The sequence below is a fragment of the Salmonella sp. 2018103 genome, assembly GCF_026247685.1.
GTDB lineage: Bacteria > Pseudomonadota > Gammaproteobacteria > Enterobacterales > Enterobacteriaceae > Salmonella > Salmonella enterica.
Map to the genome: position 1 here is coordinate 3,854,159 of NZ_CP111029.1, position 57,452 is coordinate 3,911,610.

The following is a 57,452-nucleotide window of genomic DNA, read 5'->3' on the forward strand; positions in this document are numbered from 1 at the left end:
GAAGCGTAGGATTGGCGCGCACAAACTGCGTGACAGCAATCGCCGGTTGGTTCATCAAATCGTCGGTGATCTTACGGTATTCCAGATACGGGTAGAGCGGATAATCTTTCAGACCCGGCATCATCTGCTCTACCACATCCATCTGGCGGTTGTCCCAGGCCTGCTTAATCTGCGCATAGCGGTTACGCTGCTCTTCCAGTGAGTCGGCCCGCGCGAGGTGACAAAAGGTCAGCAGGCATACGCTGGCGGCGACGAGACGCCAGACAAACGGTTTGGCTCTATCCACAAGCACTTCCTCAATTGTTATCCAATGCAGCATCATGCCGCGTAATGAATTTATGCTAACCAGTCATAGCCATTTGCGCCACGTTACGGACACTTTTTTACTTTTATTGCGAGTGCGATCTGCTGGCTGGGCTTAGGCAGGGAAAAAGGCTACACTTCGCCTTTGAAATCTATTCACCATCACGATAAACATAGAGGCGAAGTCCAACGTGGCTCAATTCGTTTATACCATGCATCGTGTCGGCAAAGTGGTTCCGCCGAAACGTCATATTCTGAAAAACATCTCGCTGAGCTTCTTCCCTGGCGCCAAAATCGGCGTGCTGGGCCTTAACGGCGCCGGTAAGTCTACCCTGCTGCGCATCATGGCGGGTCTCGATAAAGATATCGAGGGCGAAGCGCGCCCGCAGCCCGGCATTAAGATTGGCTACCTGCCGCAGGAACCTCAGCTAAACCCGGAACACACGGTACGCGAGTCGATTGAAGAGGCCGTTTCGGAAGTGGTTAACGCCCTCAAACGTCTGGATGAAGTGTACGCGCTGTATGCCGATCCGGATGCCGACTTCGACAAGCTGGCCGCAGAGCAAGGCCGGCTTGAAGAGATTATCCAGGCGCACGACGGTCATAACCTGAACGTGCAACTTGAGCGCGCAGCTGACGCCCTGCGTCTGCCGGACTGGGATGCCAAAGTCGAAAAACTGTCCGGCGGCGAGCGCCGTCGCGTGGCGCTGTGCCGTCTGTTGCTGGAAAAGCCGGATATGCTGCTGCTCGACGAACCCACCAACCACCTGGATGCCGAATCTGTTGCGTGGCTGGAACGTTTCCTGCACGACTTCGAAGGCACCGTCGTGGCGATTACCCACGACCGTTACTTCCTCGATAACGTCGCCGGCTGGATTCTGGAACTTGACCGCGGCGAAGGTATTCCGTGGGAAGGCAACTACTCCTCCTGGCTGGAGCAGAAAGATCAGCGTCTGGCGCAGGAAGCGTCTGCCGAAGCGGCGCGCCGTAAATCCATTGAGAAAGAGCTGGAGTGGGTGCGTCAGGGCGCGAAAGGCCGTCAGTCGAAAGGTAAGGCGCGTCTGGCTCGCTTTGAAGAACTGAACAGCGTTGAGTATCAGAAACGTAACGAAACCAACGAACTGTTTATTCCACCAGGACCGCGTCTGGGCGACAAAGTCATTGAAGTCAGCAACCTGCGTAAATCCTACGGCGACCGCGTACTGATCGACGACCTGAGCTTCTCGGTACCGAAAGGCGCTATCGTCGGGATCATCGGGCCAAACGGCGCGGGTAAATCGACCCTGTTCCGCATGATGTCCGGTCAGGAGCAGCCTGATAGCGGCACCATTACGCTGGGTGAAACCGTCAAGCTGGCCTCGGTCGATCAGTTCCGCGACGCGATGGACAACAGCAAAACCGTCTGGGAAGAAGTGTCCGGCGGGCTGGATATCATGAAGATCGGCAATACCGAAATGCCAAGCCGCGCCTATGTAGGCCGCTTCAACTTCAAAGGCGTCGATCAGGGCAAACGCGTTGGCGAACTGTCCGGCGGTGAGCGCGGTCGTTTGCATCTGGCGAAGCTGCTGCAGGTGGGCGGCAACGTCCTGCTGCTCGACGAACCGACGAACGACCTGGATATCGAAACCCTGCGCGCGCTGGAAAACGCCCTGCTGGAGTTCCCTGGCTGCGCGATGGTTATCTCGCACGACCGTTGGTTCCTTGACCGTATCGCCACCCACATTCTGGATTATCAGGATGAAGGTAAGGTGGAATTCTTCGAAGGTAACTTTACCGAATACGAAGAGTACAAGAAACGCACGCTGGGCGCCGAGGCGCTGGAGCCGAAGCGTATCAAGTACAAGCGTATTGCCAAGTAAACGTCTGAATGCCGGGTGGCGCTTGCGCTTACCCGGCCTACAAACCCAGCGATTCCAGTACGTTGTGAAACTGTAGGCCTGATAAGACGCGGTAAGCGTCGCATCAGGCATTGGTTCTTATCCCTGCTCGCCCATCATCTCTTTCACCAGTTCCACACAGCGCAAAAAGCGGCCATCGTAATCAGCCTCTTTAACGTGAACGAACTCAATGTTGTTCTCTTTCAGCATCTCGACCAGCAGGTTCTGGAACGCTTTGCGATCCACTGAACTGCCCAGGCTTCGCAGTCCGTCAGCTACCCACGGCGTATTATTCTCCAGCAAAATCACCAGGTCGAAGCGATACTCGTCGATCAGCGCCTGGACAAAGGGATGCTCGCGCCCTTCGTATTTTTTGCAAAATGCCTGAGTGGTGACGAAATCGGTATCGATAAACGCCACTTTATTCGCATATTTCACTGCAAAATCAATATATTGTGCATGACCCAGCGCGATTTTATCGTAGTCGGAATACTGTAACGCCATCTCATCGCCGCCCAGATGCGAAAAGACATAGTCGCGGCCATATTCCCAGGCGCTGGTGGTATTAAAAATATTGGCGAGCTTATTGACCAGCGTAGACTTGCCGCTTGATTCCCCGCCCAGAATCGCGACGGTACGCACGAAAAACGGCTTCACTTCGGTAGGAATATATTCCCAGTAACGAAACGGATTTTCGCGGATTTGCGCCCCGCTGATATTCATAAACGTACGTTCAGGATCGACCAGTACCGTCTCAATCCCTAAATGCTCCAGGTACTGCGGCGCATCAGCCTCTTCGGAAGTGTAGATCCAGCTCGGCTGTATTCCCTTCTCTGCCATAAACGCTTTAATGCCGTTGCTCCAGACGTCCCAGCCATGCGGATAAGGCTCCATCCCCTCTTCATTAAAGGCGTGGATGCGAATATTTTTTTGGTATTTGAAGGTTTGCAATAACCAGCGCAGGCGATCCGACACGGTGGGCTGCTGCGACATGGCGCTATCCTCAAACAGCCCACGGTCGCGCGTATCGTCATAACCCATAATGATGTGCAACTCATCCACCTGGCTACAGGCGCGCTGGATCAAGTAGATGTGTCCGGTATGCAATGGATAAAATTTACCGAACACCACGCCAATGTTTTTCTGCCGGCGGGGAAACTCCAGCCCGAGAAAACGGTGTAGCGCCTCCAGTTTTTGCGCGCTGGGGCTTTTGATTTTGGCGTTAAGTAACTGACTCAGATACCCCTTGGTCATACCGCTGGCGTCAGCCACCTGTTGCAGAGTGCAACCTTGCTGCTTAATCGCGGTTTTGAGATAGTCGAACGATGACACAAGAGCCTCCTGCTGGAAAAATCGCATAACACTGCCTGATGGCGCTTCGCTTATCAGGCCTACAACATCAATCCGTACCAATCCGTAGGCCGGATAAGACGCATTGCGTCGCCATCCGGCAAATTATACAACATCACTGCATACAGCGAATTATAAGTCGTCAAACACGCTTAACGCATCTGCGAGCTTTTTAACACCGAACACCTGCATTCCTTCCGGCGGCTTTTTCGGTACGTTGGCGGCAGGCACAATCGCCCGACGAAAACCGTGTTTCGCCGCCTCGGAAATACGCTCCTGCCCGCTCGGCACCGGACGAATCTCGCCTGCCAGCCCCACTTCGCCAAACACCACCAGATCCTGCGGCAACGGCCTGTCACGCAGGCTGGAGACCATCGCCAGCAGTAAAGCCAGATCCGCGCTGGTTTCGGTGACTTTCACGCCGCCGACCACGTTGACGAAGACGTCCTGATCCGACATTTGCAGACCGCCGTGTCGGTGCAGCACCGCCAGCAGGATTGCCAGACGGTTTTGTTCCAGACCGACCGCCACGCGTCTGGGGTTCGCCATCATCGAGTGATCGACCAGCGCCTGAATCTCCACCAGCAACGGTCGCGTGCCTTCCCAGACGACCATCACTGAACTGCCGGAAGTGACCTCATCGCCGCGGCTTAAAAAGATGGCGGACGGATTGCTCACTTCGCGCAACCCCTGTTCGGTCATGGCGAAGACGCCCAGCTCATTGACTGCGCCAAAGCGGTTTTTGTGGCTGCGCAGCGTGCGAAAACGAGAATCGGCGTCGCCGTCGAGCAATACTGAGCAATCGATACAGTGTTCCAGCACTTTCGGCCCCGCCAGCGACCCGTCTTTGGTGACGTGGCCGACCATCACGATCGCCACGCCGCGCGTTTTGGCGAAGCGCGTCAGGTAGGCTGCCGTTTCGCGCACCTGGGCGACGCTGCCTGGCGACGACTGGATGTCCGCCATATGCATCACCTGTATAGAGTCGATCACCATTAGCTTCGGCTGTTCTTCTTCGGCAATCAGGCAGATCTGCTCGATGCTGGTTTCGGAGAGCATATTCAGATTCGCGGTCGGCAGGCCGAGACGGTGCGCGCGCATCGCCACCTGCTGTAGCGACTCTTCGCCGGTGACGTACAGTGTTTTCATCTGCTCGGCGAGCTTGCACAGCGTTTGCAGCAGCAACGTTGATTTGCCCGCGCCGGGATTACCGCCAATCAAAATGGCGCTGCCGGGTACCACCCCGCCGCCCAGCACGCGGTCAAACTCTTTAAAACCGGTAGAAAAGCGCGGCAGTTCCTCAAGACTGATGTCAGACAGTTTCTGCACTTTTGATACGCCCGCACTGCCGGCGTATCCGCTCAGACGTTCGTTACGCGCCACCGTCGGCGACGCGGCAAGGCGCACCTCGGTAATGGTGTTCCAGGCATGGCAGGCGCTGCATTGCCCCTGCCAGCGCGGGTAATCGGCCCCGCATTCATTACAAACAAAGGCGCGTTTTGGAGCTTTTGCCACGTTTTACCTCTTTCGTTAACGCTGTTGCCGGATGGCGCTGGCGCTTATCCGGCCTACGGTCGCCTTGCCATTGGGCAGGTTAATCATTTCTGGTTCATGCTGCCGGAGAGAATGCAAAACACGCCCATCAGGTCAGCGTGGCGGATCGTAATCTCCGTCTTTTCGTTTACTTTTGGCTTGGCATGGAAGGCAATACCTAACCCTGCCGCTTTGATCATTGGCAGATCGTTAGCACCATCGCCAATCGCCACCGTCTGCGCCAGCGGGATATCATGCTCTTGCGCCAGACGAAGCAAGGTATTGGCTTTATACTCAGCATCCACAATATCGCCGATAACGTGACCGGTAAATTTACCGTCCATGATCTCCAGCTCATTGGCGACCGCCGCCGTCAGACGTAGCTGGTCACGCAGATAGTCGGCGAAGAAAGTGAAGCCGCCGGAGGCGATAGCGATTTTCCAGCCAAGCGCTTCCAGTTTTAGCACCAACTGCGTTAATCCTGGCATTAGCGGCAGATTCCCGCGCACCTGGCGCAAAATATCGGCATCCGCGCCTTTCAGCGTCGCCACGCGGCTACGCAGGCTGGCGGTAAAATCAAGCTCGCCGCGCATCGCGCGCTCCGTCACTTCAGCCACCTTCTCACCGGTACCGGCCAGCTTCGCGATTTCATCGATACACTCAATCTGGATCGCCGTGGAATCCATATCCATCACCAGCAGCCCCGGCGTGCGCAGATGCGGAATTTTACCCAGCGGCGCGACATCCAGCTGCGCCTCATGCGCCAGCCGCGTCGCACGCGGCGTCAGCGACCCCGCCAGACGAATGACCTGATAATCCTCCACGCACCAGGCGGCGACAATCACCATTGCGGCGCCCAGTTTGGTCTGATATTGAGTTAAACGCTGCTTATCCAGCCCGCGCCCATACAGCAGCCAACCGCTGCGGCCTGCATGGTAATCCAGAGGCATCACCTCGTCGCCGCTTAAAGAAAGAGGCAAACCAGGCCATAAAGAGACATCTTCAGGCAGATCGCACCAGGTAATGTTAGGCATTAAAGCTCCTGTAAATCGTTCAGGCCGGTAACCGCCCCGCGGAAAATAACGCATGAGGCTACCTTGTAACCATCGCTTCTGGCAACATTAAGCCTCAAATTTTCAGCAGGTGGAATATGGCTCGCGCAAAACTGAAATTTCGGCTGCATCGTGCAGTCATTGTATTGTTCTGTCTCACACTGCTCGTCGCGCTCATGCAGGGCGCGTCCTGGTTTAGTCAAAACCACCAGCGACAGCGCAACCCGCAGCTGGAAGAGCTGGCCCGCACGCTGGCGCGCCAGGTGACGCTCAACATCGCCCCGCTGATGCGCAGCGAAACACCGGATGAAAATCGCATCAACGCCGTGCTGCGTCAGCTCACGCAAGAGAGCCGTATTCTGGATGCCGGCGTCTATGATGAACAGGGCGATCTTATTACTCGCGCTGGCGAAAGCGTCAACGTGCGCGACAGGCTGGCGCTGGATGGCAAAAAAGCGGGCAGCTATTTTAACCAACAAATTGTCGAGCCTATCCAGGGCAAAAACGGCCCATTGGGCTACCTGCGTCTGACGCTGGATACCCACACGCTGGCCACCGAAGCAAAGCAGGTCGATAACACCACCAACATTCTACGCCTGATGCTGCTACTCTCGCTGGCGATAGGCGTGGTGCTGACGCGCACCTTGCTACAAGGTAAACGCACCCGCTGGCAGCAGTCGCCCTTCCTGTTAACGGCCAGCAAGCCTGTTCCGGAAGAGGAAGAGCGTGAGGAAAAAGAGTAAAATGACGGCTTAATAAAGGTAAGGAAAACCACCATGACAACATTACGCCTGCTTATTTCTGACTCTTACGATCCCTGGTTTAACCTGGCGGTCGAGGAGTGCATTTTCCGCCAGATGCCCGCCACCCAGCGCGTGCTGTTCCTGTGGCGCAACGCGGATACGGTGGTCATTGGACGCGCGCAAAACCCGTGGAAAGAGTGTAATACGCGGCGTATGGAAGAAGATAATGTCCGTCTGGCCCGCCGTAGCAGCGGCGGCGGCGCGGTATTCCATGACCTCGGTAATACCTGCTTTACCTTTATGGCCGGTAAACCGGAATACGATAAAACCATCTCCACCCATATTGTGCTCGCGGCGCTGAATTCGCTGGGGGTCATGGCCGATGCTTCGGGACGCAACGATCTGGTCGTAAAAACGCCGGACGGCGATCGCAAAGTCTCCGGTTCAGCCTATCGCGAAACCAAAGATCGCGGCTTCCATCACGGTACACTGCTGTTGAACGCCGACCTCAGCCGTCTGGCGAACTATCTGAATCCCGATAAAAAGAAACTTGCGGCGAAAGGGATTACCTCCGTTCGCTCCCGCGTGACCAATCTTACCGAGCTAATACCGGGTATCACCCATGAACAGGTCTGCCAGGCGGTCACGGAAGCCTTTTTCGCCCATTACGGCGAACGCGTCGACGCGGAAGTGATATCACCGGATAAAACGCCGGATCTGCCGAATTTTGCCGAAACCTTTGCGCGCCAGAGCAGTTGGGAGTGGAATTTCGGCCAGGCACCGGCGTTCAGCCATCTGCTGGACGAACGTTTCACCTGGGGCGGCGTCGAGCTGCATTTTGACGTCGAGAAAGGTCATATCACCCGTGCGCAGGTGTTTACCGATAGCCTGAACCCGGCACCGCTGGAAGCGCTGGCCGAGCGGCTGCAAGGGTGTTTATACCGCGCGGATAAACTACAGGAAACGTGCGAAGCGCTACTGGTTGATTTCCCGGAGCAGGAAAAAGAACTGCGGGAATTATCGGCGTGGATTGCCGGAGCAGTGCGCTAAATGAATAATATCAGAGAGATGAATGTGTCTCTGATATTATTTAAAAAATAACAACATATTCTGAAAAATGAGCAAATAGCACAAATAGTTAAAAAACACTCACTAACTACTATAATCTTAAAATTAATATTTTTCCCGCACTTCATAAACCCAGCGAATTATAAACCATTTATCATCACCAATGATGATTAAAGTTTTTCTTAAGCAAGATTTAATTTTATTAAATTTACAACCTATCATTCTCTTCATAGAATCCCGGCGCGCATTACATGTTCTTTGGAAATATACTTAATCGTTAGGGATTACTGATGAAAAAATTATTAATAGCGACCTCTGTCGTAATAGGATTATCAGCTTCAGCGCAAGCGGTTGAATCCACTGCTGTGTTAAAACTGACTGGCGTTTTGACCAACGGCGCATGTATACCAGAGTTAAGTGGTGGTGGAGTTGTAGATTTCGGTACTAAGGCCGTTAGCGATCTGCTGCCAACTGAGACGAATCAACTGGGATACAAAGATGTGACACTCACCATTCAGTGTCTTGCACCGTCAAAAGTTGGCTGGACCGTTACCGATAACCATCCCGATTCGGTAACATCATTGACTATCGTTGACGCAACATTTAAACATCAGGACAATAGAATACCAAACTATCAGCTAGGTCTGGGTAAAACAGCAGGTGGTATCAACATTGGTTCATTCGGCCTCTCTACGGACTTGAATAATACGACCGCCGATGGAACTCAGACGAAGATGGTGGCGTCAAGTAGTAATATTCCAGATACCTGGGCTATCTCAGGAAACGAATTCGTTGCGCTTACAAATACATTTCCATTTATCACTACATATAGTGTCGGCGATGAAAATGGCCCCGTCTCTTTTACCACCGCAACATTTCCTATACGCGTAGCTGCCGCTATACAGGGAACGGACACACTGGCTATTACCGATAACACCACGCTTGATGGTCAGGCGACCTTTACACTCGTATATCTGTAACTCCAGCATTCACATGGAATATTCAACACCTCTTTAATGGAACTATAATGAAAAAAATTTTGCTTATTACTGCAATTGCAGCAGCCTTTGCTACAACCAGCGTGAATGCTGACACCACCGCCGTATTAAAAGTCACCGGTCAACTGGTTGTTGGCGGTTGCACCCCAGAACTCAGCGGCGGCGGCGTGGTTGATTACGGTACTATCCGCCTCGCCACACTTTCCGCAACCGATGTAAACCAACTGGGCACTAAAGATGTCTCTCTGAGTATCTCTTGTCCGTCTGCAACCAAAGCAGCCTGGACTATTACCGATGACCGTGCGGACACCCACCCAGGCGCATCCGTTATCTCCATAGCCAATGGCGATATGACTAATGGCACGGTGTCTGATACCACAATGTCCTACGGCGTTGGCAAAACAACCGAAGGTGTAAAAATCGGCGCGTTCTCTATTTATACCGATACCGCGAACGTTACCGCTGACGGTGTAAAATCTGACGCTATCTCAGGAACCGTTGATAGCCCAGTCTGGCAGAAGTCCACCACCGGGATTATCAAAAACGGCAATATGGAAATGTTTACCGTTGCTACAAAAGGTACTACCGAACCTGTTCCGTATACCCTTGCCATTTTCCCGCTGAAAACCTCACTGGCTATTCAGGATACTGCAACGCTGGCCATTACTGATGATACTGATCTGGATGGTCAGGCAACCATCACGCTTAAATATCTCTGATCCAGACCGTATAAAAAGGTTATTGATCTGTCTCCCTTATTATGGGGAGACAGATTAAAATTAAAGGACTAATTCTGATGCCAGCAGTGACTAAACTTCCATTATTATTACTCAGCGTCCCCTTTATTTTTTCAGCACTCTTTTCACAGGCTAACGCTGCCGGCATGGTACCGGAAACTACGCTACTGGTGATTGAAGAATCCACACACAGCGGCGTAATGAATGTTAAAAACACCGACAGCAATCCGGCTTTGTTATATACCACCGTCGTTGATTTACCTGACGACAATGGTGTGAAGCTGGATGTCACTCAACCGGTTGTTCGCGTTGAAGCAGGCCAGCAGCAGCAACTACGCTTTATTATGGAAAGCACGGAACCGCTCACCGTCGAGCACTATAAGCGCGTCACGTTTGAAGGTATTCCTCCGAAATCTACCAATAAGGGAATGAAAATAGGTTTTAATCTACGCCAGGATTTGCCGGTATTAATTCGTCCTAAAAATCTACCGGTCGTTACTGATGCATGGAAATTATTAACCTGGTCCAGAAACGGACAAACAATCAACGTCAAAAATCCGTCTCCCTACGTTGTACGTTTAGCCCAAAATATTACCTTCTTACCTTCCGGGGGCGAAGGCACGATTAAAAAAACCTATATTCTGCCCGGCGAAACATTGAACGTCAGTATAAAAACGCCCCTTGCTGCTGATACATCCGTACGTTTTTACCCTGCCAGCCGTTACGGTATTGAAGTCCCCAGCTTTACCTCACCGCTGGTGCCGTGATGAGAGCTAGCACGTGAAGTATTTAAAACTGCCGCTATACATCAAAACTGCGCTTTATTGCTCACTAGCGACCACGACGTTTTCGGCTCTGGCGGAGGAGCTGAATTTTGACATGGGTATTCTCACCTCCAGAGGCATTAGCCCCAACGTGGCACAATATTTTTCCCGTGCGCCGCGTTTTCTACCAGGCAGCCACACCGTCATGGTAAAGATCAATGGCGTAAATAGAGGGTCGTTGGTCGCGCGTTTCGACTCAGAAGGCCAGCTTTGCGTGGATGACGATTTCCTCAGCGCCAGCGGGCTAGTACCGCTTAATATCAGCGCCAAAGAAACATGCCATAGCCTACAAGAAGATTATCCCTCAGCGATTATTACCCCACTGCCAAACAGTGAATCGCTGGAGCTTTTTGTTCCGGCGCAGGCTCTGGATAATAACTTACTATCGCTAAACAACGTGATTAAAGGCGGCACCGCCGGGTTATTTAACTATAACCTGTACGCCAGTCGCAGCGAGTCATCCGGTAGCGATAGCCGAAACTATGCCCAGGCAAACCTTGAAGCTGGCTTAAACTTCGCGGAATGGACGCTGCGCAGCCGCTACATGCTGACGAATAATGATGGAGAATACCGTACCGATAGTCTATATACCTATGCGGAGCACGTATTTCAGGCACAAAAAATGCGCGCGCAAGTTGGGCAGATCAACGTCAACTCCAGTCTATTCAGTGGCGCGCCGATCAACGGCGTACAGCTTATCCCTGAACAAGGGCTAGCACAGGATACACAAGGCGTAACCATTAACGGTATTGCCCGAACCCACCAGGCTCGCGTTGAAGTTCGTCAGTCCGGACAGATTATTTATACCGCACCAGTGAACGCTGGGGCATTTACCCTTGAAAATGTCCCCATCATACGCAGCAATACCGACCTTAACGTCAGCGTCGTTGAAACCGATGGCTCAACGACAACCTTCACGGTGCCGGCAGTATCCTTTAATTTACGCGAACTCACGCCCGCAGGCTTGACAATGTCCATAGGGCGCGTACGTGATACCACCAGCGACTATTCTCTCCCCTGGATCTATAACATCAGCGATGGTTGGAAACTGAGTGAAAACTGGCTGGCGCAGGCGTCTGGCGTACTGGCACAAGACTATCAAGCGGCAGGAGGTATGCTGCAATGGCTTCCAACCAACAAATGGACGTTTTCCGGCTCAATGCTGGGCAGTAAAGCGTCCTTTGGCGAATCTCTGCAGGGTGCGAAAAGTGAACTACGCGCCAGCATGGCGCTGCCCGGGGAAATTAGCCTTGACGTCAGTACCGCCCGCTACAGCGACGGATATCGAGAGTTAACGGATGCGCTCAATAAAGATGCTTACGAATACCAAAGCAGCTCCAGTGCTAATATCGCCTGGAACCATAATCTGTTAGGTACCTTCTCTCTGGGTTATTACACTTATCAGGCTACGGATAATGACAACGACTCTCGCAGTATAATGGCTTCCTGGGGCAAAACATTTAAATATGCCTCAATTACCGCTAACTGGCAGCACGCTGTTAATCAGGATGATGAGAATCATAACGGCAGTAATGATGATGATATGTTTTACATCAACATCAGCATTCCACTAGGTGAGCAGCGCGTCGGCGCTTATATGCGTAATCAAGGTGATAAAACAACCTACGGGCTACAAAATAATGGTTCGCTGAGTAAAGATACCCATTACTATATTTCTGCGGATCGTGATGCAAAAAACCAGCAAAATAGCTTCAACGGTAATCTCAATAGCAATCTCCATTACACTCAACTCAGCGTGGGCGGCGGCACTGATGGCGATAATTACCGCAACTATAACGCAACCTTCAGCGGGGGCATCGCTGCACACGAACATGGCATAACGTTCTCGCCTTACACCATCAAAAATACCTTTGCTATCGCACGCCTGAGTGAACCAGAAAGCGGCATTGAAATCGCCACGCCACAGGGGCGAATCTGGACTGACCACTGGGGGCAGGCCGTCATTCCGGGGCTAACTGAATGGCGGAAATCCCGCGTAGAGGTTAATGCGAATACGCTACCAAAGAGTATGGAACTGGCAAACGGTATTAAGAATATTACCGTCGCGCACAGCGCTTTTCGGGTACTGGATTTCAACGTGCTGAATACACGCCGTGTGATGCTGGCAGTAAAGCGTCCGGACGGCTCATGGCTACCTAAAGGCACCAGCATTGTAGATGAAAAAAATAACTATTTGGTCAGCGCTGTCGACAGCGGACGCGTATTTATCACCGATGTTGCGGATAATCCTGCGTTATATGCCGCTGATGATAATATGAATCGTCTGTGTCGCATCAACTACACGCTGCAGAAAATCCAGGATAAAGAGGCATTTTATGAAACGGCAAAGGGAGTCTGTCAATGAAATCCAACAGCAAATGGTTGAGGATTGCTATATGTTGTATCTTCACCGCACTACTCCCTCCATCAGCCCGTGCCGACGATGACTGCCAAATAACGTTCTCTTCGCCAAACGTCAGCTTTGGCTGGCTTAAGCAAGATGATATCGTCAATTCTCAGCAAGGCTGGAATCAAATGTCTTCACAGGAGATTCACGTTAGTGTGAGTTGCCCAAAAAGCCAGAATATTGCTCTTTTTGTGCAGGCCTCTGCGGGGGAAAAGGGACGATTTTATTTTGGAAATAACGGTGGTCTCGTCGTACGTGTTAGTCAGATGATAGTAGATGGTAAAAGTTATCCTATTGCCAGCACCCTTGATAGAGTGAGCTTTGCTCCCAATGACAGTGCCCTGGATAGTCTGTTGCTACATAATAACAACGGTATTATCGCGATGGATAATAACCAGCAGGTCAGTGGGAAAATGATGAACGTCACGCTGACATTAACACCTGTCTTGAACGATAATCAATTTACACATTCTACCGATACGGTCATGCTAGAAAGCAATTTACAGTGGGAAGTGCTGACGAAATAAACGATGAAGGGGGCCTGCTCTGGCCCCCTTCACAATCTTACTCTTTATCGCCCAGAAGTACGGATTCCAGTGCGATTTTGATCATGTCGTTGAAGGTCGTCTGACGCTCAGCGGCCGTGGTCTGCTCGTGGGTACGGATGTGGTCGGACACGGTGCAGATAGTCAGCGCTTTCGCGCCAAACTCAGCCGCAACGCCGTAGATACCCGCCGCTTCCATCTCTACGCCCAGTACGCCGTATTTTTCCATCACGTCGAACATTTCGCCGTCCGGAGAGTAGAACAGGTCTGCGGAGAACAGGTTGCCCACGCGCGCGTCTACGCCCAGCGCTTTTGCCGCATCAACTGCGTTACGTACCATGTCGAAGTCAGCGATAGCCGCGAAGTCATGATCTTTAAAACGGATACGGTTCACTTTGGAGTCGGTGCAGGCACCCATACCGATCACCACGTCGCGCAGTTTGACGTCCATGCGCACAGCGCCGCAGGAGCCGACGCGAATGATTTTCTTCACACCGAAATCGGTGATCAGCTCTTTGGTGTAGATGGAGCAGGACGGGATACCCATACCGTGGCCCATCACGGAGATCTTACGGCCTTTGTAAGTCCCGGTGAAACCTAACATGCCGCGAACGTTGTTCACTTCGCGAACATCTTCGAGGAAAGTCTCAGCAATGTGCTTCGCGCGCAGCGGGTCGCCCGGCATCAATACGACGTCAGCGAAATCACCCATTTCTGCATTAATATGTGGAGTTGCCATCTTCAGTTCCCTTTAAATTTGTTGTTATTGCCTGATGGCGGCTACGCCTTATCAGGCCTACAAAACGTCTGTAAAAACAGTGAAATACCCTAAGGATTTCGCGTTGTAGGAAGGCGACGAATTCGTGAATCCCCGGGAGCATAGATAAACTATGTGACCGGGGTGAGCGAATGAAGTCAACGCATCTACAGCGCGAAAGACAACGGGTATCACAGCATGTTTTTACCGTAATCCATTGGCGATGTACCAAAGTAGGTCGCCAGCGTCTGGCCGATATCCGCGAAGGTTTCACGGTGACCTAAAGAGCCCGGTTTGACTTTTGGACCGTAGATCAGCACCGGAATGTGCTCACGGGTATGGTCAGTACCGGTCCAGCTCGGGTCACAGCCGTGGTCAGCGGTCAGGATCAGAATGTCATCTTCACCCACCAGCTCCATCAGCTCCGGCAGACGGCGGTCAAACAGCTCCAGACCTGCGGCGTAGCCCGCGATGTCGCGACGGTGGCCCCAGGAAGAGTCGAAGTCAACAAAGTTGGTGAAGACGATGGTTTTATCGCCCGCTTCTTTCATCTCTTTGAGGGTCGCGTCGAACAGCGCGTCCAGACCGGTCGCTTTCACTTTCTTAGTGATGCCGCAGTTGGCGTAGATGTCGGCAATCTTACCGACGGACACCACGTGGCCCTGTTTTTCATCGACCAGTTTCTGCAGCACGGTCGGCGCTGGCGGTTCTACGGCCAAGTCGTGACGGTTGCCGGTACGCTGGAAGTTACCGGCCTTGTCGCCGATAAACGGACGCGCGATCACGCGGCCAATGTTGTAGCCGCCTTCGGTCAGCTCTTCACGGGCGATTTCGCACAGCTCGTAGAGTTTATCCAGGCCAAAGGTCTCTTCGTGGCAGGCAATCTGGAACACGGAGTCAGCGGAGGTGTAGAAAATCGGCTTGCCGGTTTTCATGTGCTCTTCGCCGAGCTGGTCCAGAATAACGGTGCCGGAAGAGTGGCAGTTACCGAGATAGCCCGGCAGGTTGGCGCGTTTTACCAGCTTATCCAGCAGTTCCTGCGGGAAGCTGTTTTCGTGATCGCTGAAATAGCCCCAGTCGAATAGCACCGGCACGCCAGCGATTTCCCAGTGGCCGGACGGCGTATCTTTGCCGGAAGACAGTTCGTGCGCCCATGCGTATGCGCCAATAACGTCCGCGTTGCCGTCCATGCCAGCGGCAATTTTACCGGTAGAGCCTTCATGCGCTTTCACCAGCCCCAGACGAGTCAGGTTAGGCAGATTCAACGGGCCCTTACGGCCATTGTCAGCTTCGCCTTTGGCGCAAGCTTCTGCGATGTGGCCCAGAGTGTCGGAACCTACGTCGCCAAAACGATCCGCGTCTTCAGTAGCGCCGATGCCGAATGAGTCCAGCACCATAATAAATGCACGTTTCATATCTTCTCCGTACTTAGTGCTTCAAAAATAATTGATCAGATCAGTATACAACTATTCAGTAATTCGACGATAGACCGAAGGTGTGCTTGCTGGCGCTTTATCGTCAAGGATAATTGCCGCTTTGACGGCCTTCGCCACTTCCTGCCAACTGGTTTCGTCTTTGGCATGAATCACCGCCAGCGGGCGCTGCCCGTCGATGCTGTCGCCCAGACGGGCCATGTCGGTAAAGCCAACGCTGTAATCAATGGTATCAGACGCCTGACGACGGCCGCCGCCCATCGAGACGACCGCCATCCCCAGCGCACGCGTATCCATTGCGCTGATAAACCCTTCGGTATCAGCATATACCGCTTTGCTCAACATGGCGGTCGGCAGGTATTTATCGTAGTTCTCAACGAAATCGCTCGGCCCTTTCTGCGCGGCCACCATACGACCAAAGACTTCTGCCGCTTTACCGTTATCCAGCACCGCCTGCAGTTTGGCACGCGCTTCGGCGTCGTCTTTCGCCAGCTGGCCGGAGATCAGCATCTCCACACATAGCGCCATAGTGACGTCAAACAAGCGCGGATTGCGGTATTCACCGGTCAGGAACTGCACGGCTTCACGCACTTCCACCGCGTTACCGGCGCTTGAAGCCAGCACCTGATTCATATCGGTTAACAACGCCGTAGTGCGAACTCCCGCGCCGTTTGCCACGCCGACAATCGCTTCAGCAAGGGCTTCAGAAAGTTCATAGGTTGGCATAAACGCGCCGCTGCCGACTTTGACGTCCATTACCAGCGCATCCAGCCCTTCGGCCAGTTTCTTGGCGAGGATGGAACCAGTGATCAGCGGAATAGAGTCCACCGTCGCGGTAATATCGCGGGTGGCGTAAAAACGTTTGTCCGCCGGTGCAAGCGAGCTGGTTTGCCCAATAATCGCCACACCCACGTCTTGAATAATTTCGCGGAAACGGTTGTCGTCCGGGAAGATGTCAAAGCCCGGGATCGCTTCCAGTTTATCGAGCGTACCGCCGGTATGTCCGAGGCCGCGACCGGAGATCATCGGTACATAACCGCCGCAGGCCGCTACCATTGGCCCCAGCATCAGAGACGTCACGTCCCCTACGCCGCCGGTCGAATGCTTATCGACAATCGGGCCATTGAGATTCAGGCTTTTCCAGTCAAGGACAGTACCGGAATCCCGCATCGCCATGGTCAGCGAAACACGCTCCGGCATGGTCATATCGTGGAAGAAGATGGTCATCGCCAGGGCGGCAATCTGCCCTTCAGAGATAGTATTGTCACGAATACCATTGATAAAGAAACGAATTTCTTCGTCACTCAACGCATGACCATCACGCTTTTTACGAATAATTTCTTGTGCGAGAAACACGGTACCCTCCTGAGGGAAAAGAGTAGAAGGCTTACATCGCCGGATGGCGGTTAACGCCTTATCCGGCCTACAGGCCTGGATTTGTAGGCCGGATAAGCGCAGCGCCATCCGGCAAATCAGAGCTTAGTAGCTGCTGGCGCTCTTACCGTCGCCGTGACCCAGCGCTTTCAGCAGGCTTGCCAGCAGGCTGGATGCGCCAAAGCGGTAGTGACGAGAATCTGCCCAGTCAGCGCCAAACAGTTCGTCTGCAATCGCGAGGAATTTCTGCGCGTCTTCCGCCGTACGTACGCCGCCCGCCGGTTTGAAGCCAACGGTTTTGGAAACGCCCATGTCGCGGATCACTTCCATCATGATGCGCGCGCTTTCCGGCGTAGCGTTTACCGGCACTTTACCGGTAGAGGTTTTGATGAAATCCGCACCGGCTTTAATGGAGATTTCAGAGGCTTTACGAATCAGCGCCTCTTCTTTCAGCTCGCCGGTTTCGATAATCACTTTCAGCAATACGTTCGCTGCGGCACAAGCGTCTTTACAGGCTTTTACCAGGTCAAAACCCACCTGCTCGTTACCGGCGATCAACGCACGGTACGGGAATACCACGTCCACTTCGTCAGCGCCGTAGGCGATCGCCGCACGGGTTTCCGCCAGCGCAATATCGATGTCATCATTGCCATGCGGGAAGTTAGTCACCGTTGCAATGCGGATGTCCGGCGTACCTTGTTCTTTCAGAGTCTTACGCGCAATCGGGATAAAACGCGGGTAAATACAAATCGCCGCCGTATTCCCGACCGGGGTTTTTGCCTGATGACACAACGCGATCACTTTTTCATTGGTGTCGTCATCGTTCAGAGTGGTCAGATCCATCAGTTTGAGCGCACGCAGGCTGCTTGCTTTTAAATCAGTCATGACATTCTCCAACGGCATTGCCGTATAAAATTTCACCTTGCGAGTCTGTTAATATTCTAACATTCACTCGCGATTACACTTCGATATACATCACAGTTAATGAAAACTACGTACAAATTTGCATTACTGTAATGAGATCTGAATCAAATTATCCCGCCGTCACCGTCTGTTCTTCGAGCGATAAGCGCATCAGGATCAAAGTCGGTTTGCCGCCATTTTCTACAATAGCGCATCGTCCCGGCATAAAGAGGAAACGAAGATGCCTGCCTCATGCGAAACTGCGCTCCAGCAGCGTTGCCAGCAAATTGTGACCAGCCCGGTGCTCACGCCTGAACAAAAACGCCATTTTCTGGCGCTGGAAGCTGAAAACGCCCTGCCTTATCCCACCCTGCCGGAAGATGCCCGCCAGGCGCTGGATGAAGGCGTCATTTGCGATATGTTTGAGGGGCACGCCCCCTTCAAACCGCGCTACGTGTTGCCCGATTACGCCCGATTTCTGGCTAACGGTTCACAGTGGCTGGAACTGGAAGGCGCGAAAGATCTGGATGATGCGTTATCCCTACTCACCATTCTGTATCATCACGTACCTTCCGTGACGTCCATGCCGGTTTATCTCGGCCAGCTTGATGCGTTGCTGCAACCGTATGTTAGAATTCTAACACAAGATGCGATCGATATTCGAATAAAACGTTTCTGGCGTTATCTCGACAGAACGCTGCCAGACGCCTTTATGCATGCCAATATTGGCCCTGCCGATACGCCTGTCACACGAGCGATTTTGCGCGCTGATGCCGAGCTAAAGCAGGTGGCGCCTAACCTGACGTTTATCTACGATGCGGAAATTACGCCGGACGATCTGCTGCTGGAAGTCGCCAAAAACATTTGCGAATGCAGTAAGCCACACATTTCCAATGGCCCTGTAAATGATAAAATTTTCACAAAAGGCCATTATGGCATCGTCAGTTGTTATAACTCGCTACCGCTTGGCGGCGGCGGCAGTACGCTGGTACGTCTCAACCTGAAAGCCGTGGCAGAACGCAGTACGTCTGTCGATGACTTCTTTTCACGCACGCTACCGCACTACTGCCGACAGCAGATCGCCATCATTAATTCACGATGTGAATTCCTCTATGAAAAGTCACATTTCTTTGAGAATAGCTTTCTTGTACAGGAAGGTTTGATCGATCCCGAACGTTTTGCGCCGATGTTCGGTATGTACGGGCTGGCGGAAGCCGTGAATCTGCTGTGCGAAAACGCGGGCCTGAACGCCCGTTACGGCAAGAATGAAACGGCGAACGAGCTGGGCTACCGTATCAGCGCCCAACTGGCGGATTTCGTCGAAAATACGCCAGTGAAGTATGGCTGGAAGCAACGGGCGCTGCTCCATGCCCAGTCTGGCATCAGTTCCGATATCGGCACTACGCCGGGCGCGCGTCTGCCGTATGGCGATGAACCGGACCCTATCACCCATTTGCAAACCGTCGCGCCACACCATGCCTTTTATCATGCCGGGATCAGCGACATTCTGACGCTGGACGAAACCATCAAGCGTAATCCGCAGGCGCTGGTTCAGCTTTGTCTTGGCGCGTTCAAAGCCGGGATGCGGGAATTTACCGCCAATGTCAGCGGCAACGATCTGGTGCGCGTCACCGGTTATATGGTGCGCCTGTCGGATCTGGCGAAATTTCGCGCCGAAGGCTCGCGCACGAATACCACCTGGCTGGGAGAAGAAGCCGCACGTAATACCCGCATCCTGGAACGACAGCCACGCGTAGTCAGCCATGAACAACAGATGCGCTTTAGTCAGTAAGATCATTGCGTTTTCCTGCGTCGATGGGCCAGGCAGCCGCCTGGCATTATTCTTACAGGGCTGCAATTTGCGCTGTAAGAATTGCCATAACCCGTGGACGATGGGACGCTGTAACGACTGCGGGGAATGCGTATCGCAGTGTCCGCATCACGCCCTCAGCGTTGATGGCGGAAAAGTGGTATGGCGGTCGGACGTCTGCGAGCAGTGCGATACCTGCCTGAAAATGTGCCCACAGCAGGCAACGCCAATGGCGCAGACCATGAGCGTTGACGATGTGCTGCGTCATATTCGTAAAGCATCGCTGTTTATTGAAGGTATTACCGTCAGCGGCGGAGAGGCGACCACGCAATTACCGTTTATTGTGGCGCTATTTACGGCGATCAAAGCCGATCCGCAGTTACAACGGCTGACCTGTCTGGTGGACAGTAATGGTCAGTTAAGCGAGACCGGCTGGCAGAAACTACTGCCGGTTTGCGACGGCGTAATGCTCGATCTGAAAGCCTGGAAGAGCGAGTGTCATCACCGTCTGACCGGACGTGATAACACGCATATTAAGCACAGTATCCGCTTTCTTGCTGCGCAGGGAAAACTGGCGGAGCTGCGGTTGCTGGTTATCCCGGGTCAGGTGGACTATGCGGCGCATATTGATTCACTGGCGGCGTTTATTACTTCGCTGGGCGAGGTTCCGGTGCGCCTGAATGCCTTTCATGCGCATGGCGTCTATGGCGAAGCGAAAGCCTGGCCAGGCGCGACGCCGCAAGAGGTGGAACGGCTGGCAGACGGATTGCGCGCGCGTGGGGTGGCGAAGCTGATTTTGCCGGCGCTATATTTGTAAGCGTCGCCTGCCGGACGGCGGCTGCGATGCCATCAGAGCCGAAACAAGGTAATGGTATTGCGATACAGCGTATCGGCTATCACCTCTGCGGGCTCCGGACGTAATTCGCAGAGCGCATCAAATACGCGCGCCGCCTGCTCCGGGCGGTTCGGCTGCCCCTGAAACCCCTTTAGCGGCATATCCGGCGCATCGGTCTCCAGCAACAGCGCGTCCAGCGGCAACCGCGCCATAACATCACGGGTTTTACTGGCGCGCGGGTAGGTGATGGTGCCGCCGACGCCGATTTTATAGCCCAGTCGCACAAAGCGTTCGGCCTGTTGCAGACTGCCGGCAAAACCATGCACCACGCCGGTTCGCGGTAGATCCTGGCGCTTTAAGTGCATCGCCAGTTTGTCATGCGTGCGCCGCGAGTGCAGGATCACCGGCAGATCGTAGCGTTTTGCCAGTTGCAGTTGCGCGTCTAACAATCGCTCTTGCCTGGCGAACTGCGGATCGTCGCGATAGAGATCGAGACCGATCTCGCCTACCGCCACGACGTTCTGTTGTTGCGCCAGCGCCTGTTGCAGCTTATCAGGATCGTCATCGACATGACGCTCAATCACAATGGGGTGCAATCCCAACGCAGCATAAAGCGACGGGAAACGCGCCGCCAGCGCCAGCACGCGGGGAAAGTGCGCCGCCTCGGTCGCCGGTACGATGATTTTTTCAACGCCCACCTCACAGGCACGCTGAATACTGGCGCGCTCATCGCCCGTAAAGGGCGGGAAATCAAAATGGCAGTGTGTATCGATAAAGCGCCAGCTCACGCCAGATCCTCGTCGGTAAATGTGGTGTCGTTTGCCTGCGGCGCGCTAATGACCTCCGCCACATGCGTATCATTGGCCACCGGCGCCGGAGGCACGACCACCGTTTCCGGCACGGCAATCCGCGACGTATGGCGCAAGAGAGGCGGCGTTGCGGCGAGCAATTTACCAACGGTGGCAAGGAAATAACGCCCGCATAATTGCCCGGTTTTGTAATCCTCACGCAGCGCCGGGATACGGCTGCCCAGCGCCATGCTGTGCAGCGGTTTCGGCGGATAAATTTCAATGATCCGCAGCTTACCCGGCGGCTTTTCAATAAATTGTTGGATCGCGCTGTAGGACGTTTCATGATGCTGCACCAGGTTGACCAACGGCTGTAGACTGCTCTCCCCCAGCCAGCGCTCCATACGCTTAAACCACTGCGGCGTGTAATACATTTGCGAGGGTACGGTGCGGATCACCACAATGGTTTTCGCCCCCCGCTTTGCCGCCTCCTGAACCGGAATGGCGTCGCTAATGCCACCGTCCAGATAGTTGATGCCCTCTAACGTAACGCCGGTACGGTAGAAACCCGGTATGGCGCTGGAGGCACGAATGATATCAAGCCAGTTTTGTTTTGTCGGCGAGAAATAGCCCGGCGTGTAATCATCCCCCCGGCAGGCGCACATATAAAAGGATTTTCCGCTGTCGAACAGGCGCGCTGCGGTATCCATCTGCAGCGGCATTCGGGCGGCGGTGGATTCCACCAGCCAGTCGAGGTCAATAAGGTTTCCTCCGCGTACAAATCGCAGCGGATCAAAAAATTCGCGCCTGGTGGTATAGCGCATAATGACTTTACGCCCGTAGCCGGGCTGGTTGCAGAGATACGCCGAGAGATTTTGCGCACCGGCTGATGTGCCGAAGTAGAGATGGAAAGGATTAAACTGCGCGCGCATAAACTCATCCAGCACGCCTGCGGTAAAGATGCCCCGCTGCCCGCCACCCTCGCAGACCAGCGCCATACGGCCTGGCCGGAACGGTGTTAATGATAACGGCGCAATATTGCCGAGCGTAACCGGTATTCGCTGGCCCACCTCTGCCTTCCTGTTTTTCATTTTTTTCCAGGCTGACAAGGTAACGCAAAACGTTAACGGCTAAAACCGTAAAAGCCAGTCCGCTGGACTGGCTTGATAGCAATATATCTTTACAGCTGCCTGCTAGGGTCGTTTACGGCCCATGAACAGGCTGACCAGGAAGAGCACGATCCCGACGACGAAGACGATTTTCGCCGCGCCGGCAGCCGTACCAGCCAGTCCACCAAAACCCAATGCGGCGGCAATTAACGCGATAACCAGAAATATAATGCCCCAACGAAACATAAGCCTCTCCTTTACCATAGTTAATGTCGACCGCTAAATATGAGCGCTCAGGCTACTCATTCGCGATATTTTTAGTGTGGTGCACATTACGCCTCCCGACAAACGTCGGGAGGACGAATTACGACGAATTACTGAACTTTCAGATCGTTTTTAACACTTTTTACGCCATCAACGGCTTTCGCGATGCTTTCAGCGCGGTCGCTTTGTTCCTGAGTTTCAACGGTACCGGAGAGCTGTACGACGCCATCGGTCGTTTCCACTTTTACTTTACGGGAAGGGACGAGATCGTCCGCCAGCAACTTGGCTTTGACTTCACTGGTCGTGGCCGTATCACCGGCATAACCTTTCACGGAACCTTCTTTATTGTCGCGAACGTGAAGTTTGTCGCTAACGGAGGTCACGCCTTCTACGCCTTTCGCCACTTTCACGGCGGCTTCAGCCTGCGCCTGACTTTCTACAAAGCCGCTCAGGGTGACGACTTTCTGATTGGTTTCGACAGAAATATCGGTGCTTTTAATATTGTCATGGTCTACCAGCGCAGCTTTTACTTTCGCAGTGATAGCGCTGTCATCCATGAAGTTACCGACTTTATTCATAGAGCTATCGACTTTTTGCCCTGCGGTTTCGGTTCCGCTTTGCGCCTTGTCCGTTGTTGCGTTTTCTGCAAAGGCAGAACCTGTCGCAACGGCAGAGGTCAACATTACGGCCAGCAGAGTTTTAGAAATCTTCAGTCTTGTCATAGTCATCGATTTTGTCCTGTATAGTTTGCTCGTAATTTGAGCTCAGGCAACACGAGGTTGCATTGCTGAATGCGGTGAAACTCACCGGTTTCTGAAGTCAATGACTGGCATCACATTCGTGAATTTGTAACGACGCGTCGCCTGCCACCCTTCCGTTTCAGTTATTAATATCGTGACTGAAACAAATCTCAGCTTTAAGCTCTCATATTCACGCATTGAACAGGCATTAAAGCCGACATTTATGTCATCACTTTGTTAAATATAGATCACAATTTTAAAATCGCTTGTCGGTGCGTATAAAAAACAGGCAGATCGGAGAAAAAACGCGGGATTTAAGAACATTCCGTAAGCGGTTAAAAAGGCAGGGAAAGTACGAAGGCGCGGCGGATGCCGCGCCCGGAAAGGGATCAGTGTTCGCGCGTTTTACGGAACTGAACGTCAGGGTAACGTTCCTGGGTCAGGTTCAGGTTAACCATCGTGGGGGCGATATAGGTGAGGTTGTCGCCGCCATCCAGCGCCAGCTGCGTTTCATTCTTACGCTTAAACTCTTCGAATTTCTTCGCATCGGCGCTTTCCACCCAGCGCGCCGTCGCCACGTTGACGGATTCATAAATCGCCTCAACGTTGTATTCGCTTTTCAGACGCGCGACAACAACGTCAAACTGCAAAACGCCCACGGCGCCGACAATCAGATCGTTGTTGGAGATGGGACGGAATACCTGAACCGCCCCCTCTTCAGAAAGCTGCACCAGCCCTTTCAGTAGCTGCTTCTGCTTGAGCGGATCTTTCAGGCGAATACGACGGAACAGTTCCGGCGCAAAGTTCGGGATACCGGTAAACTTCATCATCTCGCCCTGAGTGAAGGTATCGCCGATCTGAATGGTGCCGTGGTTATGCAGACCCAAAATATCGCCCGGGTACGCTTCTTCAACGTGCGAACGATCGCCCGCCATAAATGTTAACGCGTCGGAAATCACCACATCTTTGCCGGTACGGACCTGGCGTAGCTTCATGCCCTTCTCATACTTACCGGAAACCACGCGCATAAACGCCACGCGGTCGCGGTGTTTCGGGTCCATATTGGCCTGAATTTTAAAGACAAAACCGGTGAACTTCTCTTCCGAGGCTTCCACTGTGCGGGTATCGGTTTGACGCGGCATCGGCGCGGGTGCCCACGCCACTAAACCATCCAGCATATGGTCAACGCCAAAGTTACCCAGCGCGGTACCGAAAAATACCGGGGTAATTTCCCCTGCCAGGAACAGCTCTTCATCAAACTCGTTAGACGCGCCCTGCACCAGTTCCAGCTCGTCGCGCAGCTGTTGCGCCAGGTCTTCACCCACGGCGGCGTCCAGATCCGGGTTATTCAGCCCTTTAACGATGCGCACTTCCTGAATGGTGTGGCCCTTACCGGTCTGATACAGATAAGTTTCATCTTTATAAAGGTGATAAACGCCCTTAAACAGCTTGCCGCAGCCAATCGGCCAGGTGATCGGCGCGCAGCCGATTTTCAGCTCATTCTCGACTTCATCCAGCAGCTCCATCGGGTCGCGGATATCACGGTCGAGTTTGTTCATAAAGGTCAGGATTGGCGTATCACGCAGACGGGTAACTTCCATCAGCTTACGAGTCCTGTCCTCAACGCCTTTTGCGGCGTCGATCACCATCAGACAGCAGTCCACCGCCGTCAGGGTACGGTAGGTATCTTCGGAGAAGTCTTCGTGCCCCGGGGTGTCCAGCAGGTTCACCAGACAGTCGTGATACGGGAACTGCATCACCGAGGTGGTGATAGAGATACCACGCTGTTTTTCCATCTCCATCCAGTCAGATTTTGCATGTTGGCTGGAGCCACGGCCTTTTACCGTACCGGCGGTCTGAATCGCCTGTCCGAACAGCAACACTTTTTCGGTAATGGTGGTTTTACCGGCGTCCGGGTGAGAAATAATGGCAAAAGTGCGGCGTTTGGCCACCTCTTGCAAATAAGGAGACAACGTCATAGTCAAATCTTCTTGAGTAAGCGCGGCGTTTGACCACGCATGTTGAATACGAAAAATGCGGCTATTTTACCCATCAACCAGGGGGAGGCAATCAGTGTTTACACAGGAGCTGCTCCAGTTCGCTTAATGACGCCACAGTCCAGGTTGGATGAATACCCGCGGGCTGCTCGCGATGATGCGCGTTAAGCCAGCAGGTCGACAGCCCGGCGTTAATGCCGCCAAGAATATCGGATTCCGCGGTATCGCCAACCATTAATACGCGCGAGCGGTCAGGATTCCCCGCCTGCTCCAGGGCGTAGTTAAAGATTTTCGGATCGGGCTTCGCGACGCCAACCTGCTCGGAAATCACCAGCAGATCGAAATACTCGCGCAGCCCGGTGCGCTCCAGACGAGTTTGTTGTAGCGCGGTAAAACCGTTAGTAATAATACCGATTTTAGCCTGCCCGCGAATCGCATTAAGTAGCGAAACGGCGCCCGGCAAAGGAGAACAGATCTCCGCCATCGCACTAATAAAAGCGTCATTCAGCAGCCCCGGCGCAACGTTTAGCCGTTCAGCCCAACTTTGAAAACGCGCGTGCTGCAATTGTAATGAGGTAATCGCGCCGTTCTGATAATCCACCCATAGCGGCTTATTCACGGCCTGGTAATCCTGGAAATCCTCAGCGGTAAAGGTGACGCTATAGTCAAGGAACATCCGCTGTAAGCCGGTGAAAGAATCAAACGTAAACAGCGTTTCATCGGCATCAAAGAAAATCCAGTCCCACTTCATCATTACACCTTGCCTCTTTTATTACATGCTTATCGGTAACGCCATGATGATGGCGTCCTCATGCCCTTGTGCCGTGGGATAGTAATTGCGGCGAATCGTCGCCTCGTTAAACCCCAGACTTTCATACAGCGCGATGGCGGCAGCGTTAGAGGCGCGTACCTCCAGCCATAGCGTTACAACACCGCGCTTTTCCAGCTCATCAATCAGATGCTCAAGCAGCATACGCCCCAGCCCCCGACGCTGAAAATCCGGATCGACGGCAATATTGAACAGCGTCGCTTCGTCCAGCACCACCTGTGTAATGGCAAACGCGGCCATTCTGTCAGCAGCGGTCAGCTTAAGATTGAGATACCGTTCGCCCTGGTTGCCGAAAAACGTTTTTTCGCTCCACGGAAACGCATGAGCGCGTTGCTCAATCTGCCAGGCTGCGGGGAGATCGGTCGTGCTGAGGATAGAAATCGTGTTCATGTTCGCAGATTTGTTGCCATAGTGCGGCGCGTGCCGCCGGGTTTGCCCGGAGTTCATTAAACGCCGGCGTCGTGACCTGAGCGCCTTCGAGTTGGAGCGGCGCGTCAGTTCCTAACCGCCAGCTATTACAACGGCTGCCCTGCGGCAGCATGGCGACGCGCTCAGGCGCCAGGGATAAAACCTGATCGGGACTCACGGTCAACGCGCGTAAAATATCGCGCATTAGCGGCTCGTTCAGCGCGGGTAATTCCTCTGCAACCACGATCAGACGAACGTGCGCGGGAAGGGAAATCGCAATCTCGCCTTGTAGCGCGCCAGGACGTCGCAGCGCCCACTGCGTAATACCCAGTTGCTGTAACTGCCAGTCTCGTCGGGATGTCATAGCGAAACGCTCCTGTAATCAGGGGCGCAAATATAGCAAATCTGTCGAATCTCCGCCATCAAACTACTATAATCGCCGCCAGTCTGAATTAAGGAGCATTCCATGTCTGCTTTTACCCCGGCAAGTGAAGTCTTGCTGCGCCACAGTGATGATTTCGAACAAAGCCGTATTCTTTTTGCCGGAGATTTGCAGGATGACCTGCCCGCGCGCTTTGAATGCGCCGCCAGCCGCGCGTATACGCAACAGTTTCACCACTGGCAGGCGTTAAGCCGCCAGATGGGCGATAACGTCCGTTTTAGCCTGGTCGCGCAAGCCAGCGATGTCGCTGACTGCGATACGCTGATCTACTACTGGCCGAAAAATAAACCCGAAGCGCAGTTCCAGTTGATGAATATTTTGTCGCTAATGCCGGTGGGCAGCGATGTTTTCGTCGTGGGGGAAAACCGCAGCGGCGTGCGTAGCGCCGAACCGATGCTGGCGGACTATGCGCCGCTGAACAAAGTAGATAGCGCGCGACGTTGCGGCCTTTACCATGGTCGTCTGGAAAAGCAGCCGCAGTTTAGTCTTGAATCCTGGTGGGCCGAGTACAACATCGACGGGCTGACTATCAAAACGTTGCCGGGCGTATTCAGCCGCGACGGACTGGATGTCGGTAGCCAACTGCTGCTGTCTACGCTGACGCCGCACACCAAAGGTAAAGTGCTGGATGTCGGCTGCGGCGTTGGCGTGCTTTCCGCCGCGCTGGCCAGCCATTCGCCGAAAGTGCGCCTGACGCTGTGTGACGTCAGCGCTCCGGCGGTGGAAGCCAGCCGCGCCACGCTTGCCGCTAATGGCCTTGAAGGCGAGGTATTCGCCAGCAACGTCTTTTCGGAAGTCAAAGGACGTTTTGACATGATCATCTCCAACCCGCCGTTCCACGACGGAATGCAAACCAGCCTCGATGCGGCGCAAACGCTCATTCGCGGCGCAGTGCGCCATCTGAACAGCGGCGGAGAGTTACGTATCGTGGCGAACGCCTTTCTGCCCTATCCTAAAATTCTGGATGAGACTTTTGGCTTCCATGAAGTCATCGCGCAAACCGGGCGCTTTAAGGTTTATCGTACCGTGATGACCCGTCAGGCGAAGAAATAGTTGGCCTGATAAGCGCAGCGCCATCTGGTTGCATGTGCCGGATGGCGACGCCAGGCGTCTTATCCAACCTACGTCTCGCGCCCATTTTTGCAGCAATCAATCTATCCCATGCAATTAACTATTGACGAATAGCTGAAAACCACTAGAATGCGCCTCCGTGGTAGTGATTCTTTTCAAGAATCGATGGTATGCGAAGGTGGCGGAATTGGTAGACGCGCTAGCTTCAGGTGTTAGTGTCCTTACGGACGTGGGGGTTCAAGTCCCCCCCCTCGCACCAAAACCACGTTGATATTGCTCGCACTGGGCGAAGGTGGCGGAATTGGTAGACGCGCTAGCTTCAGGTGTTAGTGTTCTTACGGACGTGGGGGTTCAAGTCCCCCCCCTCGCACCAACGAGGCGATATCAAAAAGTAAGATAACTGTGCGAAGGTGGCGGAATTGGTAGACGCGCTAGCTTCAGGTGTTAGTGTCCTTACGGACGTGGGGGTTCAAGTCCCCCCCCTCGCACCAATTATCTTATCCTTCCTTTGTCTCTTCATTTTCATCCCTGATTCCAGTTCATCATTGCCAACATCATGCCGCCAATAAGCGCTATACACGATGGCAGCAGTACAAAATGCCGTAATTGTTTGTGATACAACATCAGCGCAGACAGTAGCAATCCTGATACAATCAACAGCTTCAGCGCATAAGCTGACAGGCCGATAAACGCCAGTCCAACAATAATCACTCCAGGCAATAATACGCCCCATCCGCTGCCTAACGTTCGCTGCAACATGGTTTCACCTCTGGAATTGATAATGATAACCAATATCATATGATATATTTTCTCATTTGTCAGCCAGGGAGGAAGCTAAAGAGATGAGTTTTACTTAACGGTTGATGACACGTATTCAGTAAGGTGATAAATTGTCCGACTGTTAACGTAAAAACAACAACACCTCGCTTTAGGCGACCTTTTCTCATACGTTATTTTCATGTTGGCGCCCGATTCCGTGTATATCACCGATAAATAACGACAATTACCCATGACAACACCATCCTGGCGGTCGCTTCGTATTAAGAAGTATCAGTTTTCTTTACGTCTTTTCTTGTTTCTCAACGCCGTGTCGGCGCTATTTACTCTCGTTTTCCCCCTTTATCAAATCAATGTATTTTGCACGCCAATGATTGGGATAATGGTCCTGAGCGTATTACTGTTGATATGGCATGGGAAATATGGACAAAAAAGAATTAATCTCCCCTTTATCTCCCTACTCTTTGGGGGAATATGGGCGGCGCATATTGCGCTAAAGTATCCGGCATTAGGCCATTATGATTTCTCTTTTTTACTGATTTCCCTGCTTAGCGTTCTGTTTATCGGCTCGATAGCCTTTGCCGCGAATATCGTCGCGTTTACGCTCTATTCGCTACCGCCAGTCGCGGTCTGCCTGTGGCTGAACGGTAATGAACAAGGTTTGCGAATTCTCTATTTGCTGGCCCTGCCAATGGTGGGAATCGCTATTCAACATGTTATCCAGAAACGCTACGATAACTTTGCCCAGCAGCTCATGTTTAAGCTGCTGGCCGAGCGGGAAACCCTCAATGGCCTGAGTATGCTTGATCCATTAACCGGCTTATATAACCGCCGTGGCCTGCAAAATCGGCTGGATACGTTACAGGCGCCGGGCAGCCATGAGCACTACGTTCTGCTATTGGATATCGATCATTTCAAAGCGTATAACGATCACTACGGTCATATGATGGGCGATCAGGCGTTAATTCGCGTCTCAGCGGCAATTCGGGACGCCGTGCGATCGCGCGATGTCGTCTGCCGTTTTGGCGGGGAAGAATTTCTGGTGTTGCTGACCACCGCCGAACCACAGCAAGCCCGCGCTACCGCAGAACGTATCCGACAGGAAGTATACGATCTTAAAATCCCGCATATGTTTAACGAAAGCGTCGCTACCAATGTCACTGTCAGTATCGGCATTGCGCCCCTGACGGATCGCAATATCGGAGACGCTATCGAAAAAGCGGATAAAGCGCTCTACGAAGCCAAGCATCTTGGACGTAACCACATTCTGGTCAGCGACGACATGCGCGCCCTATGAATCCTGCTGGCGTAATCGTGCTACGCCAACAGCGTTAACCATAAACCGCTTGCCATCGTTTATCGCTATCGATAGGATTAGCAATCATTATCATTTAGATTAACATCATTAAACTGCGCTATGGCCTACCGTTCCGCACCGATTGCTGACGATATTATCTGGCGAGCCGCTCCCCAGCCGGAAGACGCCTCGCTGGCGGACGCAGTACGCGAGACGATCGCCTCTACCCGTGAGCACCTGTTGGACTTTATTCGGCTGGATGAAACGCCGCCGCCAACGGCGATGACTCTTGCCCAGTGGACGCGCCCCGCGACGTTTCGTTCATTGCTGGCCGCCTATTCCGATCACATCTATCGCCACACGCCAGGCCTGCCACGTGAAAATAAGCCGTTAATCTCCCTGTGGGCGCAATGGTATATCGGGCTGATGGCGCCGCCGCTGATGCTGGCATTACTGACGCAAGCGCGCGCTATCGATGTCTCCGCAGAACATATTCACGTTGAATTTCATGAAACCGGGCGCGCCGCGTGTTTCTGGCTTGATGTGCATCAGGATAACCTGGCAACGGGGCATTCCCCGGAAGAACGAATGGAAACGCTGGTAGTCTCCGCACTACAGCCGGTCATTCAGGCGCTGGAGGCGACTGGCGACATCAACGCGAAACTTATCTGGAGCAATACCGGTTATTTAATCAACTGGTATCTGACTGAGATGAAACCGCTGCTTGGCGAAGCCCTGCTGGCAACGCTACGCCAGCGCTGTTTTTTTGAAAAGCAGCTATCCGACGGTCAGGATAACCCGCTGTGGCGGACCGTCGTAATGCGCGACGGTCTTCTGGTACGCAGAACCTGCTGTCAACGTTACCGCTTACCTGATGTACAGCAGTGCGGCGACTGCACGCTAAAGTAAACCGCTTTACGCTACCTTCAGTTATCGTCACGGCTTACTGCTGCTGGCCTGTCACATTATTATATTTACAGCTGCGCTCTCCGTATGCCAAATTACGTTTTGCCATTTTTGGGTCTACCGTGGCTATTGGTAAGGTCTCAGGAGAGAAGAATGAGTCTGCAATCTGTACGGCAATTTCTGGCCGATCATGCTCCCGATATTGAAATTATCGAATTAAATCAAAGTACAGCGACTGTCGAACTGGCAGCCAAAGCGCACAACGTAGAGCCTGGGCAGATAGCTAAAACGCTCTCGCTTAAAGTAAAAGACACTATTATCCTGGTGGTCGCTAAAGGCGATGCCCGCCTGGATAATAAGAAGCTTAAAAGCACTTTCGGCGCAAAAGCCCGTATGTTGAGCAGCGATGAAGTGGTCAATGCAACCGGACATCCTGTCGGCGGCGTATGTCCCTTTGGGCTGGAGCACCCGCTGCCCGTTTATTGCGACATCTCTCTGAAGGGGTATAACGAAGTATTGCCTGCCGCAGGCGCCACGCACAGCGCGGTACGCATCACGCCGGAAAGAATGGCTGAACTGACATCGGCGACCTGGGTTGACGTGTGCCAATAACGTGCCTGACCCCCGGATTCCCCGAACAAGCACGGCGCATCCGGCGCGGGCTATACCCGATGCTGGAGCGCGGTAGCATCGCCGGCGCGCAGATATAACAGAATATCCGCCGCATCGAGTAACCCGGCATCAGAACTCACGCCCAGCTTGGACATCACATTAAACTTATGCGCCCGGATAGTCTTAATGTTACGTTCTAACTGGACGGCAATTTGCGGCATTGAGTAGCCGTTTGACATAAAACGCAGAATCTCCCGCTCGGTTGGACTAAGCATACAATTCTGGTGAAGTTCCCAAAGATTATCTGTACGCTCCGTTGTCCGCCGGGCGCTATTAAGCGATGTAAATAAGGCATCCTGTAAAACATCCAACGGCGACGCTTTGCTGATGACCCCATCCAGCGGCAGCGGGGATAGCGCGCTGATTAAGCGGGCTTCAGCATCATCATCTGCAATCACCAGACGCCGCATATGGGGATAATTTATCGCCAGTTCCGTCAGGCTGGATAATCCTGTCCGGCGTTCAGTTCTTAACGCAGAAAGAGAAAAAATAACGGCAGAAAACGGCGTCTTTAGCGCAGCCTTATAAAACGCGGATGGTTTTGAAAAAATATGAAGCGTATGTCGGCAATCCGGCATTGCATCAAATAGCCCTTTAATACCAATGGTGCTCATCACGCATTTTTCTACGAGCGCAACATTTCTCTTGCTGATTCTGTTTTCCATTCCATGGTTTCTCCATATACCGAAGGTAGGTTCAATTCTCTGGCTCCCTGAGAACTGTTTATCCATGCATACATCTCTGCATTACTGTGTATTGATAAGCGTCGCATGGCGCTATTTTTTTGGGCGCTAATTGTTTTATTACTTTTTTTAAGTAATGCCGCAATTTGGTTAATGCCCCACCCTTTTCCTAAAAGGCGTAATACTTTTCGTTCAGACAGCGTAAGGACAATCGGCCTGTCGTGGGACTGCTGAATTTCAGACGGTACCTGAGGCGATAATAACGTTTTGCTTATTCTTTCTGAACGAGCGTTTCCCGCATGGATAACGCTAATAAGATTCTCGATTGGCTCTTCGTCTGAAAGCAAGGTGCTGACGGGGCCCATCAGGAGATCAACCGCATGTGGATAGCTGGATTTAGGAACCAGAAATACCCAATGTATGTCGCGATATTGCGAGAGTAAGCTATAAAAATATTCGCAGATAGCACGGGGAGAGGCATTGTTAACTGCTAAATCAGCAATAACTAAATTACTTCGACGTAGTTGTAGCAGCGTTAGCTCTTCTATCGTACGGCAATACGCCAGTTTATAATCGGGGAAATTACCTGTTATAGCCCCTTTAAGGCCTTCCTGTATAAGGGGGGTTTTACTGATAATAAGTCCATTTTTGCAGCATCCTGGCAGCATAATTCCTCCGCACCCACGCCGCCCCTTTTCATTGTCCCATTAATAAAAATACTACTAACAATGAGCGCAAAGAAATATAAGCCGAGTGGATTAATTATCCTTGTTTTATTTTTAAAAATACAACATTGATTGCGCTACAATCCACATAGCACAAAAACATGAAATCACTATCGCATAGTTACTCATAAAACCAGAAGCAAGACAATTAAATTAACTAAATTTGCACATTAGTAATTCTAACGAAACTCATCATATTAATAAATTTAAAATATGAGTTCGTCCTTCATTCATATTGCTGAATCCTGAAATAAAAGCCCAACAATACTGACTGTCACCCATAAAATCCATGTAATATCTGCAAATTACACTAAGTCACGCCTATTTTTACACCTGCTGCTCACGCCATTGTTGTAAAACGATTAATGCATATCGTTGATAAAATTCACCACATCATTGATTCAAAAATGAACGGCCAGGCTGGCATAATGTCTCTATTCTGGAAACGGACATACGAGAACCGTCGCCCATAAGGATATCCTGCCTGTGACGAAGCGCACGTCTCAGAAAGCTTATGCGTTGCGTCTGGCGGTTGACGTTTTTATCAACAAGAAATTGATCTTAACCAACGCCATCATGCCTGCGCTTCGTGTTAAAAAGGAAGCCTCTGTCATAGTGGCGGCGCATAAAATGTCTTTTCGGACAGGACGAGTCATGCAAGAAGAGCAATCAATTCAACGAGCAGTAACACGGTTATGTATTCAATGCGGGCTGTTTTTATTGCAGCACGGGGCGGAAAGCGCACTGGTTGATGAGCTTTCCACCCGCCTCGGTTTGGCGCTCGGTATGGATAGCGTCGAAAGCGCGATCTCCTCTAACGCCATTGTACTGACGACCATTAAAGACGGACAATGTCTGACATCGACACGTAAAAACCAGGATCGCGGCATTAATATGCACGTCGTCACGGAGGTTCAGCATATCGTTATCCTTGCGGAACATCGTCTGCTGGATTACAAAGGCGTGGAAAAACGTTTTAGCCAGCTCCGCCCGCTGCGTTATCCGCGCTGGCTGGTGGCGTTTATGGTCGGTCTTTCCTGCTCCTGCTTTTGTAAGTTGAATAATGGCGGCTGGGATGGCGCGGTTATCACCTTTTTCGCCAGTATGATAGCCATGTATATTCGCCAGATGCTGGCGCAGCGGCATTTACATCCGCAGATCAATTTTTGCATTACCGCCTTTGTCGCTACCACGATTTCCGGGCTGATGCTCACCCTTCCGGCCTTTAGCCAGACGCCCACTATCGCCATGGCGGCAAGCGTACTGCTACTGGTGCCGGGCTTTCCGCTGATTAATTCCGTGGCAGATATGTTTAAAGGACATATTAATACCGGGCTGGCGCGCTGGGCTATCGCCAGCCTGTTGACACTGGCCACCTGTGTGGGCGTAGTGATGTCAATGACAGTATGGGGGCTACGAGGATGGGTATAATCGACTTTTTACTGGCGCTAATGCAGGACATGATCTTGTCTGCGATCCCCGCCGTCGGGTTTGCGATGGTCTTTAATGTTCCCCACCGGGCACTTCCGTGGTGCGCGCTACTGGGGGCGCTGGGTCATGGCTCGCGTATGCTGATGATGAGCGCTGGCTTTAATATTGAATGGTCGACGTTTATGGCTTCGCTGCTGGTCGGCAGTATTGGTATTCAGTGGTCACGCTGGTATCTCGCTCACCCTAAAGTGTTTACCGTCGCGGCCGTGATCCCGATGTTTCCGGGGATTTCCGCCTATACCGCGATGATTTCCGCAGTAAAAATTAGCCATCTGGGCTATAGCGAACCGATGATGATTACGCTGCTAACCAATTTTCTGAAAGCCTCTTCCATTGTTGGCGCGCTCTCAATTGGCCTCTCTGTACCGGGATTATGGCTGTACCGCAAACGCCCCCGCGTGTGATCGGTGGAACGCCTCCTGCTGTTCTTACAGGTCTGTGTGGTACTATAAAAACAGTCGCCCTTCTCGGTTGTTGTTCCATATTGAGAAACATTATGTCTTCCAGAATTTTAACGTCGGACGTCATCGGTATTGACGCCCTTTTACACGATCATCATGCTGTGCTGGCGAAGTCAACGGGCGGCGCAGTGGCGGTATTCGCTAATAATGCGCCTGCCTTTTATGCCGTGACGCCTGCACGCATGGCTGAACTGCTGGCGCTTGAAGAAAAGTTATCACGTCCGGGAAGCGATGTGGCGTTAGACGCGCAATTTTACGAAGAACCCGAAGCCGCCCCCGTTGCGATTCCCTGCGGGAAATTCGCCATGTATCCAGCCTGGCAACCGGATGCGGATTTTCAGCGTCAGGCTGCCCTTTGGGGCGTGGCGCTTCGGGAGCCGGTCACCGCAGAAGAGCTGGCGGCGTTTATCGCCTACTGGCAGGCGGAAGGTAAGGTTTTTCACCATATCCAGTGGCAGCAAAAGCTGGCGCGCAGCGTGCAAATCAGCCGTTCCAGCAATGGCGGAATGCCGCAGCGCGACATCAATAGCGTCAGCGAACCTGACAATCATATTCCACCAGGTTTTAGGGGGTAACGATGAAAAATGTTGGCGACCTGATGCAGCGTCTACAAAAAATGATGCCTGCGCATATTACGCCGGCGTTTAAAACGGGCGAAGAACTGCTGGCGTGGCAGAAAGAGCAAGGCGAGATCCGGGCGGCGGCGCTGGCGCGGGAAAACCGGGCAATGAAAATGCAGCGCACCTTTAACCGTTCCGGCATTCGACCGCTGCATCAGAACTGCTCGTTTGATAACTATCGGGTTGAGTGCGACGGACAAATGAACGCGTTAAGTAAAGCCCGACAGTACGTTGATGAATTTGACGGCAATATCGCCAGCTTTGTCTTTTCCGGCAAGCCGGGAACCGGTAAAAATCATCTCGCCGCGGCTATTTGTAATGAACTGCTGCTGCGCGGAAAGTCGGTACTGATTATCACCGTAGCGGATATTATGTCAGCGATGAAAGACACGTTCAGCAATCGGGAAACCAGCGAAGAGCAGTTGCTTAACGATCTGAGTAACGTTGATCTGCTGGTGATCGACGAGATCGGCGTGCAGACCGAATCCCGTTATGAAAAAGTGATCATCAATCAAATTGTCGATCGTCGTTCCTCGTCAAAACGTCCCACCGGCATGTTGACGAACAGCAATATGGAAGAGATGACGAAAATGCTTGGCGAACGCGTCATGGACCGTATGCGTCTCGGCAACAGTTTATGGGTTAATTTTACCTGGGACAGTTACCGCAGCCGGGTGACGGGTAAAGAGTATTAAATTGCAACGTGCGCCAGGGCGATACAACGCCTGGCTGGCATAACACAGGTGATTACCATGAATACAGCGAAACATGTTCTGTGCTGCGCGGCGGTCGCCTGCGTACTGATTTCCACCAGCGGTATCGCCGCCTCCTGGCAGGATTCGCTTTCCAGCGCCGCCAGTCAGTTAAGCGCTCAGGGCGCGAACGCACAGCAGGGCGGGATGTCGCTTTCGGCGCTAACCGGTCTGCTCAGCAACGGCGCCCAGTCGCTCAGCGCTGATAATATGAATAATGCCGCCGGAATTTTGCAGTACTGCGCCAAACAGAAGCTGGCGTCCGCTACCAACGTGGAAAACGTTAAAAATCAGATTCTGAACAAGTTGGGGTTGGATACTACACAGCAGGAGCAGGACACTAACTACCTGAACGGCCTGCAAGGGTTGCTCAAGACGAAGGACGGCCAGCAGTTGAACCTCAATAATATCGGCAGTACGCCGCTGGCGGAAAAGGTGAAAACCAAAGCTTGCGATCTGGTGTTGCAGCAAGGGCTGAATTTCCTTTCCTGACTGCGTTTTTCTGACCGTGCGCCACGCTGGGACGTCCTGATAAAAGCCGTGTTTTGGCCCTTTACCCGCCAGCACGGCATTAACCCGACTTTTCCTTTCGTCTTTTCCTGTTATTAACCGCTATGTCAGGAAGTGATGCCGATCAAAAAAACAACTTTCTAAACTCATTCTAAATAATAGCGCCGTGTAAAGTCATTAGAATTGCAGCAATGTGACATCGCTATTACATTGTTAGAAATTTTTTCCTGCCAGCGATAAGCCTGGTTTATTGAGGATCGTCAGTTGTCCGAGTTGCTCTCTGTCGCTCTGTTTCTCGCCTCTGTGCTGATATATGCCTGGAAGGCGGGCCGTAACACCTGGTGGTTTGCCGCCACTCTCACGGTGCTGGGACTTTTTGTCATTCTGAATATTACCCTGTATGCCAGCGACTATTTTACCGGCGACGGGATCAACGACGCAGTGCTTTATACGCTCACGAATAGTCTGACGGGAGCGGGAGTCGGCAAATATATTCTGCCGGGAATCGGCATTGCCCTGGCGTTAGTGGCGGTATTCGGCGCGCTGGGATGGGTACTACGCCGCCGCCGTCACCATCCGCATCATGTCGGTTACAGCCTGCTGGCGTTACTGCTGGCGTTGGGTTCGGTCGACGCCAGTCCGGCGTTTCGCCAGATTACCGAACTGGTAAAATCACAAATGCGCGATGGCGATCCGGATTTTGCCGTTTATTATAAAGAACCAGCAAAAACCATTCCTCATCCGAAGCTCAATCTGGTCTATATCTACGGCGAGAGCCTGGAACGGACCTATTTTGATAATGACGCTTTCCCCAATCTCACGCCAGAGTTGGGCGCGCTTAAAAATGAAGGGCTGGATTTCAGCCATACCATGCAACTGCCGGGAACGGATTACACCATCGCCGGGATGGTGGCTTCCCAGTGCGGTATTCCGCTGTTTGCGCCGTTTGAGGGCAATGCCTCAGCGTCGGTTTCCAGCTTCTTCCCGCAGAATATCTGCCTCGGCGATATTCTGAAAAACTCCGGCTACCAGAACTATTTCGTGCAGGGCGCTAACCTGCGTTTTGCCGGGAAAGACGTGTTCCTGAAATCACACGGATTTGATCATCTGTACGGCGCTGAAGAGCTGAAAACGGTGGTGGCAGACCCGTCTTATCGTAACGACTGGGGCTTCTACGACGATACGGTGCTTGATGAGGCATGGAAGAAATTTGAAGCGCTTTCCCGCTCAGGCCAGCGTTTTTCGCTGTTTACGCTGACCGTAGATACTCACCACCCGGACGGGTTTATCTCACGCACCTGCAACCGCAAACGCTACGATTACGACGGCAAGCCCAACCAGTCCTTTAGCGCCGTAAGTTGCAGCCAGGAAAACATCGCCGAGTTTATCAACAAAATCAAAGCGTCACCGTGGTTTAAAGATACCGTTATCGTCGTCTCTTCCGACCATCTGGCGATGAACAATACCGCCTGGAAATACCTGAATAAGCAAGATCGCAACAATCTGTTTTTCATTCTGCGCGGCGATAAACCACAGCAGGAGACGCTGGCGGTCAAACGCAACACGATGGACAACGGCGCAACGGTGCTGGATATTCTCGGCGGCGATAATTTTATCGGTCTGGGACGTAGCAGCCTTTCCGGGCAGTCGCTGTCGGAAGTGTTCCTGAATGTAAAAGAGAAAGTGCTGGCGATGAAGCCGGATATCATTCGCCTGTGGAATTTCCCGAAAGAGATAAAAGATTTTACCGTCGATCGGGACAAAAACATGATCGCGTTTTCCGGGAGCCACTTCCGCCTGCCGTTACTACTGCGCGTATCGGATAAGCGCGTCGAGCCGTTACCGGAAAGTGAATACTCCGCTCCGCTACGGTTCCAGTTGGCCGACTTCGCCCCGCGCGATAATTTCGTTTGGATCGATCGCTGCTACAAAATGGCGCAGCTATGGGCGCCGGCGCTGGCGCTCTCCACCGACTGGTGCGTCTCGCAGGGGCAGCTTGGCGGGCAGCAAACCGTACAGCATGTCGATAAAGCGCAGTGGCAGGGTAAGACTGCGTTTAAAGACACGATGATCGATATGGAACGCTACAAAGGCAACGTCGATACCTTAAAGATTGTCGATAACGATATTCGTTATAAAGCTGATAGCTTTATCTTTAATGTCGCGGGCGCGCCGGAGGAGGTGAAGCAGTTTAGCGGCATTTCCCGGCCGGAGTCCTGGGGGCGCTGGTCAAATGCGCAGTTGGGCGATGAGGTTAAAATCGAATATAAAGCGCCGCTGCCGAAAAAGTTTGATCTGGTGATCACCGCCAAAGCCTTCGGCGACAACGCGAATCGGCCGATTCCGGTACGCGTCGGCGATACGCAACAGACGCTGGTATTAGGGCACACGGTCTCGACCACCACCCTGCATTTCGACAACCCGAACGCCGCCAGCACGCTGGTCATTGTGCCGCCGCACCCGGTGTCGACCAACGAGGGCAATATTCTCGGCCACGCTCCGCGCCAGTTGGGGATTGGCATGGTGGAGATCAAAGTGGTGAATGTTGAGGGTTAAAAGAGAATGTCGTATATGCCGGGTGGCGGCTGCGCCTTACCCGGCCTACACATCATCTTTATCAATAAATTGGCGCGTAGGCCTGATAAGCGAAGCGCCATCAGGCACTGTATATGCTACACGCCCCTTTCTGTTAATAATCGAACTGACGGTAGTAACGACGAATATCCAGACTGTGGCCGGTATATTTCTCAAAGTGCGCCGCCAGTCGGTCAACTAACAATGTCGAAACAACACACGGCGCCATGATCCAGCGGAACTCATCATCAATACCGTCCAGCGCATACGCTTTCGGATCAATCACCACCAGGTTATCGGTAATCTGACTGGCGAAGCGCTCAACGCGTTCATCCAGCGCGCGGCATTTCCCTTCCCCTTTCACCAGAATGAGCGGCACCTCTTTTTCCAGCAGCTCCAGAGCGCCGTGGAAAAATTCCGCAGAGCTGACGGGGCGCGTGCGCTTCCACTGCATCTCTTCCAGGATACACATGGAGAACAGATAGACCTCGCCCCACATCTCCGCGCCGCCGACCCACATCATATAATCGCTGTTATGATAACGGCTGGCGATAGCATCAGCCTGCGGATCAAATTTTTGTTTCGCTTTCAGCAGATTCGCCGGCAGAATTTCCAGTTGGCTGGCGAAGCGATCGTAACTGGCGAATTCGTTATTGCGCGACAGCACGCGGAAAAACAGCCAGTACAGCAGCATATATTCATATTCCACGCCATTTTTGTGACGCATCGGAATATGCCATGTCGCCGCCTGCGCCAGCGGAGAGTCCGCATTTTTGGTAATAGCGACTACGCGTATTCCCTGCGCTTTACACCACTCGGCGATCGCCACCGATTCTTTGGTATCACCGGATTTAGACAGCGTAATAACCACAGAGTCTTTATTCAGCCGCTTATTTCCTTTATGAATTAATTCTGCCGCCTGCTCAACATAAACCGGCAACGTTGTTAATTCTTTGGCAAATTCATTAATTGCCATCATTGGCGCCAGTGAACCGCCAACAGAGGCGAAAAATAAAGAACTGAACCCGTCCTGATAAATCTCGTCAGCAACCTGTTCTGCCTTCTGGCGCGCAGCGATGATCTCACGAGCACTCGTCAGGTACTCGTCCTGATTAAAACCCAACATATTTTTCTCCTGATTGTTCAGATTTTACTTTTTAAAACGCGATCGAAATCGTCAAAAATGCGTACCGAAAGGTCGATGCCTTTCAGTGAGGCGATATGAAACGCCATGAGTTGTACCGGCACAATCAACAGCAATGGCGAGAAATGGTGATCAACCGCCACATCCAGCGCAAGCGTCTGGTCATCCTGTGCCGCCTTCGCCAGCGTGAGAGTAAAGGTTTTGGCGACCGCAGGCGTCATATACTCCCGTAGCGCCCTGGAGCGCGCGTCGGGCCGGTCCTCAAAGAAGAACATCACATGTTCCGCATTGGCTTCCAGATACGGGCCGTGCATATAGGCTTCCAGCTCAAACCCGCTTGAGGGAACACGCACCGTCTCGGTAAATTTAGTTTCCAACTCTTTTGCCACCCCAACCAGCGCGCCGTAGCCTATCGCCACAAAACGCGTCCCGTTTCGTAAAACGGACTGGTGCTGGTGAATAAACGCTTCCGTACGCACGATAACCAACGGCAGGGTTGCCGCGATGCGTTGAAGCTGCGCCACATACTCCTCGACCTGCGATTCCGTCAGTCGCTGCTGCTGACGGGCAATTAACAACGCGATAAGCAACAGATTCAGTACCGTCGCGCTAAATCCACGGGTAACAAAGCCGACGGACTCAATCCCGGTCAGAATATCCAGTGGATAATCGCTGGCCTTGCCAAGAGGGCTTTGCGGATCGGCGGTCAGAGCGAATACCGGACGTCCCTGCGCCTGAACTTTACGCATCGCCTCCAGGGTAGAAGCGCTTTTCCCGCTCTGGGAAATAGCAATAACCATATCGGCTTGCGGATCGCTATTCTCATACTGACTAAAGGTGTACGGCTCTTTAATATCGATAGAGATACCGCAGCGCTCAAAGAAATAACGGGCGCAAAAGGCGGCATTCAATGACGATCCGGTGGCTAATATCAGGATTCGTCGTAACGTTTTTTGGCTGGCGAACCGCGATACTTCTTCCTGCGACTGGCGATGGCGGAAAATAATATTCGCCAGGACGTCAGACTCTTCGTTAATATAGGTCAGCATGGTTGGTGACATTGTGTATCCCTCTTAAAATAACCCTATCCAGGAACCGAAAATTCCCACCAGCGCAATACCGCCAATGATGGTTAACGGTTTCACTTTTTTCCCTAACAGCCAGTACACAATGGCGAAGCTAATTAACGGCAGCAGACAAGGCATGATGTCGTTAATAATGTCCTGAACATGGGTTTTCGCCTCTCCCGTACCAAACGTAATGGGAATGGTGATATCAATCATGGAGGCCGTCATCGCGCCAACCACCATCAGACCGATAATCGAGGCGCCATAGGTTAGGCTTTCCATCATTCCGCTTTGCTGAATACGTTGCAGTACGCCGGTTCCCAGCACATAGCCCCAGCGGGTAAAGAACCATCGGGCCAGAATATGCGGTACGTTAAACACCAGCAGAAATAAAATCGGCCCCAGAATATTGCCTTTCAGCGCCAGACTGGTACCGATGCCAGTGGCGATAAGACGCAATGTTCCCCAGAAAAAAGAGTCGCCAATACCCGCCAGCGGCCCCATTAACGACGCTTTGACGTTATCGATAGAACTGGCGTCCATCTCTTTTTGCTGGCTATTTTTCTCCTCCATCGCCACGGTAATACCGAGGATCAACGTCACAATGTGCGGCGTGGTATTAAAGAAAGCCAGATGGCGTTTTAGCGCTTCGGCAAGATCTTCTTTTCGGCTATACAGTTTCTTTAATACCGGAATGAGCGTATAGACGAACGCCAGGTTCATTTGCCGTTCATAGTTCCAGGAAAACTCCATCTGGAATGACCGCCAGAAGACGCGGCGTAAATCACGCGCGGTGACCAGACCAGTGGTTTCCGCCTGCTGGCGGTCTTTATCAGAAATCATCTTCATCGTCATGAGACGCTCCTTGCGCAGGTGCCGGTTGCGAGGCCGCAAATTTCGGCATATTGACCATCACGACGGCGACGATCGCGCCAAGAATCGCAATCCCCGTCACCGGAATTTTTAAATATGCCATTAAGACAAAACCGAGGAAAAAATAGGGGGCGACCTTTTTATTAATTAATAAGCGCGCCAGCATGGCAAAACCCAGCGCGGGAATAATACCGGTGGCAACGCTTAATCCATGTTTAATAAACTCTGGAATGGCATCCAGAAAACCTTTAACCATATTCACGCCCGCTAAATAAGAGACCGTGACGATAATCCCCAACGTCAGCGACAGCCCAATGCCGGAGATTAAATGCATACGCTCAATGCCCCGGGTATCCCCTACCTCAGCGTAAGCATCGGCTTTATGACAGAGCAACGGAATAAACATTCCGTTATAGATATTTTTCACAATTAACGCCAGTGTCGCGATAGGCAAACCTAATAACAGCGCGGTTTCCGCCCCGGCGCCGGAATTAATCGCAAAGGCCACACCTAAAATACCGCCAGTGACCACATCCGGCGGCAGCGACGCGCCCACCGAAAAGGAACCGATAAACGCCAACTCCAGCGTCGCGCCCATCACAATTCCGGTTTCCATGTCGCCCAGCACCAGTCCGGTTAACAGTCCGGTCACGATAGGTCTGGAAATCAGCGACGTCCCTAATGCATATTCAGACTGGGCGATAAACGCCACCAGTCCAAGTAAAAGCGCCTCTACCATAATATGTCCTCAGGAGGGTATCCGCTCAGGCAAAAAGTTGTTTACGATCGTTAGGCACCAGCCGAATTTCTATCTCTACTCCGCCAGCCGCCAGCTCCCGAAGTTGAGTCATTTCATCCGCTAACAGATTGATGGCTTTAGCAATATTCTGACTCCCTTCACGCACCTTCGTGCCGCCTAAATTAATACTTTTAATGTCGGGTAATTCGCGCGCCAGCCGGTACGCATCCGCCACGGATTCAACAACAATAAAAAGTTTATATTTATCGGTAACGCCGCTTTTTATCGCTTCAATTGAATCGGCAATATTTTTAATAACCAGCTTCACCGCGGGCGGCTTCGCCATTTTAATGGTGGTTTTACGCAGGTCATCATTAGGTACGCTGTCGTTGGCAATTAAAATACAGTCGGCGCCAACGTACTGCGTCCAGGAAAAGGCGACCTGTCCATGTAATAAACGATGATCCACCCGTAAAAAAACAATCATGACGCTTCCTCCCCTTAAAAATCTTTATCGCTTTGCATGGCGCTGGTGATAGTTTGATTGCAGTACTGAATATTTTCTTTTGAATCCGCTAACGCCGTCATTATGGTATGCGTGGTATTGCCATCGTTTTCCGACATAAAGAGATCGATAACCAGCGGCAGGTTAATCCCTGCCAGCAGATGAAAATTTTCCCGTGATAAATAACGGACAAATTCATTATTCACGCTGCCGGCAAAAATATCGGTCAGCGCAATAATTTCATCTTCCGGCGGGATCCGGGCAATTAGCATATCTACCTGCTGGCTTAAATCCACGCTCTCTTCAACGTAAGCGCACAGCGTCCAGACATTTGACCGTTTGCCTAAAATCAGCTCCACGGAGTTTAAAACCCCGCTGGCCAGCGTGCCGTGGCTGGCGAAAATATAATGTCTCTTCATCCTGACCTCTAAAACACATTCCACTGTGATAAAAGAGAGCAAGCGGCGTGCCAGAAAAAGTGGCGCGCCGAAAAAAGATGCGGGTTAACAGAGAGGAATCGTTAAAACTGTTGATCTTGCTCGATAAGTTCTGTTTCGAAGGTCAGGATATTATGGATATAGCCAAGCTCGGCGGTGGGGATTTTGACACTGTAGTTACTCTCAATGACACTAAACGCTTCCTGTAGCCGATTCAGTTCCTGTTCCGGACACTGTTGTCCACTATAAGCAGTAATGCCCGCATGACGGATCAGACGCTCAATCAGGCAACTAATATGCACATAGAGCGCCACCTTTCTTTCATTCGAGACGGTAACGCCCGCCAGATGCTCATAGCGCAGCAGAAACTGCTCAACGTGGTTGATGACTTTGCTGGTGTCGAGGATGGTGACGGATTCGATCACTCGTCGGAGCGAGAAGTTTTTCAGCAGCAGGTTATTGATCTCCGCCACCTGCTCCGGCGTGGTCAGCGAACCAAACAGCCGCATCAGATAGTGATTCCCCTCGCCGGAGATCAGCGAGTCGAGCGAAATCCACGGCACGCTGGCGATGTGCGGGTCCAACGTGCCGACTATCGCCAGTACGTCGTAGCGCATAAATACCGGCTCCTGGGTTTTATTGCTCGCCAGCATCGCATAATCGCAGGCGACGACGTCAATCTCCAGCGCCTGCGGAATACTGGCGCTCAGTAATGCGCAAAGATTAGTCGCCACACCGATACCGGTCGCGCAGGTAGTCAGTATGGCGCGCGGTTTGTTGCTTTTCGGCCAGTAGAGCTGATACTCGACCGGCACATCCCGGGCGATATCGCGGGCGATCTCTTCAATAAAATGCCCCTGTAAAATACGCTCCCCGACATACAGGGCCATGCTGGTCGATACGTTGTTGATAATCGTCACCGGCGTGGAAAGCGCGCGATCAAAATGACGATGAATGGCCTTGAGCGATCCCATATCCACCAGAATCATCAGGCCAGAGGCGAGCGGGTGCCCTTCCAGATAGCGCATCACCTGCTGCGCTATCGCCTCCGGCGTGACGTCCAACGGCATATCGAACGATTCAAAAATCGTATTTTTCAGTAACCGGTTGGCGACGTTGGCGATACTGCTGGCGGTGGCATAGCCGTGCGCCAGAATCACCGCATGCGTCACCTGTTTTTGGTTGTTAGCCCCCTGTTTATGCAGCCAAAGCGCCAGCAGCAGCATATCAATGCGTCTCGGCTCCAGATCCAGCTTCTGGCCCAGCGTCTCCAGAATTTGTAAACAGAAGCTGTACAGCAGCGGATATTTCTGGGCGAGGAAGGCGTCCAGTTGGCGGATCTGCTCGCTGTTGAGACGAGAAGGCGCCAGTGCGGTACGATGGATTAAATAGTGGCTAAGCGCGTAAATACAGTTGCCGTTAAGCTGCATATTGAAGCGCTTCTCCAGACGATAAAACTCTTCCCGCACCTGGCTTGTAATTAACAGCAACCGCTGGGAGTGCACATTATCGTCGCCGGTAAAAATCAGACGATCGAAGAGAGCTTCAATTTCATCGCCCATTCTTTTTTGTACCGTCTCCCACCCCTCTTTCCCGCTACGTACCAGCTCGTACAGCGCCAGCACATGACACTGCGTATCATGGATCATGCCCTGCATCTCGTCGCGTGCGCGCAGCAGCCAGGTCAGGTTCGTGTCGGGCGAGATGCTCACCGGCGTGTCGTCCGCCAGCGATTCATTTAGTGACGGCAATGCCGACAGCATGGCATCCGGCAGATCGTGCAGCGACACGGTAACGGTTTCCTGCCCAGGCTTTTTCGCCCATGCCGTAGCCACCGCATACTTCACCACATTTTTCAGCTCGCCGACGTTGCCGCGATAAACATACTGATTGAGGATCTGCAACAAACGCGGTTTGAGGATAAGCGTGGCCGAGAGTTTTTTCGCCTCCGTCCAGAAAAACAGTAAGATCAGCGCCTCTTTTTCCTGGCGGCTGCGGTGCTGGAGATCCGGCAGGTTGACCTGAATCGGGATGCGCCGCAAAAATGTCGTCAGAAAGGTACTGTGTATCTCTTCGGTCGTCGCAAATACCAAACGTACCGAAACCGGATGCCCCTGCGCGGTGTCGCCTACCCGATAAATTTCACCACGATCGAGCCAGGTAAAGAGCTTCTCCTGCCCTTCGGCGCTCAGCCGGTGGACTTCATCCAGAAATAACATGCCGCCGTCAGCCGCCTCGAACGCGCCCGGTCTGTCGCTCTGCGCGCCGGTAAACGCGCCCTTCACATAGCCAAAAAGATTCGCCGCCAGCAGTTCGGGATTGCTCGCATACTGGGCGCAATTAAAACTGATAAATGGCGCATCCGGCGACAGAAGCGCCTGGGCGATGGCATATTCGTGCATGAGCTGCGCCAGATAACTTTTCCCGGTGCCGCTTTCGCCGGTCATCAGTAGCGGCAGTCCGCCGTCGGGATAAAAAAGCGCGGTTTTCAGTTGCTCAATCGGGCGCTTCAGGCTTTCGTTATGGCCAATCAATAGGGAAAAGTGATCGTCCGGCGCGCACTCCTGTTCCCCGTGCGCTAACAGCTCCGCGACGCTGGCGTATTCATTACGCGAAAGGGTAAAAAACTGTTGGCTAAATGCCTGCTTATGCAGGAAATAGACGGGACGGGTATTGATTTTGCAGAGCACGCCCTGCGCCACCAGTTGGTTCAGATAATGGCTGGCGGTATTGCGCTGCATATTAAAACGCTGCGCCAGATAGCGCGCGGTAAACACCTCACTGACATTTTCCGGATCAAAAAAATCCGTTTGGTTCATCAGGAAAGCAAGCAGGGCATCTTTGCGCATCGTATCCTCTCACGATTATCACATCAGCAATTATGATGCCGCGAAACAAGGCTCTCCTGTCGTGCAATCTCTTGCTTTATTCATTTTTTGTGGATCACCGCACACCTTCACTCAACGTTGGATTAGCGCGCGATATCAGAAAAGAGAGGAGGAAGCGGCGCACGGCCTGGCGTATAAATCACGCTGCGCCATGCGCCTGATGCTGGTTTAAAATCGGCCTGTGCGGACTGCCAGGCCTGATAAGCGAAGCGCCATCAGGCAAAAGTGTGAACATCTCATCCGGCCTACGGTCATCTGTAGGCCGACTGTTCACCATACGCCCTTAAAACGTTTCCCAATTATCGCTGCCATCGGCCACAGCGGCCTTTGGTGACGACACGGCTGCCGGGGTTTTTACCGCTGCCACTTCACGCGCACGCTGCTGTTGCTGTTGAATACGGAACACCGCGACGGCCTGGGTCAGACGGCTGGCTTGCTCTTCCAGCGCCGCAGCCGCGGCGGCGGACTCTTCCACCAGCGAGGCGTTCTGCTGCGTTACGCGATCCATCTCCGCTACCGCCAGGCCCACCTGGTCGATACCACGGCTTTGCTCGTCGGACGCCGAGGCAATCTCGCCCATGATATCGGTCACGCGGGTAACTGCATTGACGATCTCATCCATGGTTTCACCGGCGCTTTCGACCAGCGTCGACCCCACATCAACACGGCTCACGGAATCCTCAATCAGACTCTTGATCTCCCGTGCCGCCTGCGCGCTACGCTGGGCCAGATTACGGACTTCACCGGCCACCACCGCGAACCCGCGTCCCTGCTCGCCTGCGCGCGCCGCTTCTACCGCCGCATTCAGCGCCAGGATATTGGTCTGGAAAGCAATACCGTCGATTACGCTGATAATATCGGCGATTTTCTGCGAACTGGAGGCGATATCGCGCATTGTTTGTACGACGTTATCCACCACTTTGCCGCCTTTTTGCGCTGTTTCAGAGGCGCTCAATGCCAGGTGACTGGCCTGACGGGCGTTTTCGGCGTTCTGTTTCACGGTCGCGGTCAGTTGTTCCATACTGGCGGCGGTCTCTTCCAGAGACGCTGCCTGCTGCTCAGTACGGGAAGAGAGATCGTTGTTGCCCATCGCAATCTCGCTGGCGCCACTGTAAATGGCGTTGGCGCCATTGCGCACATCGCCCACGGTACGCACCAGTTCGCTCTGCATATGACGTAAGTTGTCCGCCAGTTGCCCCATTTCGTTAGAGCCTTCCACATCAATACGTTTCACCAGATCGCCGCTGGCGATATGACGAATGCTTTCAATCAGACGATTCATCGGGGCGATAAGCGACAGTTTGATGCCGAACCAGACGGCGATAATGACCACCAGAACGGCAATCAGCACACTGACCAGTACCCACATCGCCTGGTTGTAGGAACTGTTGTTATCCTCAACAGCAATATCGTACAGACGATCGTTTTGCTGCATATAGGCCATGTACTGCTTCTCAAAAGCGTCCTGATAGCTTTGAGTCGGTTGATCAAAAAACTCGTTAATCTTACCCGCGCCAAGAAGCTGAATAAGCTCCGCCAACGCGCCGTGGTAGATATCATAGGTTCGTTTGATCTCAAGGAAAGCCGCTTCACTCTGACGTGGATCGCGCGGTAACGACTCATACTGCGCCCAGTTTTTTTCGGTGAGCTTCAGCGCATTGGTCGCCCCCTGCATCAGTTCAGCGACAGTTGCGCCGCTGCCAATATTGCTCTGGTCCATCATCCAGCGGATACCCGCGCGATTCAGGGTATTACGCGTTTGCAACAGCTCCACCCAGGTTGAATTCAGGGCAGACTGCTGCTGACGAATGGTTTGCAATACGGTGAAGTTTTCTTTGTCATTCTTCAGCGAGTTGAAGAACAGCCCGCCGGATGTCAGTTGTAAAAGGCCAAATAGCGCCAATACCAGCAGTAAGCTGGTAACAATTTTAATTCGCTTTAACATGTTTTCTCTTTCCGCTAGACAGATACAGAATTTTCGGCCTGGAAAGGGAAAACTTTATGGGATACGCGCCATTAATATCACGATTAGCTCAGTGAAGTCGTTATGACGCCCCGCGCAACAAGGATCGTCCCATTTTATATCGTGATCTCAATCACATAAAATAGCCCACGCCCTCCTCCGCGAAACCGCTTACCGGTACGTCCGACCGCTTAAACCGCCATACAACCACTCACTGATTTACCTAACTTTACGCGCGCGATGATCTGGCAAGATCCTCTCAGCATAGCAGTCAATCTACCTCCTCAAACACGAACTCAATGTCCACCCAGCTTCGGCTGATAATTAAACTTACAACCAGGTTTTACTATGGATACGAAAAAGATATTCAAGCACATACCCTGGGTGATTCTCGGAATCATCGGTGCTTTCTGCCTCTCGGTCGTTGCCCTACGTCGGGGTGAACACGTGAGCGCCCTGTGGATCGTGGTCGCTTCCGTTTCCGTCTATCTGGTGGCTTACCGCTACTACAGCCTGTACATCGCCCAGAAGGTCATGAAACTCGACCCGACGCGCGCGACGCCGGCGGTTATCAATAACGACGGCCTGAACTACGTGCCGACTAACCGCTACGTGCTGTTTGGTCACCACTTCGCCGCCATCGCCGGCGCAGGTCCGCTGGTCGGGCCGGTATTGGCCGCGCAGATGGGCTATCTGCCGGGGACACTGTGGCTGCTGGCGGGCGTAGTGCTCGCGGGCGCAGTGCAGGACTTTATGGTGCTGTTCATCTCTTCCCGCCGTAACGGCGCCTCTCTTGGCGAGATGATCAAAGAAGAGATGGGTACCGTTCCAGGCACCATCGCGCTGTTCGGCTGCTTCTTAATCATGATCATCATCCTCGCGGTGCTGGCATTAATCGTGGTTAAAGCGCTGGCCGAAAGCCCGTGGGGCGTCTTCACCGTCTGCTCAACGGTGCCGATTGCGCTGTTTATGGGCATCTACATGCGCTTCCTGCGTCCGGGACGCGTAGGCGAAGTCTCCGTTATTGGTATCGTGCTGCTGGTGGCGTCTATTTACTTCGGCGGCGTGATTGCCCACGACCCTTACTGGGGTCCGGCGCTGACCTTTAAAGACACCACCATTACCTTCGCGCTGATCGGCTACGCCTTTGTTTCCGCGCTGCTGCCGGTATGGCTGATCCTTGCCCCGCGCGACTATCTCGCTACCTTCCTGAAAATCGGCGTGATCGTCGGTCTGGCGCTGGGGATTGTGATCCTCAACCCGGAACTGAAAATGCCGGCATTGACGCAGTATGTCGACGGTACCGGCCCGCTGTGGAAAGGCGCCCTGTTCCCGTTCCTGTTCATCACCATCGCCTGTGGCGCCGTCTCTGGCTTCCACGCGCTCATCTCTTCCGGCACCACGCCGAAACTGCTGGCCTGTGAGACCGATGCGCGTTTTATCGGTTACGGCGCGATGCTGATGGAGTCCTTTGTTGCGGTGATGGCGCTGGTGGCGGCCTCAATCATTGAACCGGGTCTCTACTTCGCGATGAACACCCCGCCGGCAGGTCTGGGCATTACCATGCCAAACCTGCACGAGATGGGCGGCGAGAACGCGCCGCTGATTATGGCGCAGTTGAAAGACGTTACCGCACATGCAGCGGCGACCGTCAGCTCCTGGGGCTTTGTGATTTCCCCGGAACAAATCCTGCAAACGGCGAAAGATATCGGTGAACCGTCAGTATTGAACCGCGCAGGCGGCGCGCCAACGCTGGCAGTAGGTATCGCGCATGTGTTCCACAAAGTCCTGCCGATGGCGGATATGGGCTTCTGGTATCACTTCGGTATTCTGTTCGAAGCGCTGTTCATCCTGACCGCACTGGATGCGGGTACCCGTTCCGGCCGCTTTATGTTGCAGGATTTGCTGGGTAACTTCGTCCCGTTCCTGAAAAAAACCGATTCTCTGGTCGCGGGTATCATCGGTACCGCAGGCTGCGTCGGTTTGTGGGGCTATCTGCTGTATCAGGGCGTGGTCGACCCGCTGGGCGGCGTGAAGAGCCTGTGGCCGCTGTTCGGTATCTCTAACCAGATGCTGGCCGCCGTGGCGCTGGTGTTGAGCACCGTGGTACTGATCAAAATGCAGCGCACCAAATACATCTGGGTGACGGTAATCCCGGCGGTATGGCTGCTGATCTGCACCACCTGGGCACTGGGCCTGAAACTGTTCAGCGCCAACCCACAGATGGAAGGTTTCTTCTACATGGCAAACCTGTATAAAGAGAAGATTGCCAACGGCACCAACCTGACCGAGCAGCAGATTGCCAACATGAACCATATCGTGGTGAACAACTACACTAACGCTGGTTTGAGTATTCTGTTCCTGGTGGTGGTGTACAGTATTATCTTCTACGGTTTCACCACCTGGATGAAGGTACGCAACAGCGATAAACGTACCGACAAAGAAACCCCGTATGTGCCCGTGCCGGAAGGCGGCGTGAAGATCTCTTCACACCACTAAAACTGATGCCGGGTAGCGCACAGCGACCCCGGCTAGTGTAGGCCGGATAAGGCGCAAGCCGCCATCCGGCTTTATTCATTAACAGGACGGCAGAATGTTTGATACTTTAGGTCAGGCAAAAAAATATCTCGGCCAGGCGGCAAAAATGTTGATTGGTATTCCGGACTACGACAACTATGTCAAGCACATGAAAACCAACCATCCCGACAAGCCGTACATGACCTATGAAGAGTTCTTCCGCGAACGTCAGCAAGCACGTTACGGCGGCGATGGCAAAGGCGGTATGCGCTGTTGTTAATGGAGAGACTATGACCCCGATTGCAGTTACCCTACTTACCGGTTTTCTTGGTGCCGGCAAAACCACCCTACTACGCCATATCCTCAACGAACAACATGGTTTTAAAATCGCCGTTATCGAAAACGAATTTGGCGAAGTCTCCGTTGACGATCAACTGATTGGCGATCGCGCCACACAGATCAAAACCCTGACTAACGGCTGCATCTGCTGTACCCGCTCCAACGAGTTGGAAGATGCGCTATTAGACCTGCTCGACAGCCGCGACCGCGGCGATATTGCTTTCGACCGCCTGGTAATTGAATGCACCGGCATGGCTGACCCCGGCCCGATTATTCAGACCTTTTTCTCCCATGACGTATTATGCGAACGCTACCTGTTAGACGGCGTGATTGCGCTGGTCGACGCGGTGCACGCTAACGAGCAGATGAACCAGTTCACCATCGCCCAGTCGCAGATAGGCTACGCCGACCGTATCCTGCTGACCAAAACCGACGTGGCAGGCGACAGCGAGAAACTGCGCGAGCGGCTGGCGCGTATCAACGCCCGCGCCCCGGTTTACACCGTGGTACATGGCGATATTGACCTGAGCCAGTTGTTTAATACCAGCGGCTTTATGCTGGAAGAGAACGTGCTGGCAAGCCAACCACGTTTCCACTTTATTGCCGATAAACAGAACGATGTGTCGTCAATTGTAGTGGAACTGGATTACCCGGTGGATATCAGCGAGGTTTCGCGGGTGATGGAAAACCTGCTGCTGGAATCAGCGGATAAACTGCTGCGTTACAAAGGGATGCTGTGGATCGACGGCGAACCCAATCGCCTGCTGTTCCAGGGCGTGCAGCGCCTCTACAGCGCCGACTGGGACAGACCGTGGGGCGACGAAACGCCGCACAGCACGCTGGTATTTATCGGGATCCAGTTGCCGGAAGACGAGATCAGAGCGGCATTTGCGGGGTTAAGGAAGTAAACGGGCGCAGAAAAGCCGGGCCGCACAGGAGATTGTATGCCCCTTATCCGAGATATTCACCAACGCTTCTGGCGTCTGCCACAACTGCCGTGGCTGGAGCTACGTACCACCAGTGAAAGCCGTCAGGCCTATAAGCGCCACAGCCACCCGCAACTGTCGCTGGGCGCAATCATCGCCGGAGAAACCCGCTGCATCAGTAACGGACAAGAGTATCTGTTACGCCCCGGCGAGCTGATCCTGATCCCCCCGCAATCTCCACACAGTTGTAACCCGCTCCACGAGCGACCACGCAGCTATCATATGCTGTATCTCGATGCGGACTGGTGCCTGACGCAGCTCCCCCATTTGCCGGCGAATAGCCGCCTGCATACCACGCAGCCACAGTTGCAGGACCCGCAGCTTTTCCAGCTTTATCAGCAAATTGTGACGTCTATTACTCAGCAACAAACCGCCGGACTTCCGGCGCTTATTATCCACCTGTTGCGCGCCCTGCCGCTACAAAGCGCCGACGCCGAACCGCCATGCGCCATCAGCCGCCAGTTGGTTGCCCGCTTAGTCAGCAACCTTCAGGAACCGCCGACGCTGGACACACTGGCGCAGGAGTTTGCGCTCCGTAAGGAGACTCTGATTCGCACTTTTAAGCAGGATACAGGCCTGACTCCTGTCAGCTTTACCAATATGGCCCGCATTGAATATGCCCGGCACCGATTGCGCGCCGGGGACGATATTGCCGATGTTGCCTATCAGACCGGTTTCGCCGATCAAAGTCATTTCCACAAAACCTTCGTCAGCTACACGGCGGCAACGCCGCGTCAGTACGCGCAGAACAGATCAATATCCGACAATAAATAGCGCATCCGCAGGTATAGGCTGACCTCAGTATCATCACTGAGGTTACTATGGAACAGGTTACAACGTTATTTCCTCCGGCGTTTCCCGCACTGGCGCTGGCGCATTTTATGGCGCTGCTCAGCCCGGGTCCGGACTTCTTTTTGCTGGTCGGTTACGCCGTACGCTATCGGCTGCGCGGTAGCGTCGGGCTGTGCCTCGGCATTGCGGCGGGAAATGGGCTCTATATTCTGCTGGTGGTGATTGGGTCAGGGCTACTACGTCAGACGCCGCTGCTCTTTACCATCATCGAACTATTGGGTGCCGCCTACCTGCTATGGGTGGGCCGTCAACTGTTGAAAAGCCGCGCCGGGCCGCTGGAGTGGCGGTACGCCGCATCGGCATGTCCATCACTGGCAAAACAACTATTACTGGGGCTAGGTTCATCGCTGTTGAATCCGAAAAATGCTCTGTTTTATCTGGCGCTAATGACCGCCCTGCTGGGCCCAAACGTGACCGTTACACAGCAGGCCATATGTGGAATCTGGATGACCAGCGTAGTGTTACTCTGGGATCTGCTGCTGATAACGCTTATCGCCCTGCCGCAAATTCAAGGTCGTCTGGGTAATCTTGTCTGGAAAATTGAACGCGCCGCCGGCGGCATTCTGATCGCCTTTGGCTGCTGGATTGTGTGGCAGTTCATTACAAGTTAAATCAATGAGGGGCAGCTTTATACGGTGGTCAACGTTGCCCGGGCAGATGAATAGGGTCTGCATCATTCGAACCCTTTCCTTCTTATAATGCCGACGCCGCCATAAATTAACCTGCCCCCAGAAACCAATAAAGCGACTAAATAGCCGCTTTATTCTCATCACCAAATATAATATCACCTCTCATCCAGCGGCTTATTTTCATTGATTTTCAGCTGGACTTTCCTTCTGTAAGATGCGCAAACTGCTGTAACAGCGTCGGATGGCGCTAACGCTTATCCGACCTACGGCCCGCTGCCCGGTAACCACCTGCTGTCGGGCTTATAACATATCTCACCTCCAAAAGCCCGATTTCCGCTTTTATCTCTTTTCACATAACGTATGATAGTGCGCAGAAAATTCAGGAGGGATCCATGAGCGATATCCAGCTTTTCCGCCTCGGTGGCGGGAAAGTACAAGAACTGCCGGGCAAAGCCGCAGCCATTGAAAAAGATCTGCAAATGCTGATCGAATCCCATATGGAAACATTCCTTGGCGTCCGCTTTCTCGAGACCGAATACCGCACGGGTAAAACCCATCGTGGGCGAATTGATTCCCTCGGCCTCGACGAAAATAACTGCCCGGTGATTATTGAATATAAACGCCACAGCAATGAAAACGTCATTAACCAGGGGCTGTTTTATCTCGACTGGCTGCTCGATCATAAAGCGGAATTTCAGTTGCTGGTGATGGAGAAAATAAGTAAAACCGCGGCCAAAGCCATTGACTGGTCCGGCACACGGTTAATCTGTATTGCCGCCGATTTTAATAAATACGACGAACATGCCGTTCAGCAAATCAACCGCAATATCAACCTGATTCGCTACAAGCTTTTTGCCGACGACCTGTTAATGCTGGAACTGGTTAACGCCGTGGTCGAAAATAGCCCTCAGCACATCATCGCGAACGGTTCCGTCAGCAGCGGTAAACGCCATACCCGCACGCAGCGCGAACAGCTCTCTTCGGCCTCTCCCGCGCTGCTTTCATTATATGAACAGCTAAAAAGCTATGTGCTCTCACTCAGTGATGAGGTTCAGTTTAAAGAGCTTAAGCTCTATGACGCCTTCCACCTCATTCGTAACTTTCTGTGCGTGGCCGTTTATCCCGTGACCGACCCACACCTACGCCTGTGGCTGAAAATCAATCCACAGCATATCCAGCTTGAAGAAGGATTTAGCCGGGACGTCACGCATATTGGCCACTGGGGAACCGGCGACGTCGAATTGATTGTGCGTGACGAACACGATCTGGATAAAGCCAAACTGCTGATCGAGAAAGCCTGGCAGGAAAATTAGCGTTCCAGGATACCCGCCTACTGGAGAGGTTAAGATAAGATTATCCAGCCTTTCCAGTTTTACTGACTCTTATCTGTTATTCCACATCCTTCCTTTCCAACCCGATATCCCTTAACTGCTCGTCACTCATTCGCCGCAGCGCCTGACAGGCCCGCTTACGCAGCCACCACCTTTTTAGCGCCCGTCTGAGCTGCACAAAGCCAACGAATGGTTGTCTGGGGCGGTTCTCGTAAAATTCCATACCGACCTCCGCATAGAACAGAAAATGCGGGCATCATGAATGTCTGTACAAACAATACCGGGATAAAAAGCACGGTTAGTACAACGTGGATAAATAAGGAGGGCAATTGAGGGGGTTTTGTTCGCTTATTTCGTTCTGATTTAAGATCCGCGTCCTTCGCTGCAAAAAAGCCAGGCCCCTCCCGTTTTCAGAGGGGCAACAGGGATTAGCGGCGCACCACTACCAGCTTCTGGTTCACAAACTCCTTAATCCCCAGATCCGATAGCTCGCGTCCGAAGCCCGAACGCTTAACGCCGCCGAACGGCAGCTCCGCTGCGGTATCGGTCAGCCAGTTGATATAAACCATCCCGGTTTCAATCCGGGAGGCCATGCGTTTAGCACGCTCAATATCCTGACTAAACACCGCGCCGCCCAGACCGTAGTGGGAATCGTTGGCGAGCTTTACCGCCTCGTCATCGTCTTTCACCACATACATCTGCGCCACCGGGCCGAAGAACTCTTCAAAGTACGCCGGATTGTCACGCGTAATGTGGGTCAGAATGGTCGGCTCAAAGAAGTTGCCTTTGCTTTCCAGCGGCTTGCCGCCAACGTGCAGCGTCGCGCCATTTTTCACCGCTTCCTCGACCTGTCTGGTCAATGTTTCCAGCGCATCTTTCGACGACAGCGGCCCCAGTTCGGTAGAAGCGTCCATCTGATCCCCCACCTTCACCTTCCTGAACGCCTCGGTGAACTGGCTGAGGAATTGATCGGCGATTTTCTCATGCAGGATAAAGCGCTTCGCCGCCGTACATACCTGCCCCGCATTAGTGAGCCGTGCCTGTACGCCAATTTTCACCGCTTTCTCAAGGTCGGCATCGTCCAGCACGACGAACACATCGTTCCCGCCCAGTTCCAGCGTCGATTTTTTAATGTGCTTCGCCGCCTGTGCCGCCACGGCGCTCCCCGCTTTTTCAGATCCGGTCAGCGCCGCGCCCTGCACGCGCGGGTCGGCGATGATGTTCGCCACCTGATCGGAGGAAATAAACAGGTTGGTCCATGCGCCTTCCGGCGCGCCGGCTTCACGCACCAGATGAGCAAACGTCTCGGCGCAGTGCGGTACGATGCTGGCATGTTTCGCCAGCACCGGGTTACCTGCGGCCAGGTTCGGCGCCAGCACACGCATCAACTGATAGTACGGGAAGTTCCACGGCTCAACAGCCATGATGACGCCAATCGGATGATGTTCTACCCACGCGTCGCCAAACTCGGTTTTATAAGGCACCGGAGCAAGAAACTGCTTCGCGTTATCCGCATA

General features: G+C 52.9%; 56 protein-coding genes, 3 tRNA genes and 1 pseudogene (2 of these 60 running past the window's edge). 31 read left to right on the forward strand and 29 right to left on the reverse strand.

The window, feature by feature from the left end:
- Positions 1-286 carry the 5' end (the start) of a murein transglycosylase gene (gene sltY, locus OLG56_RS18620; protein WP_001647430.1) on the reverse strand. The gene continues 1,652 nt to the left of window position 1, outside the view, so 286 of the gene's 1,938 nt are visible here — the first part of the coding sequence; the start codon lies at positions 284-286; its stop codon lies beyond the left edge, outside the window.
- Positions 287-494: 208 nt separating this feature from the next.
- Between sltY and ettA the strand changes: the two genes are divergently transcribed.
- Complete coding sequence (gene ettA / locus OLG56_RS18625; RefSeq protein ID WP_000046770.1) at positions 495-2,162, forward strand: energy-dependent translational throttle protein EttA; 1,668 nt, start codon at positions 495-497, stop codon at positions 2,160-2,162.
- 117 nt (positions 2,163-2,279) lie between these two features.
- Here the strand turns inward: ettA and nadR are convergent, their stop codons facing one another.
- The 3 genes from nadR to serB all read right to left on the reverse strand — a co-directional run bounded on the left by nadR (position 2,280) and on the right by serB (position 6,097).
- The gene (gene nadR, locus OLG56_RS18630) at positions 2,280-3,512 is read right to left on the reverse strand and encodes a multifunctional transcriptional regulator/nicotinamide-nucleotide adenylyltransferase/ribosylnicotinamide kinase NadR (protein WP_000093829.1); all 1,233 of its coding nucleotides are present in this window, start codon (positions 3,510-3,512) and stop codon (positions 2,280-2,282) included.
- Between the two features lie 150 nt (positions 3,513-3,662).
- Positions 3,663-5,045: a DNA repair protein RadA gene (gene radA, locus OLG56_RS18635; RefSeq protein ID WP_001029710.1), complete on the reverse strand. Its 1,383-nt coding sequence runs from the start codon at positions 5,043-5,045 to the stop codon at positions 3,663-3,665.
- 83 nt (positions 5,046-5,128) lie between these two features.
- On the reverse strand, positions 5,129-6,097 hold the full coding sequence (serB, locus tag OLG56_RS18640) for a phosphoserine phosphatase (protein WP_001132983.1): 969 nt from the start codon (positions 6,095-6,097) through the stop codon (positions 5,129-5,131).
- A gap of 116 nt (positions 6,098-6,213) precedes the next feature.
- Between serB and OLG56_RS18645 the strand changes: the two genes are divergently transcribed.
- From OLG56_RS18645 to OLG56_RS18675, 7 genes are all read left to right on the forward strand, one after another.
- A complete protein-coding gene (locus OLG56_RS18645; RefSeq protein WP_000090067.1) occupies positions 6,214-6,858 on the forward strand; it encodes a YtjB family periplasmic protein in 645 nt (214 codons plus the stop codon).
- A 33-nt stretch (positions 6,859-6,891) separates the two neighbouring features.
- Complete coding sequence (gene lplA, locus OLG56_RS18650; RefSeq protein WP_061377133.1) at positions 6,892-7,908, forward strand: lipoate--protein ligase; 1,017 nt, start codon at positions 6,892-6,894, stop codon at positions 7,906-7,908.
- A 308-nt stretch (positions 7,909-8,216) separates the two neighbouring features.
- Positions 8,217-8,906 (forward strand): DUF1120 domain-containing protein, encoded by a 690-nt coding sequence (locus OLG56_RS18655; RefSeq protein WP_001527213.1) that lies wholly within the window; start codon positions 8,217-8,219, stop codon positions 8,904-8,906.
- A gap of 47 nt (positions 8,907-8,953) precedes the next feature.
- Positions 8,954-9,643 (forward strand): DUF1120 domain-containing protein, encoded by a 690-nt coding sequence (locus tag OLG56_RS18660; protein ID WP_000722273.1) that lies wholly within the window; start codon positions 8,954-8,956, stop codon positions 9,641-9,643.
- 77 nt (positions 9,644-9,720) lie between these two features.
- The gene (stjC, locus tag OLG56_RS18665) at positions 9,721-10,428 is read left to right on the forward strand and encodes a fimbrial biogenesis chaperone StjC (RefSeq protein ID WP_015406149.1); all 708 of its coding nucleotides are present in this window, start codon (positions 9,721-9,723) and stop codon (positions 10,426-10,428) included.
- 13 nt (positions 10,429-10,441) lie between these two features.
- Positions 10,442-12,850 (forward strand): StjB fimbria biogenesis outer membrane usher protein StjB, encoded by a 2,409-nt coding sequence (gene stjB / locus OLG56_RS18670; protein ID WP_015406150.1) that lies wholly within the window; start codon positions 10,442-10,444, stop codon positions 12,848-12,850.
- Positions 12,847-13,419 carry a DUF1120 domain-containing protein gene (locus OLG56_RS18675; protein WP_000841610.1) on the forward strand — a complete coding sequence of 191 codons (573 nt, stop codon included), beginning with the start codon at positions 12,847-12,849 and terminating at the stop codon, positions 13,417-13,419. Before stjB ends, OLG56_RS18675 begins: the two co-directional genes overlap by 4 nt.
- A 37-nt stretch (positions 13,420-13,456) precedes the next feature.
- Here OLG56_RS18675 and deoD read toward each other — a convergent pair whose 3' ends face one another.
- From deoD to deoC, 4 genes are all read right to left on the reverse strand, one after another.
- Positions 13,457-14,176, reverse strand: coding sequence for a purine-nucleoside phosphorylase (gene deoD, locus OLG56_RS18680; RefSeq protein ID WP_000224864.1), 720 nt, complete (start codon positions 14,174-14,176; stop codon positions 13,457-13,459).
- Positions 14,177-14,385: 209 nt separating this feature from the next.
- Entirely contained in the window at positions 14,386-15,609 is a 1,224-nt protein-coding gene (gene deoB / locus OLG56_RS18685; RefSeq protein ID WP_000816454.1) for a phosphopentomutase, read from the reverse strand.
- Between the two features lie 51 nt (positions 15,610-15,660).
- The gene (gene deoA / locus OLG56_RS18690) at positions 15,661-16,983 is read right to left on the reverse strand and encodes a thymidine phosphorylase (RefSeq protein WP_079980919.1); all 1,323 of its coding nucleotides are present in this window, start codon (positions 16,981-16,983) and stop codon (positions 15,661-15,663) included.
- A 123-nt stretch (positions 16,984-17,106) separates the two neighbouring features.
- Entirely contained in the window at positions 17,107-17,886 is a 780-nt protein-coding gene (gene deoC, locus OLG56_RS18695) for a deoxyribose-phosphate aldolase (protein WP_001519713.1), read from the reverse strand.
- Positions 17,887-18,145: 259 nt separating this feature from the next.
- Between deoC and OLG56_RS18700 the strand changes: the two genes are divergently transcribed.
- Together OLG56_RS18700 and OLG56_RS18705 are read left to right on the forward strand one after the other, a co-directional pair.
- Positions 18,146-19,696, forward strand: a complete 1,551-nt coding sequence (locus OLG56_RS18700; protein WP_001111686.1) for a YjjI family glycine radical enzyme — start codon at positions 18,146-18,148, stop codon at positions 19,694-19,696.
- Complete coding sequence (locus OLG56_RS18705; protein WP_001064943.1) at positions 19,668-20,531, forward strand: YjjW family glycine radical enzyme activase; 864 nt, start codon at positions 19,668-19,670, stop codon at positions 20,529-20,531. The genes OLG56_RS18700 and OLG56_RS18705 overlap by 29 nt, the downstream gene beginning before the upstream one ends.
- Positions 20,532-20,563: 32 nt before the next feature.
- On the opposite strand, the gene OLG56_RS18710 is transcribed toward OLG56_RS18705, so the two are convergent.
- The 8 genes from OLG56_RS18710 to OLG56_RS18745 form a co-directional block, all read right to left on the reverse strand.
- Positions 20,564-21,337 carry a metal-dependent hydrolase gene (locus tag OLG56_RS18710; protein ID WP_001609163.1) on the reverse strand — a complete coding sequence of 258 codons (774 nt, stop codon included), beginning with the start codon at positions 21,335-21,337 and terminating at the stop codon, positions 20,564-20,566.
- Entirely contained in the window at positions 21,334-22,407 is a 1,074-nt protein-coding gene (locus OLG56_RS18715; protein WP_000531540.1) for a patatin-like phospholipase family protein, read from the reverse strand. The genes OLG56_RS18710 and OLG56_RS18715 overlap by 4 nt, the downstream gene beginning before the upstream one ends.
- A gap of 123 nt (positions 22,408-22,530) precedes the next feature.
- Positions 22,531-22,692 (reverse strand): DUF1328 domain-containing protein, encoded by a 162-nt coding sequence (locus tag OLG56_RS18720; RefSeq protein WP_000490276.1) that lies wholly within the window; start codon positions 22,690-22,692, stop codon positions 22,531-22,533.
- 128 nt (positions 22,693-22,820) lie between these two features.
- Complete coding sequence (gene osmY, locus OLG56_RS18725) at positions 22,821-23,438, reverse strand: molecular chaperone OsmY (protein ID WP_000178963.1); 618 nt, start codon at positions 23,436-23,438, stop codon at positions 22,821-22,823.
- A gap of 401 nt (positions 23,439-23,839) precedes the next feature.
- Entirely contained in the window at positions 23,840-25,429 is a 1,590-nt protein-coding gene (gene prfC, locus OLG56_RS18730) for a peptide chain release factor 3 (RefSeq protein WP_000175965.1), read from the reverse strand.
- 91 nt (positions 25,430-25,520) lie between these two features.
- Positions 25,521-26,198 carry a pyrimidine 5'-nucleotidase gene (gene yjjG, locus OLG56_RS18735; RefSeq protein ID WP_000870686.1) on the reverse strand — a complete coding sequence of 226 codons (678 nt, stop codon included), beginning with the start codon at positions 26,196-26,198 and terminating at the stop codon, positions 25,521-25,523.
- Positions 26,199-26,219: 21 nt separating this feature from the next.
- Entirely contained in the window at positions 26,220-26,666 is a 447-nt protein-coding gene (rimI, locus tag OLG56_RS18740) for a ribosomal protein S18-alanine N-acetyltransferase (protein WP_001092434.1), read from the reverse strand.
- Entirely contained in the window at positions 26,611-27,048 is a 438-nt protein-coding gene (locus OLG56_RS18745; protein WP_000204003.1) for a DNA polymerase III subunit psi, read from the reverse strand. The genes rimI and OLG56_RS18745 overlap by 56 nt, the downstream gene beginning before the upstream one ends.
- A 102-nt stretch (positions 27,049-27,150) precedes the next feature.
- On the opposite strand from OLG56_RS18745, the gene rsmC reads away from it, so the two are divergent.
- From rsmC to OLG56_RS18765, 4 genes are all read left to right on the forward strand, one after another.
- A complete protein-coding gene (gene rsmC, locus OLG56_RS18750; protein WP_079900347.1) occupies positions 27,151-28,179 on the forward strand; it encodes a 16S rRNA (guanine(1207)-N(2))-methyltransferase RsmC in 1,029 nt (342 codons plus the stop codon).
- Between the two features lie 190 nt (positions 28,180-28,369).
- A tRNA-Leu gene (locus OLG56_RS18755) sits at positions 28,370-28,456 on the forward strand.
- 27 nt (positions 28,457-28,483) lie between these two features.
- Positions 28,484-28,570: transfer RNA gene (locus OLG56_RS18760), tRNA-Leu, on the forward strand.
- A 31-nt stretch (positions 28,571-28,601) separates the two neighbouring features.
- Positions 28,602-28,688: transfer RNA gene (locus tag OLG56_RS18765), tRNA-Leu, on the forward strand.
- A gap of 31 nt (positions 28,689-28,719) precedes the next feature.
- On the opposite strand, the gene OLG56_RS18770 is transcribed toward OLG56_RS18765, so the two are convergent.
- Positions 28,720-28,956, reverse strand: a complete 237-nt coding sequence (locus tag OLG56_RS18770; RefSeq protein WP_000941878.1) for a DUF1435 domain-containing protein — start codon at positions 28,954-28,956, stop codon at positions 28,720-28,722.
- A gap of 250 nt (positions 28,957-29,206) precedes the next feature.
- Here OLG56_RS18770 and OLG56_RS18775 point away from each other — a divergent pair, with 250 nt between their 5' ends.
- From OLG56_RS18775 to OLG56_RS18785, 3 genes are all read left to right on the forward strand, one after another.
- Positions 29,207-30,271, forward strand: a complete 1,065-nt coding sequence (locus OLG56_RS18775) for a GGDEF domain-containing protein (RefSeq protein WP_000211204.1) — start codon at positions 29,207-29,209, stop codon at positions 30,269-30,271.
- Positions 30,272-30,391: 120 nt separating this feature from the next.
- On the forward strand, positions 30,392-31,180 hold the full coding sequence (gene fhuF / locus OLG56_RS18780; RefSeq protein ID WP_000331528.1) for a siderophore-iron reductase FhuF: 789 nt from the start codon (positions 30,392-30,394) through the stop codon (positions 31,178-31,180).
- A gap of 150 nt (positions 31,181-31,330) precedes the next feature.
- Complete coding sequence (locus OLG56_RS18785) at positions 31,331-31,789, forward strand: YbaK/EbsC family protein (protein WP_000058271.1); 459 nt, start codon at positions 31,331-31,333, stop codon at positions 31,787-31,789.
- A gap of 50 nt (positions 31,790-31,839) precedes the next feature.
- Here the strand turns inward: OLG56_RS18785 and bglJ are convergent, their stop codons facing one another.
- Both bglJ and OLG56_RS18795 read right to left on the reverse strand, forming a co-directional pair.
- Positions 31,840-32,514: a DNA-binding transcriptional activator BglJ gene (gene bglJ / locus OLG56_RS18790; protein ID WP_000431546.1), complete on the reverse strand. Its 675-nt coding sequence runs from the start codon at positions 32,512-32,514 to the stop codon at positions 31,840-31,842.
- Positions 32,475-33,200 (reverse strand): response regulator transcription factor, encoded by a 726-nt coding sequence (locus tag OLG56_RS18795; RefSeq protein ID WP_000936659.1) that lies wholly within the window; start codon positions 33,198-33,200, stop codon positions 32,475-32,477. Before OLG56_RS18795 ends, bglJ begins: the two co-directional genes overlap by 40 nt.
- A 711-nt stretch (positions 33,201-33,911) precedes the next feature.
- On the opposite strand from OLG56_RS18795, the gene OLG56_RS18800 reads away from it, so the two are divergent.
- From OLG56_RS18800 to opgB, 6 genes are all read left to right on the forward strand, one after another.
- Entirely contained in the window at positions 33,912-34,688 is a 777-nt protein-coding gene (locus OLG56_RS18800) for a threonine/serine exporter family protein (protein WP_001674846.1), read from the forward strand.
- Entirely contained in the window at positions 34,679-35,152 is a 474-nt protein-coding gene (locus OLG56_RS18805; RefSeq protein ID WP_000511329.1) for a threonine/serine exporter, read from the forward strand. The genes OLG56_RS18800 and OLG56_RS18805 overlap by 10 nt, the downstream gene beginning before the upstream one ends.
- Before the next feature lie 92 nt (positions 35,153-35,244).
- The gene (gene dnaT / locus OLG56_RS18810; RefSeq protein ID WP_000098573.1) at positions 35,245-35,784 is read left to right on the forward strand and encodes a primosomal protein DnaT; all 540 of its coding nucleotides are present in this window, start codon (positions 35,245-35,247) and stop codon (positions 35,782-35,784) included.
- Positions 35,785-35,786: 2 nt separating this feature from the next.
- Positions 35,787-36,524: a replicative helicase loader DnaC gene (gene dnaC / locus OLG56_RS18815; RefSeq protein ID WP_000799924.1), complete on the forward strand. Its 738-nt coding sequence runs from the start codon at positions 35,787-35,789 to the stop codon at positions 36,522-36,524.
- Positions 36,525-36,581: 57 nt separating this feature from the next.
- On the forward strand, positions 36,582-37,073 hold the full coding sequence (locus OLG56_RS18820) for a YjjA family protein (protein WP_001090316.1): 492 nt from the start codon (positions 36,582-36,584) through the stop codon (positions 37,071-37,073).
- A 282-nt stretch (positions 37,074-37,355) separates the two neighbouring features.
- On the forward strand, positions 37,356-39,647 hold the full coding sequence (gene opgB, locus OLG56_RS18825) for a phosphatidylglycerol--membrane-oligosaccharide glycerophosphotransferase (RefSeq protein WP_061377135.1): 2,292 nt from the start codon (positions 37,356-37,358) through the stop codon (positions 39,645-39,647).
- Positions 39,648-39,780: 133 nt separating this feature from the next.
- Here opgB and OLG56_RS18830 read toward each other — a convergent pair whose 3' ends face one another.
- The 7 genes from OLG56_RS18830 to OLG56_RS18860 all read right to left on the reverse strand — a co-directional run bounded on the left by OLG56_RS18830 (position 39,781) and on the right by OLG56_RS18860 (position 47,279).
- Positions 39,781-40,791, reverse strand: a complete 1,011-nt coding sequence (locus tag OLG56_RS18830; protein ID WP_061377136.1) for an SIS domain-containing protein — start codon at positions 40,789-40,791, stop codon at positions 39,781-39,783.
- A gap of 17 nt (positions 40,792-40,808) precedes the next feature.
- Positions 40,809-41,870 carry an SIS domain-containing protein gene (locus OLG56_RS18835; RefSeq protein WP_079900346.1) on the reverse strand — a complete coding sequence of 354 codons (1,062 nt, stop codon included), beginning with the start codon at positions 41,868-41,870 and terminating at the stop codon, positions 40,809-40,811.
- A 12-nt stretch (positions 41,871-41,882) separates the two neighbouring features.
- Positions 41,883-42,731, reverse strand: a complete 849-nt coding sequence (locus OLG56_RS18840) for a PTS system mannose/fructose/sorbose family transporter subunit IID (protein WP_000178065.1) — start codon at positions 42,729-42,731, stop codon at positions 41,883-41,885.
- On the reverse strand, positions 42,709-43,488 hold the full coding sequence (locus OLG56_RS18845) for a PTS mannose/fructose/sorbose/N-acetylgalactosamine transporter subunit IIC (RefSeq protein WP_000228866.1): 780 nt from the start codon (positions 43,486-43,488) through the stop codon (positions 42,709-42,711). The genes OLG56_RS18840 and OLG56_RS18845 overlap by 23 nt, the downstream gene beginning before the upstream one ends.
- A 25-nt stretch (positions 43,489-43,513) precedes the next feature.
- Positions 43,514-43,975, reverse strand: a complete 462-nt coding sequence (locus tag OLG56_RS18850) for a PTS sugar transporter subunit IIB (RefSeq protein WP_000634729.1) — start codon at positions 43,973-43,975, stop codon at positions 43,514-43,516.
- 14 nt (positions 43,976-43,989) lie between these two features.
- Positions 43,990-44,412, reverse strand: coding sequence for a PTS sugar transporter subunit IIA (locus OLG56_RS18855; protein WP_000820690.1), 423 nt, complete (start codon positions 44,410-44,412; stop codon positions 43,990-43,992).
- Between the two features lie 101 nt (positions 44,413-44,513).
- Positions 44,514-47,279, reverse strand: a complete 2,766-nt coding sequence (locus OLG56_RS18860) for a sigma-54-dependent transcriptional regulator (RefSeq protein WP_058215105.1) — start codon at positions 47,277-47,279, stop codon at positions 44,514-44,516.
- Between the two features lie 136 nt (positions 47,280-47,415).
- Between OLG56_RS18860 and OLG56_RS18865 the strand changes: the two are divergent.
- Positions 47,416-47,490 (forward strand): annotated as a pseudogene (locus OLG56_RS18865) (GNAT family N-acetyltransferase); the annotation flags it as partial.
- Positions 47,491-47,601: 111 nt separating this feature from the next.
- Here OLG56_RS18865 and tsr read toward each other — a convergent pair.
- A complete protein-coding gene (gene tsr, locus OLG56_RS18870) occupies positions 47,602-49,263 on the reverse strand; it encodes a methyl-accepting chemotaxis protein (RefSeq protein WP_000919521.1) in 1,662 nt (553 codons plus the stop codon).
- A 366-nt stretch (positions 49,264-49,629) separates the two neighbouring features.
- Here tsr and btsT point away from each other — a divergent pair, with 366 nt between their 5' ends.
- From btsT to OLG56_RS18900, 6 genes are all read left to right on the forward strand, one after another.
- Positions 49,630-51,780, forward strand: a complete 2,151-nt coding sequence (btsT, locus tag OLG56_RS18875) for a pyruvate/proton symporter BtsT (protein ID WP_000379929.1) — start codon at positions 49,630-49,632, stop codon at positions 51,778-51,780.
- 94 nt (positions 51,781-51,874) lie between these two features.
- On the forward strand, positions 51,875-52,078 hold the full coding sequence (locus tag OLG56_RS18880) for a YbdD/YjiX family protein (protein WP_061377138.1): 204 nt from the start codon (positions 51,875-51,877) through the stop codon (positions 52,076-52,078).
- Positions 52,079-52,088: 10 nt separating this feature from the next.
- Entirely contained in the window at positions 52,089-53,045 is a 957-nt protein-coding gene (yjiA, locus tag OLG56_RS18885; protein ID WP_000187838.1) for a GTPase, read from the forward strand.
- Positions 53,046-53,081: 36 nt separating this feature from the next.
- Entirely contained in the window at positions 53,082-53,897 is an 816-nt protein-coding gene (locus OLG56_RS18890) for an AraC family transcriptional regulator (protein WP_001128427.1), read from the forward strand.
- Positions 53,898-53,944: 47 nt separating this feature from the next.
- Positions 53,945-54,586, forward strand: coding sequence for a LysE family translocator (locus OLG56_RS18895; RefSeq protein ID WP_000438685.1), 642 nt, complete (start codon positions 53,945-53,947; stop codon positions 54,584-54,586).
- A 410-nt stretch (positions 54,587-54,996) separates the two neighbouring features.
- Positions 54,997-55,917 carry a DUF5655 domain-containing protein gene (locus OLG56_RS18900; RefSeq protein ID WP_061377139.1) on the forward strand — a complete coding sequence of 307 codons (921 nt, stop codon included), beginning with the start codon at positions 54,997-54,999 and terminating at the stop codon, positions 55,915-55,917.
- 76 nt (positions 55,918-55,993) lie between these two features.
- Here OLG56_RS18900 and yjiS read toward each other — a convergent pair whose 3' ends face one another.
- The gene (gene yjiS / locus OLG56_RS18905; RefSeq protein ID WP_020898337.1) at positions 55,994-56,158 is read right to left on the reverse strand and encodes a DUF1127 domain-containing protein YjiS; all 165 of its coding nucleotides are present in this window, start codon (positions 56,156-56,158) and stop codon (positions 55,994-55,996) included.
- Here yjiS and OLG56_RS18910 point away from each other — a divergent pair.
- Entirely contained in the window at positions 56,125-56,268 is a 144-nt protein-coding gene (locus tag OLG56_RS18910; protein ID WP_001647387.1) for a hypothetical protein, read from the forward strand. The two genes, yjiS and OLG56_RS18910, sit on opposite strands and share 34 nt — an antisense overlap.
- Before the next feature lie 95 nt (positions 56,269-56,363).
- Here the strand turns inward: OLG56_RS18910 and OLG56_RS18915 are convergent, their stop codons facing one another.
- Positions 56,364-57,452 carry the 3' portion of an NAD-dependent succinate-semialdehyde dehydrogenase gene (locus OLG56_RS18915; RefSeq protein ID WP_058215747.1) on the reverse strand. Its footprint extends 282 nt past the window's final position, so only the last 1,089 of its 1,371 coding nucleotides appear in the window; its start codon lies off the right edge, out of view — the gene reads right to left on this strand; the stop codon is at positions 56,364-56,366.

Excerpts from the sequence above, each read along its gene's own strand:
- serB (WP_001132983.1), bottom strand. The coding sequence starts at position 6,097 with ATGCCTAACATTACCTGGTGCGATCTGCCTGAAGATGTCTCTTTATGG.
- OLG56_RS18645 (WP_000090067.1), top strand. The coding sequence starts at position 6,214 with ATGGCTCGCGCAAAACTGAAATTTCGGCTGCATCGTGCAGTCATTGTA.
- lplA (WP_061377133.1), top strand. The coding sequence starts at position 6,892 with ATGACAACATTACGCCTGCTTATTTCTGACTCTTACGATCCCTGGTTT.
- OLG56_RS18655 (WP_001527213.1), top strand. The coding sequence starts at position 8,217 with ATGAAAAAATTATTAATAGCGACCTCTGTCGTAATAGGATTATCAGCT.
- OLG56_RS18660 (WP_000722273.1), top strand. The coding sequence starts at position 8,954 with ATGAAAAAAATTTTGCTTATTACTGCAATTGCAGCAGCCTTTGCTACA.
- stjC (WP_015406149.1), top strand. The coding sequence starts at position 9,721 with ATGCCAGCAGTGACTAAACTTCCATTATTATTACTCAGCGTCCCCTTT.
- OLG56_RS18675 (WP_000841610.1), top strand. The coding sequence starts at position 12,847 with ATGAAATCCAACAGCAAATGGTTGAGGATTGCTATATGTTGTATCTTC.
- deoD (WP_000224864.1), bottom strand. The coding sequence starts at position 14,176 with ATGGCAACTCCACATATTAATGCAGAAATGGGTGATTTCGCTGACGTC.
- deoB (WP_000816454.1), bottom strand. The coding sequence starts at position 15,609 with ATGAAACGTGCATTTATTATGGTGCTGGACTCATTCGGCATCGGCGCT.
- deoC (WP_001519713.1), bottom strand. The coding sequence starts at position 17,886 with ATGACTGATTTAAAAGCAAGCAGCCTGCGTGCGCTCAAACTGATGGAT.
- OLG56_RS18700 (WP_001111686.1), top strand. The coding sequence starts at position 18,146 with ATGCCTGCCTCATGCGAAACTGCGCTCCAGCAGCGTTGCCAGCAAATT.
- OLG56_RS18705 (WP_001064943.1), top strand. The coding sequence starts at position 19,668 with ATGAACAACAGATGCGCTTTAGTCAGTAAGATCATTGCGTTTTCCTGC.
- OLG56_RS18720 (WP_000490276.1), bottom strand. The coding sequence starts at position 22,692 with ATGTTTCGTTGGGGCATTATATTTCTGGTTATCGCGTTAATTGCCGCC.
- osmY (WP_000178963.1), bottom strand. The coding sequence starts at position 23,438 with ATGACTATGACAAGACTGAAGATTTCTAAAACTCTGCTGGCCGTAATG.
- prfC (WP_000175965.1), bottom strand. The coding sequence starts at position 25,429 with ATGACGTTGTCTCCTTATTTGCAAGAGGTGGCCAAACGCCGCACTTTT.
- yjjG (WP_000870686.1), bottom strand. The coding sequence starts at position 26,198 with ATGAAGTGGGACTGGATTTTCTTTGATGCCGATGAAACGCTGTTTACG.
- rimI (WP_001092434.1), bottom strand. The coding sequence starts at position 26,666 with ATGAACACGATTTCTATCCTCAGCACGACCGATCTCCCCGCAGCCTGG.
- OLG56_RS18745 (WP_000204003.1), bottom strand. The coding sequence starts at position 27,048 with ATGACATCCCGACGAGACTGGCAGTTACAGCAACTGGGTATTACGCAG.
- rsmC (WP_079900347.1), top strand. The coding sequence starts at position 27,151 with ATGTCTGCTTTTACCCCGGCAAGTGAAGTCTTGCTGCGCCACAGTGAT.
- OLG56_RS18770 (WP_000941878.1), bottom strand. The coding sequence starts at position 28,956 with ATGTTGCAGCGAACGTTAGGCAGCGGATGGGGCGTATTATTGCCTGGA.
- OLG56_RS18775 (WP_000211204.1), top strand. The coding sequence starts at position 29,207 with ATGACAACACCATCCTGGCGGTCGCTTCGTATTAAGAAGTATCAGTTT.
- fhuF (WP_000331528.1), top strand. The coding sequence starts at position 30,392 with ATGGCCTACCGTTCCGCACCGATTGCTGACGATATTATCTGGCGAGCC.
- OLG56_RS18785 (WP_000058271.1), top strand. The coding sequence starts at position 31,331 with ATGAGTCTGCAATCTGTACGGCAATTTCTGGCCGATCATGCTCCCGAT.
- bglJ (WP_000431546.1), bottom strand. The coding sequence starts at position 32,514 with ATGGAAAACAGAATCAGCAAGAGAAATGTTGCGCTCGTAGAAAAATGC.
- OLG56_RS18795 (WP_000936659.1), bottom strand. The coding sequence starts at position 33,200 with ATGCTGCCAGGATGCTGCAAAAATGGACTTATTATCAGTAAAACCCCC.
- OLG56_RS18800 (WP_001674846.1), top strand. The coding sequence starts at position 33,912 with ATGCAAGAAGAGCAATCAATTCAACGAGCAGTAACACGGTTATGTATT.
- OLG56_RS18805 (WP_000511329.1), top strand. The coding sequence starts at position 34,679 with ATGGGTATAATCGACTTTTTACTGGCGCTAATGCAGGACATGATCTTG.
- dnaT (WP_000098573.1), top strand. The coding sequence starts at position 35,245 with ATGTCTTCCAGAATTTTAACGTCGGACGTCATCGGTATTGACGCCCTT.
- dnaC (WP_000799924.1), top strand. The coding sequence starts at position 35,787 with ATGAAAAATGTTGGCGACCTGATGCAGCGTCTACAAAAAATGATGCCT.
- OLG56_RS18820 (WP_001090316.1), top strand. The coding sequence starts at position 36,582 with ATGAATACAGCGAAACATGTTCTGTGCTGCGCGGCGGTCGCCTGCGTA.
- OLG56_RS18830 (WP_061377136.1), bottom strand. The coding sequence starts at position 40,791 with ATGTTGGGTTTTAATCAGGACGAGTACCTGACGAGTGCTCGTGAGATC.
- OLG56_RS18835 (WP_079900346.1), bottom strand. The coding sequence starts at position 41,870 with ATGTCACCAACCATGCTGACCTATATTAACGAAGAGTCTGACGTCCTG.
- OLG56_RS18840 (WP_000178065.1), bottom strand. The coding sequence starts at position 42,731 with ATGACGATGAAGATGATTTCTGATAAAGACCGCCAGCAGGCGGAAACC.
- OLG56_RS18845 (WP_000228866.1), bottom strand. The coding sequence starts at position 43,488 with ATGGTAGAGGCGCTTTTACTTGGACTGGTGGCGTTTATCGCCCAGTCT.
- OLG56_RS18850 (WP_000634729.1), bottom strand. The coding sequence starts at position 43,975 with ATGATTGTTTTTTTACGGGTGGATCATCGTTTATTACATGGACAGGTC.
- OLG56_RS18855 (WP_000820690.1), bottom strand. The coding sequence starts at position 44,412 with ATGAAGAGACATTATATTTTCGCCAGCCACGGCACGCTGGCCAGCGGG.
- OLG56_RS18860 (WP_058215105.1), bottom strand. The coding sequence starts at position 47,279 with ATGCGCAAAGATGCCCTGCTTGCTTTCCTGATGAACCAAACGGATTTT.
- tsr (WP_000919521.1), bottom strand. The coding sequence starts at position 49,263 with ATGTTAAAGCGAATTAAAATTGTTACCAGCTTACTGCTGGTATTGGCG.
- btsT (WP_000379929.1), top strand. The coding sequence starts at position 49,630 with ATGGATACGAAAAAGATATTCAAGCACATACCCTGGGTGATTCTCGGA.
- OLG56_RS18880 (WP_061377138.1), top strand. The coding sequence starts at position 51,875 with ATGTTTGATACTTTAGGTCAGGCAAAAAAATATCTCGGCCAGGCGGCA.
- yjiA (WP_000187838.1), top strand. The coding sequence starts at position 52,089 with ATGACCCCGATTGCAGTTACCCTACTTACCGGTTTTCTTGGTGCCGGC.
- OLG56_RS18890 (WP_001128427.1), top strand. The coding sequence starts at position 53,082 with ATGCCCCTTATCCGAGATATTCACCAACGCTTCTGGCGTCTGCCACAA.
- OLG56_RS18895 (WP_000438685.1), top strand. The coding sequence starts at position 53,945 with ATGGAACAGGTTACAACGTTATTTCCTCCGGCGTTTCCCGCACTGGCG.
- OLG56_RS18900 (WP_061377139.1), top strand. The coding sequence starts at position 54,997 with ATGAGCGATATCCAGCTTTTCCGCCTCGGTGGCGGGAAAGTACAAGAA.
- OLG56_RS18910 (WP_001647387.1), top strand. The coding sequence starts at position 56,125 with ATGGTTGTCTGGGGCGGTTCTCGTAAAATTCCATACCGACCTCCGCAT.
- yjiS (WP_020898337.1), bottom strand. The coding sequence starts at position 56,158 with ATGGAATTTTACGAGAACCGCCCCAGACAACCATTCGTTGGCTTTGTG.